Source organism: Micromonospora mangrovicola (assembly GCF_047200535.1).
GTDB lineage: Bacteria > Actinomycetota > Actinomycetes > Mycobacteriales > Micromonosporaceae > Micromonospora.
Genome location: NZ_JBJZOG010000023.1, coordinates 1 through 54889 on the forward strand (window position 1 = coordinate 1; position 54889 = coordinate 54889).

Here is a 54889-nt window from a genome sequence, read left to right on the forward strand (position 1 = left end):
GGCGGAAAGGAGTCACGGGCCATGGCAGTCCAGCTCGACGCCCGTCCGCCGGTCAGACCGGCGCACCGCATCGCCCGCCTCGGCCGGGGCGCCCGGCTCAGCAGGTTCGACGCGAAGTACTCGCCCTACCTGTACATCGCCCCGTTCTTCCTGATCTTCGGGGTCTTCGGGCTCTACCCGCTGGCGTACACGTTCTGGGTCTCGCTGCACGACTGGGACCTGCTCGGCGCCGGGCACCCGTACGTCGGGTTCGACAACTACAGCCAGCTCCTGGCCGATCCGGACTTCTGGCACTCGGTGGTCAACACCCTCGGCATCTTCGTCATCTCCACCGTGCCGCAGCTGCTCGCGGCGCTCTGGCTGGCCAGCCTGCTCAACCGCCGGCTCCGGGCCCGCACCAGCTGGCGGATGGCGGTGCTGATCCCGAACGTCACCTCCACCGCCGCGGTGGCCATCGTCTTCGGGGTGCTCTTCGGCCGCGAGTTCGGCATGGTCAACTGGCTGCTCGACCACGTCGGCATCGACGCGATCGACTGGAAGGCGAACCGGATCGCCTCCTGGGTGGCCATCTCGACCATGGTCGACTGGCGGTGGACCGGCTACAACGCGCTGATCTTCCTGGCCGCCATGCAGGCCATCCCGCGCGACCTCTACGAATCCGCCTCGATCGACGGTGCGAGCCGATCGCGGCAGTTCTGGTCCATCACCGTGCCACTGCTCAAGCCGACGATCATCTTCGCGGTCATCATCTCCACGATCGGTGGCCTCCAGCTCTTCACCGAGCCCCGACTCTTCAACTCCGGTACCAACGCGATCCGCGGCGGCCCGCTGCGCGAGTCGCAGACGGTGACCATGTACATGTTCGAGAACGCCTTCGCGCCGCACTACAACTTCGGCTACGGCTCGGCGATCGCCTGGCTGCTGTTCGCGCTGATCGCGGTGGTCGCGGCCGGCAACGTCCTGCTGCTGCGCCGGCTCGGCGGCGGCAACCGCAAGGAGATCTCCCGATGACCCGCCTCTGGTCCGCCGGCCGGCTCACCTACCTGGCGCTGGCCCTCACGGCCTTCCTGTCGATCTTCCCGATCTACTGGATGTTCGTGGTGGCCAGCCGGACCAGCGACGCCATGGGCCAGGTCCCGCCCCCGGTCACCCCGGGCGGCAACCTGGGCGCCAACCTCGCCGAGCTGTTCGAGAACACCGACGCCTACTTCCTCACCGGTCTGATCAACTCGGCGATCGTGGCCGGCACGGTCACCTTCTCCGTGGTCCTCTTCTCGACGCTGGCCGGGTTCGCCTTCGCCAAGCTCCGGTTCCGGGGACGCAACGCGCTGCTGCTGTTCATCGTCGCCACCATGATGGTCCCCACCCAGCTCGGCGTGATTCCGCTGTACCTGCTGATGACCAAGCTGAACTGGAACGACCGGCTGCCCGCCGTGATCGTGCCGGCGCTGGTCACCGGCTTCGGCGTGTTCATGATGCGCCAGTACGCCGGCCAGGCCGTCAGCACCGAACTGATCGAGGCCGCCCGGGTGGACGGCTGCAACACCGCGCGGATCTACTGGAACGTGGTCCTGCCGGCGCTGCGCCCGGCCGCCGCGGTGCTGGGCCTGCTCACCTTCATGACCACCTGGAACGACTTCCTCTGGCCGTACGCGGTGCTGAACGACCCGGAGAACCCGACCGTGCAGCTCTCGCTACGGGCCCTGTCCGACGGCTACTACCAGGACATGTCGCAGGTGTTCACCGGCACGGCCATCGCCACCCTGCCCCTGCTGCTGGTGTTCGTCGTCTTCGGCCGCCAGATCATCGGCGGCATCATGGAAGGCGCGGTCAAGGCGTGAGCGCGAGGAGCGAGCCGGGCCTGCGAGCCCCGCAGTCGCGAACGAAAGAAGGCACCGCGTGAGCGCGAGGAGCGAGCCGGGCCTGCGAGCCCCGCAGTCGCGAGCGAAAGAAGGCACCGCGTGACCGTGAGCAAGCTCCGGTTCCCCGAGAACTTCGTCTGGGGGGCGGCCACCGCCGCGTACCAGATCGAGGGCGCCGCCCGGGAGGACGGTCGCGGCCCGTCCATCTGGGACACCTTCAGCCGTACGCCGGGCAGGGTGTTCCAGGGACACACCGGCGACGTAGCCTGCGACCACTACCACCGGTACGCCGACGACGTGGCGCTGATGGCGGACCTGGGGCTGGCGGCGTACCGGTTCTCGATCGCCTGGCCCCGGATCCGGCCCGACGGCACCGGTCCGGTCAACCCGCGCGGCCTGGACTTCTACGACCGGCTGGTGGACACCCTGCTGGGCCGGGGCATCGACCCGTTCGTCACGCTCTACCACTGGGACCTGCCGCAGGCCCTGGAGGACCAGGGCGGCTGGACCGCACGAGAGACCGCCGAGCACTTCGCCGACTACGCGGTCGCCGTTTACCGGCGGCTCGGGGACCGGGTGCGCACCTGGACCACGCTCAACGAGCCGTGGTGCTCGGCGTACCTGGGCTACGGCAACGGGGTGCACGCGCCCGGCCGCCGGGACGCCGGGGCGGCGTTCCGTGCGGTACACCATCTGCTGCTCGGCCACGGCCTGGCCAGCCGGGCGCTGCGTGCGGCCGGCGCGGAGGTCCTGGGGATCACGCTCAACCTGGGTGACGTGCAGCCGGCGGACGGCGACAGCGCGGCGGACGCCGCCGCGGTGCGGCTGGTCGACGGCCTGCAGAACCGGATCTTCCTGGATCCGCTGACCGGCGCCGGTTACCCCGACGACGTGCTGGCCCACGTGCGCCGGACGGTCGAGCCGGACTTCATCCGGGACGGGGACGAAAAGGTGATCGCCGCGCCGATCGACCTGCTCGGGATCAACTACTACTCGCCCACCTACGTGGCGGGCCGGACGGACGGCGCGGGCAGCAGCGCGTACCCGGGCACTGCGGGCAGCGTCGAGTTCCTGCCGCCGGTCGGGCCGCTGACCGACATGGGCTGGATGATCGAGCCGGCCGGCCTCACCCGGCTGCTGGAGCGGGTGGCCGCCGACTACCCGGGGCTACCGATGGTCATCACGGAGAACGGCGGCGCGTTTCCCGACGGCGTGCCGGACGCCGGGGACCGGGTGGCCGACACCGACCGGGTCGGCTACCTCGACGGGCACCTGCGGGCGGCGCACGAGGCCATCTCCCGTGGGGTGGACCTGCGGGGTTATCTCGTATGGTCATTGCTGGACAACTTCGAATGGGCCGAGGGTTACCGGAAGCGGTTCGGGATCGTCCACGTCGACTACCTGACCCAGCGGCGCACACCGAAGGAGAGCGCCCGCTGGTACCAGGAGGTGATCGCCCGCAACGGGCTGTGACGAGGTGGTGGTAACGGGGATGACGACGGCACAACGGCCGACCCTGGAGGCGGTGGCCAAGCGGGCAGGTGTGTCCCGGGCGACGGTCTCCCGGGTGGTCAACGGTTCCACCACGGTCGCGGAGTCGATCCAACAGGCGGTCCGCCGGGCGGTCGAGGAGCTCGGGTACGTCCCGAACCTCGCCGCCCGCAGCCTGGTCACCCAACGTACCGACTCGGTCGCGCTGGTGATGCCCGAGGCGGCCACCCGCGTCTTCTCCGACGACCAGGTCTTCCCGGGGATCATCCGCGGGGCGGCCCAGGAGCTGGAGGCGGCGGACAAGCAGCTGGTGCTGATGCTGGCCGGCTCGCCGGCCGGGCACGAGCGGGTCGAGCGGTACACCACCGGCCGGCACGTCGACGGGGTGCTCTTCGCCTCGCTGCACGGCGCGGACCCGCTCCCCGGCAGGCTGGCCCGGCTGGGTATCCCGGTGGTGTGCAGCGGTCGGCCGCTGGACGGCGCCGAGGTGCCGTACGTGGACGTCGACCACGTCGGCGGGGTCACCCGTGCGGTGCGGTACCTGATCGAGGGTGGCCGGCGGCGGATCGCCACCATCGCCGGCCCGCAGGACATGGTCGCCGGCATCGAGCGCCTGGAGGGCTACCGGAACACGGTCACCGCGGCGGGCCTGCCGGTGATGGTCGCGTACGGCGACTTCACCCGGGAGTCCGGCGCCGCGGCGATGCGGCACCTGCTCGCCGCCCACCCGGACCTGGACGCGGTCTTCGCCGCCTCCGACCTGATGGCGCACGCCGCGCTGCGTACCCTTCGGGAGGCGGGGCGGCGGGTGCCGCAGGACGTCGCCGTGATCGGCTTCGACGACATCGAGACGGCGGCGTACACCGAGCCGCCGCTGACCACCATCCGGCAACCGATTGTCGAGCTGGGCCGCGCGATGACCCGGCAGCTGCTCCGGATCGCGGCGGGCGAGCAGGTCGAGCTGGCGCTCATGCTGCCGACCGAACTGGTCGTCCGCGAGTCGGCCTGAGGTGCACAGGGGGCCGCTTGACGCCTCCGGTGGCCGCGGTTAAACACCTCGCGGCCGGACCCGGGGGCGGGCTAGGGTCGGCCGGTGCCGTCGATCCGCCCCGCACACCTCGACGACGCGACCGCCGTGGTGGGGTTGCGCGCGCTGGTCTACCCGTACCTCGTGCAGGGGGTCGAGGGCACCCGGCAGGCGATCGCCGCCACCCCCCGCAACCGCCGCATCCTGGTGGCGGAGGTCGACGGCGCGGTGGTCGGCTGGGTGTCGGCGTACGCCACCGGCACGGCCGGCGAGGTCTCGCTGCTGCACGTGCACCCCGAGCAGCGGGGGCGTGGGCTCGGCACCGCCCTGCTGACGGCTGCGCTGGACCATCTCGGCACGCTCGGGGTCGACCGGATCCGGGCCTGGGCGCTGGAGGGCTCGCTGGATTTCGCCCGGGCGCACGGCTTCACCCCCAGCCGAGCGGTCCGCTACGCCGCGCTGGACCTGCGCGAGCTGCCGCCGATGCCGCCGGTTCCGCCCGGCGTCGAGCTGCTCCCGATGGACACCCTCGAGCTCTCCGCGTTGCACGCCGCGCACGTCGCGGCGAGCGCCGACGAGCCGGGTGACGTCCCGGTCAGCCCGCTGTCGTACGACGACTGGCGGGCGAGCATCTGGGACAACCCGGACGCGGCCCGGTCGGCGAGCACCGCCGCAGTGGTGGACGGGGCACCGGTGGCCCTGGCCGAGCTGCTGCGGGACGGGCACCGGGTCTGGTCGGACATGACCGCGACGCTGCCCACCCACCGGGGACGGGGGCTGGCCCGACTGGCCAAGCTGGCGGCGCTGCACCGGGCCCGGGCGGCCGGCGCGACCGCGGCGTACACCTCGAACGACGAGGCGAACGCCCCGATGCTGGCGGTCAACACCCGGCTCTGCTACCGGCCGGTGGCCACCCAGTGGTCGTGCCTGCGCGCCGGGGGCGACCGGTGACCGAGGCTGCGATCCGACCCGCCCGCCCCGAGGACGCGCCCGGTGTCGTGGCGCTGCGCACGGTCGTCCATCCGTACCTGGTGCGCGGGGTCGAGTCGACCCGGCGGATGATCGCCCATCCGCCGCCCGGGGAGGACTGGACCGCCTGGGTGGCCGAGGTGAACGGACGGGTGGTCGGCTGGGTGTCGGCGTACCGGAACAGCCAGACCTCGGAGCCGGACGTGGGAGAGATCTCCACCCTGCACGTGCACCCGGCGTACCGGCTCCGGGGAACCGGCACCGCGCTCCTGGAGGCCGCGCTCGACCGGCTGCGCGTCATCGGCGCCCGGCGGGTGCTCACCTGGTCCCAGCCCGGGTCCCTGCCGTTCGCCCGCCGGCACGGCTTCACGCCCAGCCGGGAGCTGCGCTACTCCGCGCTCGACCTGCGGCCCACCCCGCCGATGCCCGGGCCGGCGCCGGGCGTACGGCTGCTTCCGGCCGCCGGGGTGGACCCGCGCCGCATCCACCGGGTGGACGCCGAGGCGTCGCTGGACGAACCGGGCGATGTTCCGACGGACGCCATGGGCTACGACATCTGGCACCACGAGGTCTGGGACAACGCGGGGCTGGACCGGGAGGCCAGCACGGTGGCCGAGGTGGACGGCGAGCTGGCCGCGGTCAGCCTGGTCAAGCGGGACGGCGACCGGATGTGGTCGGCGTTCACCGGCACGGTGCCGAGGCACCGGGGTCGCGGCCTGGCCGGGCTGGTCAAGCGGGCCGCGCTGCACCGGGCCGCGCTCGGCGGGGCCCGCGTCGCGTACACCTCCAACGACGGGGCGAACGCGCCGATGCTGGCGGTCAACGCCCGGCTCGGCTACCGGCCGGTGGCCACCCAGTGGTCCTGCCTCCGCGAACTCGGCTGAGCTCGGCCGGACGGGCGGGGTCAGCCGGCAGCGGCGACCCGCGTGGCGACGGCGTACGTGTCCGCGCCGAACAGCACCAGCCGGGCCTCGGTGACCTGCGCCGGGGCGGCGGCGTGCAGCACGGCCAGCGCCTGGCGCACGGCGTCGTCGACCGGCCAGCCGTAGATTCCGGCGGAGATCAGCGGAAAGGCGACCCGCGCCGCGCCCAGCTCGTCGGCGACCCGCAGGCTGTTGGCGTAGCAGTCGCGCAGCAGCGCCGACCGGTCCTCCCTCGCGGAGTAGACCGGGCCGGCGGTGTGCACCACCCAGCGGGCCGGCAGGTTGCCGGCGGTGGTGGCGACGGCCTGCCCGGTCGGCAGGCCCCGGCCGTACCGGGAGGCGCGCAGCGCCCGGCACGCTTCGAGGATCGCCGGGCCTCCCTTGCGGTGGATCGCGCCGTCCACCCCGCCGCCGCCGAGCAGCGAGGAGTTCGCGGCGTTGACGATCACGTCGACCGGCTGCGCGGTGATGTCTCCCTCGATCAGGACGGTCTCCATGTCACCCCTCCTCGACGGACTGGCCGAGCGACCGGCGGGCCAGCAGGGTGGCCCCGGCGACGGCGGCCGGCATGACCAGCACCGCGCCGAGCGGGATCAGGAAGCAGACGAAGACGGCCACCCCGAAGCCCAGCGCGGTCGGCCGGTCCGCCCTGAGCAACGAACGGCGGTCCGGCAGCCGCAGGCCGCGCCGGTAGAAGGGCGCGCCGACCAGTTCCAGGGCGAGGAACCAGCCACCCACCAGCGCGCCGACCACCGGGACGACCGTCTGGCCGACCACCGGGATGAAGCCGGCCGCGAAGAGGGGTACGCCGACCAGCACGGAGATCGCCACCAGCCGCAGCGAGTCGGCGATGCTGTGCCGTAGCGAGGCCCAGAACGGCACCTCGACAGCGCCGGGGGTGCCGCCCAGCCGGTCCTCGACCCGCTCGGAGATCTTCTCGTAGAACGGGTCGCCGATGGCCAGCGTGACCGCGGTGAAGGTGAGCACCCCGAGCAGCGCGGCCAGGCCCACGACGGCCAGCCCGGCGAACACCCGGATCAGCCCCCGCCACGTCCCCGACCAGTCGTCGGCGAACGGGGTGACCAGCGCGGCCAGGTCGTCCACGAAGTACAGCAGGGTGGCGAAGGCGGCCACGAAGAGCGCCCCGGAGAGCAGCGCCGGCACGATCCCGAGCAGCATCAGCCCGGGGCTGCGGACGTAGAGGGCGAGGCCGCGTAGCAGCAGTCCGGCACCAGCGAGGAAACGGGTGGCGGCGCCGGTGGCCAGCGCGACGAGGCGGGAGGCGGCGCCGGTGGCCGGCGCGACGAGGCGGGAGGCGGCGCCGGTCACCGGCGCGGCGGGGCGGGGTACGTCCACGGCCCGCAGCCTAGTGTCGGCGCGCCGCCCGCGCCGGTCCGTGGGGCAGGCGGGTCCTGTCCGCCACGGGAGGCGCCGACCGGGGACCCTTCCCTACACAATGGGCGGGTGCGTGCGTCCCGGCTGATCTCGTTGGTCCTGCTGCTCCAGTCGCGGGAGACGATGACCGCGGCCGAGCTGGCCCGGGAGCTGGAGGTCTCCGAGCGCACCGTCTACCGGGACGTGCTGGCGCTCTCCGCGGCCGGGGTGCCGGTGTACGCCGACCGGGGCCGGTCCGGCGGCTACCGCCTGCTCGGCGGCTACCGGACCCGGCTCACCGGGCTGACCCGCGACGAGGCGGAGGCGCTCTTCCTGGCCGGGCTGCCCGGGCCGGCCGGCGACATGGGGCTGGCCGACGCGGTGGCCGCCGCCGAGCTGAAGGTGCTCGCCGCGCTGCCGCCGAGCCTGCGGGACGCGCCGGCCCGGACCGGGCAGCGGTTCCACCTGGACGTGCCGGGCTGGTTCCGGGAGTCCACCCCGCCCCCGTGGTTGGCCGTGCTGGCCCGCGCGGTCTGGCGGGACCGGGTGGTCGAGCTGCGCTACCGGCGCGGCGAGCGGGAGGTGATCCGGACGGTCGAGCCGTACGGGCTGGTGCTGAAGAGCGGCGTCTGGTACATGGTCGGCCGGGTCGGCGACGGGTGGCGGACCTACCGGGTGGACCGGGTAATCGGGGTCGCGGCGGGCGAGGACACCTTCGACCGGGAGGAGGGCTTCGACCTGGGGGCGTACTGGCGGGAGCAGGCGGAGGCGTTCCTGCGCGGCATGCTGCGCGCCGAGGTCCGCGTCCGGTTGAGCCCCACCGGCCTGCGTACGCTGCGGCACGTGGCGGAGGCCCCCTTCGCGTACGAGGAGGCGGTGGCCGGGGCGGGCGAACCCGACGGGCAGGGGTGGGTGGTGACCCGGCTGCCCGTCGAGTCCGTCCCGGTGGCGTACGACGTGCTGTTGCGGCTCGGTCCGGAGGTCGAGGTGCTGGATCCGCCGGAGCTGCGGGCGCGCTTCGCCGAGGCGGCCCGCCGCTCCGCCGCCCGCTACGCCGACGTGCCGGGAGCCGTCCCGGGCGACCCGACGCCGGGGGCCGGTCAGCGGTAGCCGGTGTCGTCCGCGGGTTTGCCGGGCTTGACCACCTCCGCGTGGTAACGCCCCCAGTCCGGGCGGGTGCCGTCGAGGTCAGTGAAGCCGTACACCTGCGCGAGGCCGCCGCTGTCGAGGGACTCGCCGTTCCAGCGGGCCCGGTCCGGGTCGGCGGCCAGGGCGGCCACCGCGCGGCCGACGAAGGCCGGCGTCTCCGACATGACGAAGTGCGGCTCCTTCACCGCCCCGTCGCGCCAGTTGGCCTCGGTGACCCCGAAGTGCTCCAGCATCGCCTCCGAGCGCAGCCAGCCGGGGGTGAGCGCGACCGCCGTGCTCCCGTACGGCTCCAGCTCGTGCGCCTGGGTGAAGGCGAGCCGGTTCACCGACACCTTGGCCAGGTCGTAGAAGACCGAGAGCCGGTACGTGTCGTCGTTGTAGTCCTTGGTGCCGTCGCCGATCTCCACGACCAGGCCGCCCGGGTTGCGGATCAGCAGCGGCAGCGCGAAGTGGCTGGTGATGATGTGGGTGTCGACGGCCAGCCGGAGGGTGCGGAACCCGGCGTCGAGGGGCTGCGCCCAGACCGGTTTCTCCCAGGTGATCAGCGGGTCGGCGCCCCAGATGTCGTTCACCAGCACGTCCAGCCGGCCCTGCTCGGCGTCGATCCGCTCGACCAGGCGGCGTACCTGGTCGGGGTCGAGGTGGTCGACGGCGAGGCCGATGCCGGTGCCGCCGGCCGCGGTGACCAGCTCGGCGGTCTCCTCGATGGTCTCCGGCCGGTCCATCTCCGAGCGGTGCTCGCGGGTGGTCCGGCCGGTGGCGTAGACGGTGGCCCCGGCGGCGCCGAGCTGGACGGCGATCTGCCGGCCGGCGCCCCGGGTCGCGCCGGCGACGAGCGCGATCTTCCCTGTCAGCGGTTTCGTCATGCCACCCACCGTGGCACCGATACCTGACAGCCGAAGTCCGGTTTTGCGGCTGATCCGGATCAGCCATCATGGCCGGCATGCACCTGCTGCTCTCCGGGATCGTCGGCTCGGTCGCCTACGGCCTGGCCGGCCCCGGTTCGGACGTGGACCGGATCGGGGTCTTCGCCGCGCCCACGGTCGCCTTCCACGGCCTGCACCCGCCCCGCGAGTCGGTGGTCACCACCAACCCGGACGTGACGTTCCACGAGGCCGGCAAGTACTGCCGCCTGGCGTTGAGCGGCAACCCCACCGCCACCGAGCTGATGTGGCTCCCCGACGACTGCTACGAGACCCGTACGGAGCTCGGCGAGCGGCTGGTCGCCCTCCGCTCCGCCTTCCTCAGCGCGCCCCGGGTCCGGGACGCCTACCTCGGCTACGCCGGCCAGCAGTTCCGCAAGCTGACCGCCCGCGACTCCTCGGTGGGTGGGCGGCGGCGTTCGGCGAAGCACGCCCGGCATCTGGCCCGGCTGCTGCACCAGGGGCGCCTGCTCTACGCCACCGGGGTGCTGGAGATCCGGCTGGCCGACCCGCAGTGGTTCCGGGCGTTCGGCGAGCGGGTCGCGGGCGGCGCGCTCGACGAGGCCGAGGCGCTGGTCGCGGCGGCCGAGCGGGACTTCGGCCGGATCCGCACGCCACTGCCGGACCGGCCGGACGAGGAGACCGTGGAGCGCTGGCTGCTCGCCGTCCGCGCCGCGCACCTGCCGGACTGACCGGTCACCGCACGTCGAACCGGTTGGCCTCCGGTTCGGCCAGGGTGGTGTGCACGCCGTCCGATGCGCTCAGTCGACCAGGCGGACGCGGACCCGGCGGTTGGCCCGGCCCTTGCTCTCCACCTTGACCACCTGGACCTTGCCGATCTGGGCGGTGGAGGCGACGTGGGTGCCCCCGTCGGCCTGCACGTCCAGCCCGACGATGTCCACGATCCGGACCTCCTGTTCGTCCGGCGGGATCAGGTTGGACTGGGTACGGATGATGTCCGGCAGGGCCAGCGCATCGGTCCGGGGCAGCACCCGGACGGCGACCGACCGGTCGGCGGCCACCTCGGCGTTGACCAGTTCCTCGATCCGGCTCTTGAAGTCCGGCGGCACTTCGGGAAGGTTAAAGTCCATCCGGGCCTCGCCGGGCTCCATGTTGCCGCCGGTGACCAGCGCGCCGAAGTCGCGGAAGACCACTCCACAGAGCACGTGCAGTCCGGAGTGGGTACGCATCAGCATGGTCCGCCGGCCATCCTCGACCGCGCCGGTGACGGCGGTGCCGACCGGCGGCACCGGGTCACCCTCGGCCGGGATGAGCCACAGGTCGTCGCCCTTGCGGGTGCCCACGATCCGGGTCTGCGACCCCTGCCAGAGCAGTACCCCGTGGTCCGGCGGTTGTCCGCCGCCACCCGGGTAGAAGGCCGACCGGTCCAGCACGATGCCCTGCTCGGGATCGGCCGCCAGCACCGTGCACGCCCACTCCCGCAGGGTGGGGTCGGCGAGATCGAGGCGGTGCGTACGGCCGTGGTGTGTGACGCCCATGGACAGCGACGTTACCCGTTGAGGAACGTCGAGATCCGCTCCCGCAGGTCGGCGCGTTCCGTCCAGAGCACGCCCGGCCGGTCGTACACGTGCAGGGTGGCGTGCGGGAGCGCGGCGGCCAACTGCTCGGCGACCCCCACCGGGTGCAGGTCGTCGCCGGCGCAGGCGATGACCAGCGCCGGCGCGGTGACCGCGCCGAGCGCGCCGGCGTCGCGCAGCGGTGCCTGCTCCGGCAGGCTGGCCAGCCCCGGCGCGAGTCCGTCGCGGAGCAGCTGATCCAGCCGTTGCCGCAGGTAAGCCCAGCCGGCCGGGGTGTTGCGGACCGACGGCGGCAGCTCCAGCGACACCACGTCGGCCAGCGCCGACGCGTCCCCGTCGCCCACCGCGTCCAGCAGGTCGGTCAGCCGGGCCCGGGCCACCTCGCCACGCGGGGTGTCCAGCACGGCGGGAAGGAAGAAGACCAGCTTCTCGAAGCGTTCCGGGCTCTCGGCGAGCAGCCGGCAGAGCGCGCCCGCGCCGAGGCTGGCCCCGAAGGCCCGGGTGGCACCGTCCAGGTCGGCGATCGACCGCAGGTCACGGGCCAGGTCCAGATAGCTCCACGGGCCGGGCGGCGAATCGGAGCGACCGTGCCCGCGGAACTGGAAGAAGACCTTCCGCCCGGTTACCGCGCTGCCGAACGGCCGGGTGGTGGCGATACCGTTGCCCAGCCCGTGCGCGAACACCGTCACCGGCTCACCGACGCCGGTGACCAGGCGTTCGAGCCGTACACCGTGCGGGGTGGCGACCAGCTCGGTCTCCGGTTCGGGCAGGGCCGGCCGGCCGGTGCGGGGTGCCCCGGGACCGGGCCCCCAGGTGCGGGGGCCGCCGTCCGGCGGCGGCGGCCAGCGGAAGCTCCTCACCAGAAGCCCCGGCCGTCGTGCAGGTCACGCAGCCCGACCCGGACGTCCAGCAGGTAGATCAGGGCCGCCGCGATGCCGACCAGGCCGAAGATGCTCAGCGCCCCGCCGAACCCGAAGAACGGCAGCGTCAGCAGCATGCAGACCGCCAGGATCGCGATCCAGGCGCCCTTGGGCAGGGTGCCGATCGCAGGGAACGCGTCGGAGCGCTGGGTGATCGCGTGCACCAACGCCACTCCCTCGATGACCAGGGCGAAGACGAGCAGGATCAACTCGATCACGTAGCGGATTTCGAACGCGAAGATCGGCGCGGCAATGGCCATGTCGGCAAGCTTATGCCGAGACCCCGGAAACGTCCGACAGGACGCTGTCCGGGGTCTCGGTCCAGGATCGACTCACTCGGCGGTGGGGCGGGTCCGCTTCGTGGCCTTCGGCAGCTTGGCCGACGGGGTGGCGGGCTTCGCGGCCGCGGCCTTGGCGGCGGTGGCCTTGGTGGCCCGGGTCCGCTTCACGGCAGCCGGCTTGCTCTCCACGGCCTCGGCCACCTCGGCCGGGGACGGCGCCTCGGCCGGCTTGGCGGCCGGCGGGATCTCGGTCGCCTCGATGTCGGCGTTCACCGTGTCGACGGCCTCCAGCACGCCGACCCCGACGACCCGCTCACCACGCGCGACCAGCTCGGCGTAGGTGGCCAGGGCGCGGGCCTGCGCCGCCTGGGCACCGGCCAGGGCCCGCCCCTGCGCGGCCTGGGCGCTCGCCATCACGGCGGCGGCGTTGCGGGTCGCGGCCTCGCGGAGCTTGTCCAGGTCGAGGTCGGACGGGACGCCCTTCTCCCGCAGCCCGGTCGCGGTCCGGTTGGCGGTCTTCAGCGTCTCGGTCGCCTTCTGGCGAAGCTCGACGCCGGTGACGACGGCCTTGCCACCGAACTCGGCGACGACCCGGTTGCCGAGGTCGCCGACCGCCGTCGGGAGCTTGCGCAGCTGCTGGAAAGCGAGCTCGCCGGCGCCGGCGGCGGCGTAGATCGGGGCCGGAATGCGGTTGGTCTTCGGCTGGGTCATCACTTCTCCTCCTCGGCCGCGCCTGCGGCCTTGCGGACCGCCCGGCGGGCGGTCTTCTTCTCGGGGACGGCGGTGGTCGGGGCGGGAGCGGCACCCGCCTCGGTGACGGCGACCGACTCGAGGACCGCCTCGGTCGGGCTACCCTCCGGCGTCGTGGGGCCGGTCGCGGCCGGGGTGGCGGTCGCCGGGGCCTGCGGCGCGCTCCTCGGCTCCGTCGCGGTGGCCGGCGGCTCGGTGGTCGCCTGCGCCGCGGCGGTCGCCTCGGCGAGCCGGGCGTTCTCCCGGCGGAAGGTCTCGTAGATCTGGGTGAGCGACTGCCGCTGGGCCATGGTCAGCTCGGGGTCGACCGCGATCGCCGCGAGCACACCCTGCCCCTCCTTGTCGTCGAGCAGCCCGGCCCGCAGGTACATCGCCGGGGTGGAGACGCGCAGGGCGCTGGCGAGTTGCTGGAGCACCTCGGCGCTCGGCTTGCGCAGCCCGCGCTCGATCTGGCTGAGGTACGGGTTGCTGACGCCCGCCTGCTCGGCGAGCTGGCGTAGCGAAATCTTCGCGTTGCGCCGCAGGTCACGAATGAACCCGCCGACGTCGGGAAGGTCTTTACCGGTGGCCATGACTCAACGCTAGCTCGCAGTGCTAGCTCCTGCAAGCAAAGTGCTAGCCAGAGTTAGCGACGTCACCAAATGCCTGTTGCGCACCCGGTGCCCGGTCCGTACCGTGCCCCCGTGGCCAAGATCGAAGTAAACGGTGCCCAGCTCGCGTACGACGAGGCCGGTAGCGGCAGCCCGGTGGTGCTGGTGCACGCCGGCATCGCGGACCGCCGGATGTGGCGGGGCCAGGTGTCCGCGCTCGCGGCCCGGCACCGGGTGATCGTCCCCGACCTGCGCGGCTACGGGGACTCCGAGCTGCCGCCCGCCCCGTTCGCGCACCACGACGACCTGGTCGGGCTGCTCGACGCGCTGGGCCTCGACCGGGCCGCCCTGGTCGGCTGCTCGTTCGGCGGCCGGGTCGCGGTGGACACCGCGCTGGCGTACCCGGAGCGGATCTCCGCGCTGGCTCTCTTCGGCGCCCCGGTCTCCGGGAACGAGTGGTCCGAGGAGACCGAGCGGCTCTGGGAGGAGCTGGTCGGCGAGGTGGACCCGGAGGACTTCGCCGCCTCCGCCGCCGGCGAGGTCCGGTTCTGGGTGGTCGGACCGACCCGCACGCCGGGGAACGTCGACCCGGAGCTGATCCGGTTCGCCGAGGAGATGGACCGCCGGGCACTCGCCGCCGAGCTGGCGCTCAGCGCCGTCGAGGTCGGCGAGCTCGACCCGCCGGCGATCAACCGGCTGGGCGAGCTGCGCATGCCGGTGCTGGCGGGAGCCGGTGCCGACGACCTCGCGGACATCCGTCGGCTGGCCGACCGGATCGCCGCCGAGGCCCCGCACGGCGTCCGCATGCCCGACGTCCCGGACGCCGGCCACCTGCTGCCGCTGGAGAGGCCGGAACCGGTCAACGCGGCCCTGCTCGACTTCCTCTCCTGACCGCGCTCTGATCCGCTCGGGTCGCGGGAGGCCGGGCCGACCCCGGCCGGGGATGCCACAACCTGCCGCAGCCGGTGTGGATCATGCCGGGCTCGGTGCCCGTCGCGGTGGCGCCCGGGCTACCAGACCGGGCGGACCGCACCGACCGGGAGGCCGCCGCCGAGCAGCGGAACTTCGGCGTACTCCGCCAGCACCGGCGCCTCGACGCCGAGCCGGCGCAGCGCCGCGACCAGCACCGGCATCCGGGCCCGCCCGGCACCGTCATCGATCTTGAGGGCGACCGCGCCCACCCCCGGGACCGCCGCCGCGATCACACCCTCCGCGCCGATCTTCGCCAGCAGCCCGGGTACGCCCCGCATCAGCCGGGTGTCGTCGGCCTGGGTACCGCCCACCAGCTCCGGGAACGCCCGCATCGCGTCCGCCACCGTCCGCTCGACGGTGCCCGGCTCGGCGGAGACCAGCCGAAGATACGCCCGCGCCAGCCCGGTCAGTGACACGGCGAGCACCGGCGCGCCGCAGCCGTCCACCCCGACAGCCGCCGCCGGCTCCCCGGTGAACTCCTCGATCACGGCGGTCAGCCGCTGCTGGAGCGGGTGCCCGGGCCGCCAGTAGCCGTCCAGCGGCCAGCCGGCGGCCAGGCAGGTCAACAGCATCCCGGTGTGCTTGCCCGAGCAGTTCATCTGGATCCGCCGCGCCCCGCCGCCGGAGCGCAGCACCGCCTCCCGGGCCGCGTCACCGACCGGCAGCTCCGGTGGACAGTGCAGGGCCTCCTCGTCGAGCCCCGCGCGGCTGAGCAGCCCGGCGACCCGCTCCACGTGGAACTCCTCGCCCGCATGGCTGGCCGCGACCAGCGCCACGTCCGCCGGGTCGGTCAGCGGCAGCCCGGACCGGAGCATGCCGATCGCCTGCATGGGCTTGCTGGACGACCGGGGGAAGATCGGCGAGGTGACGTCCCCCGCCCCGGCCGCCAGCGCGCCGGCGGCGTCGAGCACCACCACGGAACCCCGGTGCAGGCCCTCCACGAACCCGGACCGGACCACCTCGGCGAGCGGCACGCCGCCCTCGTACGTCTTTCCCACGCAGTGGACGGTACCGACGGGCCCGACGGGCCCGGCACTCGGGTGACCAGCGACGTCGGCCGGCGCCGTACAGGGGTGCCGGGCGGTGCGTCGCTTACAGGCCGAGCAGCGACCGGGCCTCGGTGGTGGTCAGCGGCGGGCGCTGGGCGAGCTGGGCGAAGCCGACCGCGCGGGCGACCAGCTGCATGTTGGACTCGACCGGCCGCCCCTTGGCGTAGGTGACCGTGTCCTCCATGCCGACCCGCAGGTGCCCGCCGGCCGACAGCGAGGCCAGCAGCACCGGGATCGTGCTGCGGCCGATCCCGGTGGCCGAGAAGGTGGTGCCCTCCGGCAGGTCGCGCAGCATCTGCTGGGCGGCGACCAGGGTGGCGGTGGTGCCCGGCATGCCGCCCGGCACGCCCATCACGAAGTCGACGTGCACGTGCCCGCCGTGCGGCAGGCCGTACTTGCCGAGCAGGCGCTGCAGGGCGGTGAGGTGGCCGAGGTCGAAGATCTCGTACTCCGGGACGACACCCTTCTCCTGCATCCGGGTGTGCAGGTCGACGATGAACTCCCAGCGGTTCAGGAACACGTCGTCGCCGAAGTTGACCGTGCCCATGGTGCAGGAGGCCATGTCCGGCCCGGCGTCCAGCACGGCCAGCCGGTCGGCCTCCGGGTCGGTCACCGCGCCCCCGGAGGAGAGCTGCACGATCAGGTCGGTGCTCTCCCGCAGCGCGGCCACGGTCTCCCGCAGCCGGCCCTGGTCGAGGGTCGGCTTCGCCTCGTCGTCCCGGATGTGGACGTGGATCACGGCGGCGCCGAGCGCCTCGCACTCCTTGGCGGTCAGCAGCAGCTCGTCGAGGGTCACCGGCAGCGCCGGCACCTCCGCCTTCGCCGACTCTGCGCCGGTCGGGGCAACCGTGATCAACGTCCCTGTCGTCATGCCGGGATCCTAGACTGCCGACTCCCCTCCGGTCGACCGCCCGGACCCGCAGGATTCCATGAGAGAACCTCGACTGACAGGAGATTTTCCGCCGTAGGGCCTTCGGGGCGGCATCCCTTACGCAGTATCGATGGCGGCGACCGTCTCCCCCACCAGCAGTCGGGCGTCGTCGGCGACGTTGCGCTTGATCACGGCGAGGGCGATCTGGCCCAGCTCGTAGTGGTGCACCGCCGTCCCCACGAAGCCGACCGACCGGCCGTCCAGGGTCACCGGCGTGCCGGCGGGCGGCGGCTGGTCGCTGGTCACCCCGTCCAGGTGCAGCAGGACCAGACGCCGCGGCGGCCTGCCCAGGTTGTGCACCCGGGCCACCGTCTCCTGCCCCCGGTAGCAGCCCTTGTCGAGGTGCACGGCCGGGGCGATCAGGTCCACCTCGGCGGGGATGGTCCGGTGGTCGGTGTCCACTCCGGCCCGGGCCTGCCGGGCAGCCACCCGGACCGCCTCGTACGCCCACAGCCCGGCCACCGGCACGCCGGCGCCGCGCAACTCGGCCACCACCTGGGCCATCGCCTCCCGGGGCACCAGCAGGTCCACGCCGAGCGCCACCCGCCGGGCCCACCCGCCAACCGGCAGCGGCTTCACGTCGTACACCACGGTGGGCCGGGACGGCAGCTCGCCGGAGCGGAACTTCGGACCCGGCACCGCGACCACGTCGGGCGCGGCCAGCCCGGTGACCTTGAGGGTTTCGAGCGCCCCGGTGGCCTCCGGCCCGACCAGCGAGAGCAGGGCGTGGTCGGCGGTGGCGTCACGCGGCTCGACCCTGCTGAAGAAGCGCATCTTCTCCAGGTACGACAGCAGCCCGGTGGCCGCCCCGGGCTCGGTGTCCAGCCAGGTGGTCACGCCGTCGTCGACGACCAGGGCGTGCTGCTCGACGTGCCCCTGCGGGGAGAGGACCAGCAGCTCGGTGCCCTGCCAAGGGCTCAGCGCCGCGAGGTGCTGACTGGTCAGGGTGTGCAACCAGCCGATCCGCTCCTCGCCCGGCACCGCCACCACACCCCGGTGCGAGCGATCCACCAGCCCGACACCGGTGGCGAGGATGCGCTGCTCGCGCATCGGGTCGCCGTAGTGGGCGGCGACCGGGCCGACCCCGGCCGCCCGATGGGCCGGCTCGGGCTGGTCCCGGGTCTCCTCGTCGATCGCCTCGGCGGTCACCGCACCCGCGATGTCGATCATTTCCGTCCCCCGTTCTCACACTGCCCGCAGACGCCGAAGAGCGCCACGTGCCCGATGTCGACCTGGAACCCCCGCTGCGCGGCCAACCGGTCGGCGAGCGGGCGGAGCAGCTCGGGCTCGATCTCGTCGATCGCGCCGCACTCCCGACAGACCAGGTGGACGTGCTGGTGCTCGCCCGCCGCGTGGTAGGTCGGCGAGCCGTGCGACAGGTGGGTGTGGGTCACCAGGCCGAGCCGTTCCAGCAGTTCCAACGTCCGGTAGATGGTGGTGATGTTGACCCCGGCGGCCACCTCACGGACCGCCGTGTGCACCTGCTCCGGTGTGGCGTGCCCCAGCTCCATGACCGCCTGGAGGACCAGCTGCCGCTGCGCCGTCAGCCGCAGCCCACGGGAGCGGAGCAGTTCCGCGAGGAAGGATTCGGACACGCTCCGATCATAGTTCGGCCGCCGCGCCGGACCGGTCGCCGCGGTGTCACGCCACTACGCTCGGCGGTCGTGGTGGCATCGCGGGTGGCCGTGCTGGGCCGGGGCGTCGTACCGGCCGGGGAGGCGGTGCTGCGCGCCGACGACCGGGGCGTGCTGCACGGGGACGGCCTCTTCGAGACCATGCACCTGCGTGGCGGGAAGCCGTGGCTACGCGACGAGCATCTGGCCCGGCTGCGGGCCGGCGCGGCGGCGGTCGAGCTGGACCTGCCGCCCGCCGAGGCGCTGGTGGACCTGCTCGACGCGGTCCGCGCCGGCTGGCCGCCCGAGGTGGAGGGGGCGCTGCGGCTGGTCTGCACCCGAGGCCCCGAGGGCGGCGGACCGCCGACCGTCTACGCCACGCTGGGCGAGGTGCCGGCGGCGGCCCCGCGGGCCCGGCGGGACGGGGTGACGGTGGCCACCCTGCCGCTCGGGGTCGCCGCCCGGTCCCGCCCCGAGCTGGGCTGGCTGCCGGTCGGCGTGAAATCCACCTCGTACGCGGTGAGCACCGCAGCCCGCCGCTGGGCGGCCCGCGCCGGCGTGGACGACGTGCTCTGGGTCTCCACCGACGGGTACGTGCTGGAGGGGCCGAGCGCGAACGTGGTCTGGCTGAGCGGCACCACGCTGGGCACGGTGCCGGCGGCGGCCACCGGGGTACTGCCCGGGGTGACCGCCCGCCGGCTGCTCGACCATGCGGCCGAGCTGGGCCTGCGGGCCGAGGAACGGCTGGTCACCCCGGCGGAGCTGCTGGCGGCGGACGGCATCTGGCTCACTTCGTCCCTGCGCGGCCTGGCGGAGGTCCGAACGCTCGACAACACCCTGCTGCCGAGCTCACCGCGCACCCCCGCCCTCCTGACCCTGCTCGGCTTTCCGGCCACCTGACCCGCCTCCGGCGCCGAAGCCGCGCCGACCGATCACGGGGAGGCGGGTCGGGTCAGCCGGCCACCCGGACGAGACGGGCGGAGAGGTGGGGGCTGAGGGCGTGGCCCATGGCGGCCATCTCCTGGGCGTAGAGCAGGGCCCCCTCGACGATGCCGAACAGGCGGGCACCCGCGGTGACCTCCTTGGCGGTGGCGGTCCGGACCACCGCGTCGGTGGCGAACTCGATCTGAGTGCCCTTGCGCTTGCCGATGTGCAGCTCCATCACGCCGGTCGGCACGCTCATCAGGGCCTCGATCTCGTCGGTGACCCGGTCGCCGTCCAGCACCGGACGCCACCAGCCCACCTCGCGACCGGCCGGCCGGACCGGGCGACTCTCCTCGTCGAGGATCCAGGCGCGGGACTCGTAGAACAGGAAGGGCCGGCCGTCGTGGCTGATCCGGATCTCCTGCGCGAAGTCGAAGTCCTCGATGGTGGGGAACCCGCCCCGGCCCCGCCCGCGCCACACCCCGATGTACGGCAGCAGGCCGTCCAGGCTCCGGTGCAGTTTCGGGCCGACGCGCAGGTCGTGGCTCTCCTCGTACGGGTACGGGTCGACCGGCGGCGCGTTCAGCCACGGCGGCTGCAGCGGATTCTCGCTCACCATTTTCCTCTCGAGATGCGAACAGCGAGGTACACCAGGCCACCGGCGAGCGCACCCAGGCCGGCGACCAGCAGGCTGACGAACCCGATCTCGGTAACCATCCCGACCATCCTATGCTGGGCGGCATGGCCCGCACTCTCGTCGTCAAGGCCACCGCCGGCGTGGACGCCCCCGAGCGTTGCGCGCAGGCCTTCACCGTCGCCGCCACCGCGGCCGCCGCCGGAGTCGACGTGTCGCTCTGGCTGACCGGGGAGTCGACCTGGTTCGCGCTGCCCGGGCGGGCGCAGGACTTCGAACTGCCGCACTCCGCCCCGCTGGCCGAGCTGCTGCACGTGATCCTGGCCACCGGCAGGGTGACCGCCTGCACCCAGTGCGCGGCCCGCCGGGACATCGGCCAGGGCGACGTCATCCCCGGCGTACGGATCGCCGGCGCGGCGGTCTTCGTCGAGGAGGCGATGGCCGAGGGGGCGCAGGCGCTGGTCTACTGAGGTCACCCGGCCGGGCCGAAATGTTCGTTCCAGGCGGAGCGCCGATATTGACCCGACATTTCCGACTGCTGCCTACGATTTGGTTGTGGGCGAGGCGATCGAGCAGTTCTTCGCGTCACTGCCGGCGCGTGCCCCGGCGGTGCTGCGCGGCCCGACCAGCGGCACGCTCCAGATCGACCTGACCGAAGGCAACCGCTCCGAGCACTGGTACGTGGAAATGGCGCCCGGTACGGCCCGGGCGAGCCGGGCGCCGCAGCGGCCGGCCGACGCCACCTTCACGATCAGCGTGAAACTGTTCGAGGAGCTGGTCACCGGTCGCGCGGCCGGCATGGCGGCGGTGCTGCGCAACGAGGCCACGTTCAGCGGTAACGTCTTGCTGTTCCTGGTTTTCCGCCGCTTCTTCCCCGACCCGCCCGGCACCCGGGATCCCCGGGAGACCGCCCGTGAGCACGTCGGACGGTTGGGATGAGGGAGCAGGTCAGCATCCTGGACGGCAACACCTTCCTGGTCAGCGACCGCCGCGGCAACATCGAGCCGTCCTTCGACTTCCCCACCGGGCTCTTCTCCTTCGACACCCGGTTCATCTCCACCTGGGTCCTCACCCTCAACGGGGAGAAGCTGCACGCCCTCTCCATCGACGACGCCCAGTCGTACCGGACGCGGTTCTTCATGGTCCCGGGCGAGCCGACGCACTACCTGGACGCCAAGGTCTCGGTGATCCGCAGCCGATCCATCGGCGGTAGCTTCGACGAGGAACTGACCCTGCTGAACCACGCGGAGCAGGACGTCGAGCTCACCCTGCGCCTCGACATCGGCTCCGACTTCGCCGACCTGTTCGAGATCAAGCACGACCGGCGGAAGAAGGGCCGGACCACGCCCACCGTCGGGGAGAACGAGCTCCGGCTCACCTATCGACGGGAGGGCTTCCACCGGGAGGCCGTGATCAGCACGACCGCGCCCGCCGACATCGACGGAAGCGGCATGACCTTCCGGGTCCGGGTCGGTCCGCACGGCGAGTGGACCACCCGGCTGCACATCGCCACGATCATCTTTGGCGCCCGGGGCGAGGACATCCGGGCCACCCTGCCGTTGGGCGGGAACCGCTCGGTCGCGACCATCCGCGCCGAGCAGAACGAGCTGATCGCGCGGGCCCCGAAGCTCGGCTGCGACTGCGAGCCGCTGGCCGGGGCGTACCGGCGCAGCCTCAACGACCTGGCCGCCCTGCGGTACGAGTCCATCGCGCTCGGCGTGCGCCTGCTCGCCGCCGGCCTACCCTGGTTCATGACCCTGTTCGGGCGGGACAGCATCTTCACCTCGCTCCAGGTGCTGCCCTTCCTGCCCGAGCTGGTGCCACCGACCATCCTCATGCTGGCCGGTCTCCAGGGCAGCCGGTTGGACGACTTCCGGGACGAGGAGCCCGGCAAGATCCTGCACGAGCTGCGCTACGGCGAGACCGCCGGCTTCGGGGAGCAGCCGCACTCCCCGTACTACGGCTCGGCGGACTCGACCGCGCTCTTCGTCATCCTGCTCGACGAGTACGAGCGGTGGACCGGGGACTCGAAGCTGGTCCGGATGCTGGAGCACGAGACCCGGGCGACGCTGGCCTGGCTCGACACGTACGGGGACCTGCTCGGCAACGGCTACGTCTGGTACATGACCCGGAATCCCGAGACCGGCCTGCAGAACCAGTGCTGGAAGGACTCCTGGGACTCGATCTCCTACTCCGACGGCCGGCTCCCCGCGTTCCCCCGAGCCACCTGCGAGCTGCAGGGGTACGCGTACGACGCCAAGCTGCGCGGCGCGCGGCTGGCCCGGACGTTCTGGAACGACCCCGCGTACGCCGACCGGCTGGAACGCGAGGCGGCGGCGCTGAAGGAACGGTTCAACCGGGACTTCTGGATCGCGGACCGGGAGTACTACGCGCTGGCCCTGGACCCGGAGGGGCGGCAGGTGGACGCGCTCTCGTCGAACATCGGCCACCTGCTGTGGAGCGGCATCGTGGACGATTCACGGGCGGCGGCGGTCGCCGGGCAACTTCTCGGGCCGCGGCTCTTCTCCGGCTGGGGCGTGCGGACCCTCGGCGACGACCAGGGGCGCTACAACCCGATCGGCTACCACGTCGGCACGGTCTGGCCGTTCGACAACTCGTTCATCGCCTGGGGCCTGTGGAAGTACGGCTTCCGGGAGGAGGCCGGCCGGATCTGCGAGGCGATGCTCAGCGCCTCCCGCTACTTTCAGGGGCGGCTGCCGGAGGCGTTCGCGGGATACGAACGGAATCTCACCGACTACCCCGTGCAGTACCCGACCGCGTGCAGCCCGCAGGCCTGGTCCGCGGGCACGCCACTGCTGCTGCTGCGGGTGATGCTCGGCCTGGAGCCGCAGGGCGAGCACCTGATCATCGACCCCGTGCTGCCGCACGGGATGGGCCGGGTGGAGTTGCTCGACATCCCCGGCCGGTGGGGTCGGGTCGACGCCCTCGGGCGCAGCCGCAACCCGCACGACCATCAGCACGGGGACTGAACCGGCGGCGTGGGTCAGCCGGCGCAGCCGGTGGAGGCGGCCAGGCGGAGCTGGTCACCGGCGGTGTCGGCCAGCACGACCGTGGACCCACTGCGGTAGGCGTACGTCCCGGGGCGGTCGATCATGACGCTGCCGAGCGGCCGGAGCGCGGCCAGCGAGGCGGGCACGGCACCGGCGTTTACGCTGACCGTCCGGGCGAGCCCACCGCTCGGGCAGGGGGCCTCGACCCACTCCGGCACGTCCGGGGACGGCCGGCCCAGCGCCCGCAGCGCCGCGGTGAGTTCCGGACCGACATCATGCGCCGGCAGCAGGTCCGCGTACGGGTTGTCGACCGGGCGGCAGCCGGTGGCGGCGGAGAAACGGACCAGGCCGTCGGCCACCACCCGCCCGTCGACCGCGACGAACTCCCCCGCGTCGGCCCGCAGCCGGGGACGGCCGACCTCGGTGGCCACCCCGGCCTGCCAGGTGGCTGGCAGTCGCCGCGCCACCCGGTCCAGCAGCGCGTGCTCGCTCCCGGCGGGCACCGGCACGTCCACCCCCCGGGTCAAGGCGGCCCCGTCATCCAGCGGGGTGACCCGGCAGCCCTGCGCGACCCGGGCCGGGGTCAGCTTCCAGGCGTCGTCGCCGAGCGCGGCCACCAGCCGGCCCACCGCCCGGTCCACCACCGGCACCGCCTGACCGAGGGTGCGCTGCTCCTTGACCGTGGGCGGATCGTGCCGGACGGACCACCAGGTCAGCCCGGCGAGCAGCAGCGCCCACGCCACCGTCGCGGGGACCAGCCAGCGCAGCCAGCGCCGGCCGGGCGCGGGCGGCTCGGGACGGGTGGGCGGGGCGTACCCCGCCTGGACGGCACCACTCACCCGGTCATCGTGTCACGCCCCCACCCCCCACCCACCACCCCGCACCCCCGGACGGCGGGCCTGATTCACGGAAAGCGTGGCCTCCGCGGCTCGGGAGGCCACGCTTTCCGTGAATCAGCACGCGGCGGGGGCGGTGGGGAGGGGCGTGGCCCGCCACCCGGGTGGGTGGCGGGCCACGGATCAGAGCGTGGGTCAGGCGGCGACCGTGACGGTCACCTCGTTGATCCCGCGGGCCGCGGTGACGGCGGTGTCGCCGTTGCCGTGCCGGGAGAGCGCCCGCAGGGTCCAGTCACCCGGGGCGGCGAAGAACCGGAACTGGCCGGCCGGGGAGGTCACCACCTCGGCGGTGAACTCGCCGGTGGAGTCGAGCAGCCGGACGTACGCGCCCGGGACGGCCTCACCGGACTCGGCCCGGACCAGGCCGGTGATCACGGTTTCCTTCTCCAGGTCCAGGCTGGCCGGCAGCGGGGCGGCCTGGTCGGGAGCGGCGCAACCGGCGGCGGTAGGAGCAGTCATGCTGATCAGGCCTCCCCGACAGAGCTGTTGGACCCGGCTTCGCCGGGAGTGTCGCCGAGCGCCACCGGCACGCCGACCAGCGAGCCGTACTCGGTCCAGGATCCGTCGTAGTTCTTCACGTTCCGGTGGCCGAGCAGCTCCTGGAGGACGAACCAGGTGTGCGAGGAGCGCTCGCCGATCCGGCAGTACGCGATGGTCTCCCGGCTGTCGTCCAGCCCGGCGTCGGCGTAGATCCTGCGCAGCTCGTCGTCGGACTTGAAGGTGCCGTCCTCGTTGGCCGCCTTCGACCACGGGACGCTGATCGCGGTCGGCACGTGGCCGGCCCGCTGGGCCTGCTCCTGCGGCAGGTGGGCGGGGGCGAGCAGCCGGCCCGCGTACTCGTCGGGGCTGCGCACGTCGACCAGGTTCTTCGTGCCGATCGCGGCGACCACCTCGTCGCGGAAGGCGCGGATCGAGGTGTCCGGCTGCTGCGCGACGTACTGCGTGGCCGGGCGCTCGACCTTGTCGGTGACCAGCGGGCGGGCGTCCAGTTCCCACTTCTTGCGGCCGCCGTCGAGCAGCTTGACGTCGCCGTGCCCGTAGAGCTTGAAGTACCAGTACGCGTACGCGGCGAACCAGTTGTTGTTGCCGCCGTAGAGGATCACGGTGTCGTCGTTGGCGATGCCCCGCCCGGAGAGCAGCGCCTCGAACTGGGCCTTGTTGACAAAGTCCCGGCGCACCGGGTCCTGCAGGTCGGTCCGCCAGTCGAGCTTGATCGCTCCGGCGATGTGGCCGCCGTCGTAGGCCGAGGTGTCCTCGTCGACCTCGACGAAGACGACGCCCGGGGCGTCGATGTTCTTCTCGGCCCACTCGGCCGAGACGAGTGCGGTGTCGCGACTCATCAGATCACTCCCTGTTGAGGATGGATGGTGAGCCTGCGCGCGGAGATCGAAGACTATGATTGTCGCACCACGCGCGGGACCCAGAGTGAGGAACGGATCACGGGTACGTGCGACGGCGCCGCTGCCGGGCGATCAGGGGGAACACCGGAGGGTACGCGGACCCTGCGTGCCGGTTGCCGCCTAGGCGGCCGAGGACAGCCCCGCCGTCAGATGACGGGGCGACACAGGCAGGTGGCCACGCGGCACAGGTCGACCGCGCGCCGTTTGGTGAGGAGCGTCCCCATGGGGAGGGACACTACCAGCAGCTCCGGCCGGAGCCACCGACCCGACCAGCATCCGGGACACCCGGTCGGCCCGCAAGAACCGACGGCCCGGCCGACGGCCGGGCCGTGAGCAGGGATGACGTCAGCCGACCGAGTTGATCGGCACGTTCTTGGCGTCCGCGGTGATCACGAGCCCCTCCGGCTTCGGTTCCACCTTTCGGACGTTGAGCTGGAACGGCAGCTTCGGCAGCGGCACGTCGATCGAGATGCCCTTGGCGTAGTTGGCCAGCAGCGTCCGGGCCAGCGGCAGGTTGGGCAGACCCTCGGCGGTCAGGTCGTTGAAGCGCAGCGCCACCTTGCCGTTCGCGACCGTGACGTCGGCGGTGCCGTGGACGGTGAGCTTGGCGCCCAGGATGTCCACCGGCGCGGTGACCGCCAGCCTGCCGTTCTGCTCGCCCAGCTTCAGGCCGGGCCGGTCGAGCAGCTTGGCCAGGCTGTCGTAGGTGACGGTGCCGCGCCCGTCGACGGTCTCCGCGGTCACGTCCCCCTGCCGGGTCCGGAGCGTGTCCAGCGAGGCCTTCACGTTGCGGGCGTCCACGTCCAGCCGGGGCACGTCGACCGCGTCGCCCCGCACCTCGCCCTTCACGTCGGTCAGCACGATCGAGATGTGCTGGTACCTCCCGGCCAGCACCTGGGTCAGGAACGGGAAGCCGCCGACGTCCACCTTGGGTGGGGCGGACTGCGCGTCCTGCTTGGCGACCTCCTGCTTCACCTGGTCGGCGATGGCCCGCTCGGCCGCCCCGGCCGCCAGCCGGTCGGCCACGACCAGCAGCCCGGCCAGGACCAGCAGCAGAACCACGAAGCCGGTCAGCACCCTGCGGCCACGCCGCCGGGGCCGCTCCTCGTACGCCGGGGCCTCTGCCACGCCGCCTCCTGTCCTCCTGCCGGTCGCCGCCGCGCGGGCGCACGATGCTCACGGTCGGGTCGCCGCCCGGCGGTCGGGCCCTGAGGCCCGGGTCGCCGCCCGGCGGCGCAACGGTACTTACCCGGGGCGCCGATTCCCCAACCGCGCTCAGAGGAACAGCACGCACATGGCGTACGCGGCCGGCGCGGCGAGCGCGAAGCCGCCCAGCGGGCCCTGCATGTGCCGGGCGACCCACATGGTCGGCGGCTCGCCGGCCATCAGCCGGCCCGCCTCGGCGTACCCGACGGCGAGGTCGGCCAGCACGGCGGTGGCCGCGGTGACCAGGCCGACCAGGGCGGCGCTGGTCGGGGTGAAGCCGACCAGGTAGCTGCCGAGCACCGCGCTGGTCAGCGTGCCGAGCATGGCCCCGACGACCACGCCGGCGGCACCCCGGGGCACCTGCGGGGCGAGCCGGGGCCAGGGCGCCACCGCGTCGGTCAGCCGGGCCACCAGCAGGGCCACGCCGGTGGCGGTGAGGCACACCGTGATCGCCTGGGTACCCTTCGGGATCCGGCTCAGCACGATCAGCGTGGCGAATGCGACCACCCCGACCACGATCAGCAGGGTGCTGCCGAGCGAGTCGGTCACCCGGACCCGGTCCACCCGGCGGATGAGCTGGCCGAGCACCCCGAGCACGAAACCGGCCGCCGCGGCGTACCCGAGCGGGGCCAGCCCGGCGATCTCGGACTGCACCGCCGCGGCGTCGGCGATGCCGGCCACCCCGGCGCTGACCAGCGCCACCACCAGCAGCGCGGGCGGCCGCATGGCCATCGTCCAGGCCAGCACGAAGAGCAGTTGGACGCCGAAGATGATGAACGCGAACGGCAGCCGGTGCCCGGGGCCGGCGGTCTGCGCGCCGAGCACCAGGCCGACGCCGAGCAGCGCGGCGAAGCCGGCGACGGTCAGGGCCAGCGGGCGGCGTACCGGGACCGGCGGCACCTCCTCCTCGGGCGCCTCGTCGGTCTCGTCGTCCGGCCGCCGGCCCGGGCCACCCTTGCGGAGCCGGCGCGGGCCCTTCCGCTCCGGGCGGCCCCCGCCGTCGTCGGCCGGACCAGTACGCGGACCCGGCGGGTAGCCACGGGAGGGGCCGGCCGGACCCGGACGCGGGTCGTCGGCCCACGGGTCACGGCCTGTGTCGGGCGAGGTCGAGGGATACACGCCCCGATGGTGCCAGACCGGGCCGCCCGGGCGGAGGTCACGGTTTCGGCAACGTTAAAACCTGAGCCGCGATCAGGGGCAGATCAGACAAACAGGAAAGGGCACGGAGGTGAAGGCCGGGCGATCGGTTACGCTCAAGCCGTTACCCGCCCGTCAGCGACGCCGGGACCCACGCAAATTCTCAGCGCCACCCGTACCAGGAGTGTCGCTGGTCGCGCGCGGCCGAGGAGCCGCCGGGACGGAGGTGATCGTGTGGAGATCCTGCTGCTGGTGACCGCGCGCGCAGGTGAGCCATCGGCGGTGCTGCCGGCACTCGACCTGCTGCCGCACTCGGTCCGCACCGCGCCGCGCGACGTGCGCACGCTGGTCTCCGGCCCAAGCCCGGACGCCGTACTGGTGGACGCCCGCTCCGAACTGAGCGAGGCCCGCGCGACCTGCCGGATGCTGCACGCCACCGGGCTCGGCGTGCCGCTGGTCGCGGTGGTCACCGAGGCCGGCCTGATCGCGCTGAACGCGGACTGGGGCGTGGACGACGTGGTCCTGGCCGGGGCGGGGCCGGCCGAGGTGGAGGCCCGGCTGCGGCTCGCGGTCGGCCGACTGAGCAACGCGACGGCCGGCGCCGGCGGCTCGATCCGGGCCGGTGAGCTCACCATCGACCCGGACACCTACGCGGCCAAGCTCAAGGGGCGTCCGCTCGACCTCACCTACAAGGAGTTCGAGCTGCTGAAGTTCCTGGCCCAGCACCCGGGCCGGGTGTTCACCCGGGACCAGCTGCTGCGCGAGGTCTGGGGTTACGACTACTTCGGCGGCACCCGCACGGTGGACGTGCACGTCCGGCGGCTGCGGGCCAAGCTCGGCTCGGAGTACGAGTCGATGATCGGCACCGTGCGCCAGGTCGGCTACAAGTTCGTCGTGCCGCCGTCCCGCTCGCTGCCGGAGTCGGAGCCCGCCCCGCTGCCGGTCTGACCGCGGCCCGCGCCCATCCCCCTCTTCGGGGAACCGTTTCCCGATTGCCCTTTTTGCCCTGATAGTCGGACCTATTCTGACTGCCGGATTGGTCCGGGGCAGAGGGGGACGACGGTGCGTGCGGTGACCACGGGGGCGATGACGGCTGCACGCCCCGATCCGAACGGGCAGGCCCACTGATGTCGCGGCAGACCCTGCGCGCGGCCGGCATGGTGACCCTGGTGATCGCGGCGCTGCTCGGCTCGGCGTACGCGCTCGGGCGCAGTCTGGTCCCCGAACAGCCGCAGCGCAGCACCGGGATGACGGCCACCGTGAACATGCCGCACTACGCCGACCAACCGCCCAGCCAGGACTTCCCCGGAACGCCGCCGGACAGCCCCGGCCCCTCGGAGAGCGGCCCGCCGCCGGCCGCCGCCGACGGCGAGGGCCCGTACGGCAGCTGGATCTCCACCGGGTCGTCGCGGGTCGCACTCACCTTCGACGACGGACCGGACCCGCAGTACACGCCGCAGGTCCTCGCCCTGCTCAAGGAGTACGGCGTCAAGGCCACCTTCTGCGTGGTCGGGCAGAACGCCCAGAGCTACCCGGGCCTGATCGAGGCGATCGTGGCCGACGGCCACACCCTCTGCAACCACTCCTGGAACCACGACATCGACCTGGGCGAGAGGTCGCCGGACGCGATCCGGGCCGACCTGCTCCGCACCAGCGACGCGATCCGGGCGGCGGCGCCGGACGCGCGCATCGCGTACTTCCGGCAGCCCGGCGGGGCCTGGACCCGCCCGGTGGCGTCGACCTGCAAGGAACTGGACATGACCCCGCTGCACTGGGCGGTCGACCCGTCGGACTGGAAGGCGCCGGGGGCCGACAAGATCATCAACGCTGTCCTGACCCAGGTCGGACCGGGCTCGATCGTGCTGATGCACGACGCCGGCGGCGACCGTTCGGGGACCGTCGAGGCGTTACGACACCTCCTGCCCGAACTGCTGGATCATTACCAGCTGGAGGCGCTGCCGGTCGGCACCACGTGACCACTGCCACCGAACCCTCCCCACATCCGGCATGATCGCCGGCCGGCCGGCCGATACGGTGACGGGATGAGCAGCAGTGAGCCGACGACGGCGCCGGGTCCCGGCGCGGCGGCAGACGCGCCGGGCCGGGGTCGTACCGCCGACCGGGTGGCCCGCGCCGACCGGCTGGCGCCGGTCGAGGTGGCCGAGGTGCTGGCGCTGGCCCGTACCGCCGGGGACACCGACGGCGCCGACCCGCTCGACGAGCACGTGCTGCTGCGGTTGCGGGATCCGGAGGCGCCGGCCGTGCACCTCACCGCCCGGGCCACCGACAACACCCTCACCGGGTACGCCCACCTCGACACCACCGACCCTGCGGCCGGGATCGGGGTGGAGCTGGTGGTGCACCCGGCATACCGGTGGCGGGGCACCGGGCGGGCGCTGGCCCGCGGCGTGCTGGCCGCGGCCTCCGGGCCGGTGCGCGCCTGGGCGCACGGCGACCACCCGTCAGCCGCCGCGCTCGCGGTCGACCTGGGCTTCGCCCGGGCCCGGGTGCTCTGGCAGCTGCGCCGGCCGCTGACCGCCGCGCTCGGCGGGCCGGTCCCGCCCGAGGGCGTGGAGCTGCGCGCCTTCCGACCCGGCGAGGACGACGAGGCGTGGCTCGCGGTCAACAACGCCGCCTTCGCTCAGCACCCGGAGCAGGGCCGATGGACCCTCGCCGACCTGCGGGTACGTCTCGCCGAGCCCTGGTTCGACCCGGCCGGCTTCCTGCTCGCGGTGGACTCCGCGAGCGGCCGGCTGCTCGGCTTCCACTGGACAAAGGTGCACGAGCGGCCCGGATCGGCCCGGATCGGCGAGGTCTACGTGCTCGGGGTGGACCCGGCCGCGCACCGCGGTGGGCTGGGCCGGGTGCTCACCACCGCCGGGCTGGCGTACCTGCGGGACCGCCGCGGGCTGGACCGGGTGATGCTCTACGTCGACGAGTCCAACACGCCGGCGGTGGCGCTCTACGAGCGGCTCGGTTTCGCCCGCTGGTCCGCCCACGTCAACTACCACCTCGGCTGAACATGCGCGCCGTCCGGCAGGCAACCACGGCCGGACCTCCGGCTCCGCGGCGATCCCGCCGGCCGGCGCGGCGGGCCGCGCTCCTGCTGTTGGCCGGCGTGCTGCTGGCCGTGCTCGGCTGCACCACCGAACCGAGGGAAGGGCCGGCCCCGGGCCTGCCGTGCGGCAGGGGAACGCTCAACGCGCGGGGGTCGTCGGCCCAGGCGAACGCGATGATGTTCTGGATTGAACGGTTCCAGGAGGCGTGTCCGGGCAGCACCGTCAACTACGAGCCCTCCGGTTCCGGGGCGGGCATCAGTGCGTTCATCGGCGGGTCCGTCAACCTCGCCGGCGCCGACTCGCCGTTGTCGCCCGAGGAGCTGGAACAGGCTCGGCCCCAGTGCTCCGGCCGTCCACCCCTCGTCCTGCCGATGGTGGCGGGACCGGTCACGCTGGCCTACCACCTGCCAGGCGCACCGCGGTTGCGGCTGACCCCCGAGACGGTGGCCGCGATCTTCACCCGGACCGTCCGACGCTGGGACGACCCGGCGATCCGGGCGGAGAACCCGGGGGTGGCGCTACCGCCGACGCCGATCCGGACGGTGCATCGGACGGACTCCTCGGGCACCACGAAGGCGTTCACCGCGTACCTGACCGAGGTGGCCGGCGGGCGGTGGCCGTACGGATCGGACCGGACCTGGGCGGCGCCGGACGGGTTGGGCGTGGCCGGGTCGAGACGGGTGCTGGAGACGGTGCAGCGGACCGCCGGCGCCATCGGGTATCTCGAGCTGTCCTACCTGCGCGGGACCGACCTGCCGGTGGCGGCCGTGCGCAACGCCGCCGGCGAGTTCGTGCCGCCGTCCGGCGACGCTGCCGGAGAGAGTCTCGGGACGCCGGGCCCGGACCTGCGCCTGCCCATCGATCGGACCAGCCGACAGCCCGGCGCGTACCCGCTGGCCCTGGTGACCTACGAGGCGGTCTGCGACCGTGGCCTGGCCGCGGACAAGGCCCCGCTGGTCCGGGCGTTCCTCAGCTGGACATCCAGCGAGGCCGGCCAGCGCGGGCTGGTCGAGCGGGGCTACACGCCACTTCCCGAACCGCTCCGCCAACAGGTGCGAACGGCGGTGGAACGCATCTCCTGAATATGGCGGCGCGGGCCGGGAAACGGCGCGAGGCCACATCACGGGACCGTCACGGGGCGGTTCCGGGCAGGTCACGCTCCGCCCGATAAAGAGGGATAATGCGGATACCTGCCCGCCAGTTCATGTAATGGACAACACACTCTCAACCTGCAGTAGCCCATCAGCACGAGCCTGTTCACCTCGTGTTCATTTGCGACCGGCGAACCGGCTACCTGGCACTTCTAGCTTTCACCTCAGCCGGTCGATGCCGGCACCCGGCACGACCCGGGCGACCTGAACCAAAGACGTGAAGGGAAACCCTCAGGTGAAGCTCCAGCGGCACGGCGCCATTGCCTGCCTCGCTCTTTCCGCGGTGCTCGGCCTCAGCGCATGTGGCTCGGACAACAACGACTCCGGCACCCCGTCGGCGTCCGGCTCGGCCGCCGACTGCGCCACCGGCACCATCAACGCCCAGGGCTCGTCCGCTCAGAAGAACGCGATGGGCGAGTGGATCAAGGCGTACCAGCAGAAGTGCTCGGGCCTGACCATCAACTACGAGCCCACGGGCTCCGGTGCGGGCATCGAGGCGTTCATCGCCGGTACCGCTGACTTCGCCGGCTCGGACTCCGCCCTCAAGCCGGAGGAGAAGCCGAAGGCCGACGCCCGCTGCACCGGCGGCCAGGCCATCGACCTGCCGATGGTGACCGGCCCGATCGCGGTCGCCTACAACCTGCCGGGTGTAGACGGCCTGCAGCTCAAGCCGACCACCATCGCGAAGATCTTCGCTGGCAAGATCACCAAGTGGGACGACCCGGAGATCAAGGCCGACAACGCCGACGCCAAGCTGCCGTCGACCGCCATCGCCACCGTGCACCGGAACGACTCCTCCGGCACCACCGACAACTTCACCAACTTCCTCTCCAAGACCGCCGAGGCCGACTGGACCTTCGGCAAGGCCAAGGAGTGGAAGGCGCCGGGCGGCACCGGCCAGAAGGGCTCGGACGGCGTCACCAACTTCGTCAAGAGCACCCCGGGCTCCATCACCTACACCGAGTGGTCGTTCGCCGACAACGCCGGCGTGGGTGTCGCCAAGATCCAGAACGGCAACGGTGAGTTCGCCGAGCTGACCGCGGAGAACGCCGGCAAGGCTGTCGCCGGCGCCAAGGTCGTCGGCCAGGGCGACGACCTCGCCCTGTCGATCGACTACAGCACCAAGGAGGCGGGCGCCTACCCGCTGATCCTGGTGACCTACGAGATCGTCTGCGACAAGGGCCTGCCCGCCGACAAGCTCAAGGCCGTCAAGGGCTTCCTGGAGTACACCTCCAGCACCGAGGGCCAGCAGGCGCTGACCGAGCTGGGCTACGCCCCGCTGCCGGACTCGGTCCGCACCAAGGTGGCCGACGCCATCAGCAAGATGTCCTGACCCCAGCGAGACACCTAACCCCTTCGTAACGGAGCGAGCGAGCAGATGGGCGAATTCCCACCCCGCTCGGCCGACGCCACCACCGGCGGGTCGCGCGTGACCACCAGTCACGCCCGATCCGCCGGTTCGGCGCTTCCGGCCGATTCCCCAGCGACGTCGAACAGCCGGGCCCCGCACGGCAGCGTCGGCGGCGGCGGGGCCCTGCCCCGTCGGCAGAAGTTCGGGGCGGAGACCGTCTTCCGCCTGCTGACCATGGCTGCTGGCTCGATGGTGCTGGTCATCATCGTGGCCATCGCGATCTTCCTGATCACCAAGGCCGTGCCCGCGCTCCGCGCGAACACCGTCAACTTCTTCACCTTCGAGGGCTGGTACCCCAACGGCGCCGAGCCGAAGTTCGGCATCGGAGCGCTGGCCTTCGGCACGGTGCTGTCCTCGGCGATCGCGCTGCTGGTGGCCGTACCGGTGGCGCTGGGCATCGCACTCTTCCTGACCCACTACGCGCCGCGCCGGCTGGGCACCTCCCTCGGCTTCCTGATCGACCTGCTGGCCGCGGTACCCAGCGTGGTGTTCGGCCTGTGGGGGCGGGACTACTTCGTCGGCCCGGTCACCGACCTGTCGCTCTGGCTGAACAAGTACTTCGGCTGGATCCCGATCTTCGGCGGGGAGGGCCCCTTCGGCCGCTCGGTCCTGCTCGGTTCGCTGGTGCTGGCGATCATGGTGCTGCCGATCGTCACCTCGCTGTCGCGTGAGGTCTTCCTCCAGACGCCGACCGCCAACGAGGAGGCCGCCCTGGCCCTCGGCGCCACCCGGTGGGAGATGATCCGCACCGCCGTGCTGCCGTACGGCCGGCCCGGCGTCATCGGCGCCGTCATGCTCGGCCTGGGCCGCGCGCTGGGCGAGACCATCGCCCTGGCGCTGACCCTGAGCTTCCTCTACAACATCTCCTTCAACGTCCTGGAGAACGGCGGCAACTCGATCGCCGCGAACATCGCGGTGAAGTTCGGCGAGGCCGACGCGACCGGCCGGGGCGCCCTTATCGCATCCGGGCTGGTGCTGTTCGTCATCACCCTGATCGTCAACATGACCGCGCGGGCGATCATCTACCGCCGCCGGGAGTTCACGGAGTCCGCCGCATGAGCACCGTCACCTCGCACCGCACCCGACCGCCGACGCAGCCGGCTTCGCTGCGCGCCCGGCGGCTTCCGCTGGTCGCCGTGCTCGGCATCGCCGCCGGCGCGCTCGCCGTGGCCGCGGCCGTCGTGTACGGCACCGGGATCGGCGGCACCGTCCTGGTCGTCGTCCTCGGCATGCTGCTCTACCTCGCCGGCGTCTACGCCGCCAGCACGGCCGTCGAGGGCCGGCGGCAGGCCCGCAACCGCACCTGGACCTCCCTGGTGCACGCCGCGTTCGTGCTCGCCGCGCTGCCGCTGATCTCGGTGGTGTGGACGCTGCTCAGCAAGGGCGCCGAGCGGTTCGACGCGAACTTCTTCAACACCTCGATGAACAACATCGGCCCCCGCGACGCCAACGGCGGCGCCTACCACGCCATCGTCGGGACGCTGGAGCAGGCCGGCATCGCCGCACTGATCACGGTGCCGCTCGGCATCCTCTGCGCCATCTACATCGTGGAGTACGGCCGGGGCCGGTTCGCCTTCGCGATCCGGTTCTTCGTGGACGTCATGACCGGTATCCCGTCCATCGTCGCCGGCCTGTTCGTCCTGGCCTTCTGGGTGCTGATCGTCTCGCCGCACCTGACCGCGACCGGCCAGCCGGGCTACTCCGGCTTCGCCGCCGCCCTGGCGCTGAGCGTGCTGATGCTGCCGCTGGTGGTCCGCTCCACCGAGGAGATGCTCCGGCTGGTCCCGGCACCGCTGCGGGAAGGCTCCTACGCCCTGGGCGTCCCGAAGTGGAAGACCATCCTCCGGGTCGTTTTGCCCACGGCGCTGCCGGGCATCGTCACCGGTGTGATGCTCGCCATCGCCCGTGCCGCCGGCGAGACCGCCCCGGTGCTGCTGGTCGCCGGTGGCACCGCCGCCATCAACTTCAACCCGTTCGAGAACAACCAGTCCTCGCTGGCGCTCTTCGTCTACCAGCAGGCTGGCGACGCGTCCAAGTACTCGCCGGCGCGCGCCTGGACGGCCGCGCTCACCCTGGTCGCTCTCGTCCTGATCCTGACGATCGCGGCGAAGCTGCTCGCCCGCCGCAACCGGCTGAGCCGATGATCACCGGAGGTACCGCCACCATGGCCAAGCGCATCGAAGCCCGGAATGTCACCGCCTACTACGGCGCGTTCAAGGCGATCGAGAACATCAGCCTGACCGTCGAGCCCAAGACGGTCACCGCCCTGATCGGCCCTTCCGGCTGCGGCAAGTCAACCTTCCTCCGGTCCATCAACCGGATGCACGAGGTGCTGCCGGGGGCCCGGGTCGAGGGCACCCTGACGATCGACGAGCAGAACATCTACGACCGGGACGTGGACGTCACCGCGGTCCGCCGCACGATCGGGATGGTCTTCCAGCGCCCCAACCCGTTCCCCACCATGTCGATCTTCGACAACGTGGTGGCCGGCCTCAAGCTGAACGGCGTCCGGAAGAAGTCGATCCTGGAGGAGGCGGCCGAGAAGGCGCTCCGCTCGGCGAACCTCTGGGACGAGGTGAAGGACCGGCTGGGCAAGCCGGGCGCCGGCCTCTCCGGCGGTCAGCAGCAGCGGCTCTGCATCGCCCGGACGATCGCGGTCGAGCCGCAGGTGGTGCTGATGGACGAGCCCTGCTCGGCGCTGGACCCGATCTCCACGCTGGCCATCGAGGACCTGATGTTCCAGCTCAAGGACAAGTTCACCATCATCATCGTCACCCACAACATGCAGCAGGCCGCCCGGGTGTCGGACCGGACCGCCTTCTTCTCCATCGAGAAGACCGGCGACCCGGGCCGCCTGATCGAGTACGACAACACCCAGAAGATCTTCAGCAACCCGAGCCAGAAGAAGACCGAGGACTACATCACCGGCCGCTTCGGCTGAGCCGCTGGTTCCCGGTCCGCGAGGGGCGTCGGTCGACCTGACCGACGCCCCTGCGCGTCTCACCGGACCTTCGCGAAGAACTCCCGCAGATCCGCCACCAGCAGGTCGGGCGCGTCGTGGGCGGCGAAGTGGCCGCCCCGGTCGTACGTACGCCAGGAGACGATGTTCTTGTGGTCCCGCTCGGCGAGCGTCCGGATCGACTGGAAGTCCCAGGCGAAGTTGGCCAGCCCCAACGGCACGGTGGTCGGCTCCAGTGGTTCCGCGCCCCGGCCGTTGACCTTCTGCGTCGGCGGCACCGCCTCGGCGTCCTCGTAGTAGTACCGGGCCGCGGAGGCGGCGGTGTTGGTCAGCCAGTAGATCGTCGTGTTGGTGAGCACGTACTCGGCATCGAGTTGCTCCCCCATCAGCTGGGCCAGCCAACCCAGCAGGCCCACCGGCGAGTCGGCGAGCGCGTGCGCCAGGTTCTGCGGCTCGGTCGAGTGCAACTTGTCGTACGCGCCCCGCCGCTGCACGAACCAGTCGGCGAACGCCACCTTGCCCCGCTCCTCCTCGGTCAGGGCCGCCAGCTCGTCGGTGTCCCCGGACGGCAGCGAGAAGACCTGGCTGACGTGCACGCCGAGCACGTGCTCCGGGTCGGCCCGGCCCACCTCCGGGGCGACGAACGCGCCGAGATCGTTGCCGGCCGCGCCGTACCGGTCGTAGCCGAGGCGGCGCATCAGCTCGGCCCAGGCGCGGGCCACCCGGAACCGGTTCCAGCCGCGCTCCCGGGTCGGTCCGGAGAAGCCGTACCCGGGCACCGACGGGATGACCAGGTGGAAGGCGTCCGCCGGGTCACCGCCGTGGGCGCGCGGATCGGTGAGCGGGCCGATCACGTCCAGCCACTCGACCACGGTGGTCGGCCAGCCGTGGGTGAGGATCAGCGGGGTGGCGTCCGGCTCGGGCGAGCGGACGTGCAGGAAGTGCACGTTCTGCCCGTCGATCTCGGTGGTGAACTGCGGGTACGCGTTGAGCTTCGCCTCCCAGGCCCGCCAGTCGTACGTGGTGCGCCAGCGCTCGGCGAGCCGCCGCACGTAGCCGACCGGGACGCCGTACTCCCAGCCGGGCGGGACCGGGCCGGCCGGAGCTGCGGCCGGGTCGGCGGGCAGTTCCTCGGCCCAGCGGGTCCGGGCCAGCCGGTCGGCGAGGTCGTCCAGCTCGGCCTGCGGGACGTCGATACGGAACGGGACGATCGCGGTGTTGTCTGCCATGCCGTCGACGGTAGAGATCGATTAGGAACAGTTCGTTCCTAAAGGCAGGGCAGAATCCGAGGAATGTTGGAGACCTCGGCGCGGCTGCTGCGCCTGCTGTCGCTGTTGCAGACCCCGCGTGAGTGGACCGGCACCGAACTGGCCGAGCGCCTGGCGGTGAGCACCCGGACCGTGCGCAACGACGTGGAGCGGCTGCGCGCCCTCGGTTATCCGGTGCACGGCACCCGGGGCGCGGTCGGCGGTTACCGGCTCGGCGCGGGCGCCGCCCTGCCGCCGCTGCTCCTCGACGACGAGGAGGCGGTGGCGGTGGCGGTCGGGCTGCGGAACGCCACCGGCGGCAGCATCGCCGGCATCGAGGAGACCTCCCTGCGCGCCCTGGCCAAGCTGGAGCAGGTGCTCCCGCACCGGCTGCGCCGCCGGGTCACCGCGCTGCACGCCCACACCGTCCGGGTGCCGCACGATGAGCCCGGCCCGACCGTGGACGCGGAGACGCTCAGCGTGCTCAGCGCGGCCTGCCGGGACCGGGAACGGCTGCGCTTCGACTACGTCCGGCACGACGGTACGGCGGACCGCCGGGACGTCGAGCCGTACCGGCTGGTGAGCTGGGGCCGCCGCTGGTACCTGGTGGCGTTCGACCCGCAGCGGGACGACTGGCGGACCTTCCGGGTGGACCGGATCACCCCACGTACCCCGGCCGGCCCCCGCTTCGCACCCCGGGAGCTGCCCGAGGACCTGGTGGACCGGGTCCGGCGCGGGGTCTCCTCGGCCGCCTGGCGGTATCGCGCCCGGGTCCGGGTGCACGCGCCGGCCGAGGTGGTGGCCGAACGGATCAACCCCGCGGTCGGCACCGTCGAGCCGCTCGACGGGCAGAGCTGCCTGCTGCACACCGGCGCCGACCGCCTGGAGACCATCGCGGTCTGGGTGGGCCTGCTCGGCCTCGACTTCACCGTCGAGGACCCGCCCGAGCTGGCCGAGGTGCTGCGCACCCTCGCCACCCGCTACCTGCGCGCCGCCGGCTGAGCCGCCCCCGACCTCGGCACCGACCATGACACTCGTGATGCCGCAGGTCGCGGCATCACGGGGACCGGGCACCGCGTACCGCCGCGAGGCGCGGGACCGGCGGCGACTGCGCCGCGCGCCGGTCAGCGCAGGTGGAAGCGGGCCTCGCCGTCGCCGGTGACCTCCAGGCGTGGGGTGACCGGAGTGGCGGCGTCGCGGGTCGCCGCCTCGGCCGCCACCCCCGCGAGGTCGCCGGCGGCGGCGACCTGGGCCAGGGTGACCATCGTGGGCGGGAGCATGGTCAGCTCGCCGGCCTCCGCCCGGGCCAGGGCGTCCGCCGGGCGGATCCACAGGGTGTGGTCGGCCTCGCCGGAAACGTCCCGGGTCCGCTGCCCCTCCGGCAGCAGGGCCACGAAGAAGTACGTGTCGAAGCGGCGCGGCTCGAACTCGGGGGTGATCCAACGGCTCCAGGGCAGCAGCAGGTCGGAGCGGAGGGTGAGCCGCCGGCCGGCCAGCAGGTCGGCGAAGCCGGTCCGGCGGGCCTCCAGGTCCTGCCGGGCGATCTCCCAGTCGTCCCCGCTCACGTCGCCCACCACGGTCGCCGTGTCCGGGCCGGCCAGCAGCACGCCGGCCTCCTCGAAGACCTCCCGCGCGGCGGCGCAGACCACCGCCTGGGCGGCGTCCGGGGCGAGGCCGAGGCGCTCGCCCCAGGCGGCCGGCTCCGGGCCCGCCCAGTCCAGGTGGGTCTGCGAGTCGGAGCGGTCCACCCCGCCGCCGGGGAAGGCGTACATCCCGCCGAAGGCCATCGCGGCGACCCGGCGGATCAGGTACACCTCGAAGCCCGCGCCGGACGGGCGGAGCAGCAGCACGGTGGCCGCGACCCGGGGCACGGCCGGGACGCCGCCCTCGGCTCGGAACCGGCGGGCGTGCTCCACCAGGGCGGGGGGTGCGGCGAAGCCGTCGTTCGTCATGCCCGAAGCCTAGATCCCGACGGGTGGATCATCCGCCCGGCGGCCGGTCGGTACGGGATACCGTGCCGGACATGACGCGTTGGGGAATCCTGGCCACCGGACACATCGCCGGCCGTTTCGCCGAGGATCTGCGGCTCGTGCCGGGAGCCGAACTGGTCGCGGTCGGCTCGCGGACCCGGGAGAGCGCCGAACTCTTCGCCGCCCGGCACGACGCGCCCCGGGCGTACGCCTCCTGGGCGAAGCTGGCCGCGGACCCGGACGTCGACGTCATCTACGTGGCCACCCCGCACGCCGCGCACCACGAGGCGACCATGACCTGCCTGGCCGGCGACAAGGCGGTGCTGGTGGAGAAGCCGTGCACCCTCGACCTGGCCACCACCACCGAACTGGTCGAGACCGCCCGCGGCCGGGGCCTCTTCCTGATGGAGGCCATGTGGATGCGGACCAACCCGCTGATCCTCCGCGTGCTGGAGCTGGTCCGGGACGGCGCGATCGGCGAGGTGACCCACGTACGCGCGGACTTCGGGGCGGCCGGGCCGTTCCCGCCCGAGCACCGGATGCGGGCCCGGACGCTGGGCGGCGGGGCGCTGCTCGACCTGGGCGTCTACCCGATCAGCCTGGCCCACCTGCTGCTCGGCGTGCCGCAGCACGTACGGGCCTGGGCGCGGCTGAGCCCCGAGGGCGTGGACGAGAACACCGGCCTGGTGTTCGGCTGGGACTCCGGTGCCGTGGCCACGCTGAGCTGCGGGATGACCGGCGCCACCGCGATCACGGCGGCGATCACCGGCACCACCGGCCGGATCGACCTGCCGGAGCCGTTCTACCGGCCGGGCGCGGCGGTGCTGCACCGGCTCGGCGCCGAGCCGGAGACGATCCCGGCGGACCCGACCGGTGGCGGGTACCAGTACGAGGCGATCGAGGTGCAGCGCTGCCTGGCCGCCGGGCTGATCGAGAGCCCGCTGGTGCCACACGCGGCCACCCTGGAGGTGATGGCGCTGCTGGACGACATCCGCGCCCGGATCGGGGTGGAGTACCCGTAAAGAGAAGGAGCCCCGTACCGCACGGGGCTCCTTCTCCTCGACTCCGGCCCACCCGGGGCGCGTCCGCCGCTCAGCTGAACAGCGGGCGCACCAGCAGGTACATCAGGGCGCCGATCGCGCCGGCGGCCGGGAAGGTCAGGATCCAGGCGCCGACGATATTGCCGGCCACGCCCCACCGCACCGCGGAGAACCGCTTGGTGGCGCCCACCCCCATGATCGCCGAGGTGATCGTGTGCGTGGTCGAGATCGGTGCGCCGAGCACCAGCGCGTTGAAGTACAGCACCGAGCTGGCGACCGTCTCCGCCGCGAAGCCCTCCGGCGGCTTGAGGTCGATGATCTTTCGACCCAGGGTCCGGATGATCCGCCAACCACCGGCGTACGTGCCGGCGGCCAGCACGGCGGCCGAGGTCCAGAACGCCCACTCGGGGATGGTCTTCGCGTCGCTCTGGTAACCGCCGACGTAGAGGGCGAGTACCACGATGCCGATGGTCTTGGCGGCATCCTGCATGCCGTGCCCCACCGACATGGCGGCGGCCGAGGCGGTCTGCGCCCAGCGGAAGCCCCGGTTGAGCTTGCCCGGCTGCCCCTTTCGGAAGATCCATTGCACGGCGAGCATCACGATGTAGCCGAGCACGACGCCGACCAGCGGCGAGAGGACCATCGGGATGATCACGCTCTTGCCGAGGCCGCCCCAGAGGACGGTGCCGGAGGCGGCGAGGGTGGCGCCGACCAGGCCGCCGATGAGGGCGTGCGAGGAGGAGGACGGCAGGCCGTAGTACCAGGTGACCAGGTTCCAGGCGATCGCGCCCAGCACGCCGGCGAAGACGATGCTCAGGCTCGACGTCTCGGCCGGCAGGCTGACGAGCCCGCTACCGACGGTCTTCGCGACGTTTTCCCCGAAGTGGGCGCCGATGAAGTTGCCGACCGCCGCCATGACCAGGGCCAGCCGGGGTGTCAGCGCCCGGGTGGAGACGCTGGTGGCGATTGCGTTGGCCGCGTCGTGGAAACCGTTCGTGTAGTCGAACGCCAGCGCGACCGCGATCACCGCCAGCACGGCGATGAGTTCGGGACTCACGGGATCAGGACTCCTTGACCGCGATGGTCTCGACGGTGTTGGCCACGTGCTCGAAGGCGTCGCAGGCGGCCTCCAGCTCGTCGGCCACCTCCTTCATCTTCAGCACGGTCAGCGCGTCGTACTCGCCCGAGAAGAGCCGGACCAGCAGCATCCGGTACGCCTGGTCACCGTCGTTCTCGAGGCGGTTGCACTCGATCCAGTAGTCCTCGAGGTTCTTCATCGACCGCAGCTGCGGCATGGCGTCGGCGGTGAGCTTGGCCTGCTGGTCGAGGACGTTCACCAGCTCGTGCAGCTCGCGCGGCAGCGCCGGGAGCTTGGTCAGCCCGTACAGGTAGAGCAGGTTGCCGACCGCCTCCAGGTGGTCCATCACGTCGTCGAGCAGCGAGCCCAGACGGTAGATGTCCTCCCGGTCGAACGGGGTGATGAAGGTAGAGTTGATCTTCTTGAACAGCTCGTGGGTGATCTGGTCGCTGTCGTGCTCGACCTCGGTCAGCCGCTCGCTGACCGACTGCACGTCGACGCCGGGCAGCGCCAGCTCGTTGAGGAGCTCGGTACCCCGCACCAGGTTCTGCGCGGCCCTGGTGAAGAGCTCGTAGAAGGCGCCCTCGGTGGGGCGGAAGGAAAACTTCACAGCACGGACCTCGTCGTGTCGGTGGAAGGGTGGCCGGCGCCCCGAAGGGCGTGTGCTCTGGGCATGCTAGGTACCCCACCGAACCGGGCATCCGCCGGCCCACCCCTGGTCAGGCCCGATTCACCGCTCGTTCACCCGCCGTTCACCTTGACCCGCTCGTCTTCGCCCCGCAACCGCTGGCGCTCCCGCTCGACGTCGAAATCGGCTGGCGGATACCCCAGATCAAGGGCGTCGAACGTCTCCCCGAGCAGGTGGGCCACTGCCCAGTCCCGGTACCACTTCCGGTCGGCCGGCACCACGAACCACGGCGCGGCGTCCGTGCCGCACCGGGCGAGGGCGTCGGCGTACGCGGCCTGGTAGTCGTCCCAGCGGGCCCGGGAGTCCAGGTCGCTGGGGTTGTACTTCCAGTACTTCGTCGGGTCGGTGAGCCGCTCCATCAGCCGCTCGCCCTGCTCGGCGTACGAGATGTGCAGCATCACCTTCACCAGGGTGACCGAACTCCCGGTCAACTCCCGCTCGAAGTCGTTGATCAGGTCGTACCGGGCCCGCCAGGTGGCCTCGTCGACCAGCGACTCCACCCGGGCGACCAGCACGTCCTCGTAGTGCGAGCGGTTGAAGATGCCCACGTACCCGGGTGGCGGCAGGGCCCGCCGGATCCGCCACAGGAAGTCGTGCCGCAGTTCCTCCTCCGTGGGTGGGCCGAACGAGCGGATGTGCAGCCCGAGCGGGTTCATCGCGCCGGCCACCCGTTTGATCGTGCCGTCCTTGCCGCCGCAGTCCATCGCCTGGAGCACCAGCAGCACCCGGCGCGGCCGGCCGCCGTTGAGGTGGGCGTCGGCCTGGCTGGGTGCGCTGGCCGGCGCCTCCGGTCCGGCGGCCCCCGTCGCCGCGGAGTAGAGCATCTCCTGCTGCCGGCCGAGCTCCGCGCCGAGCAGCTCGACCTGCTTCCGCGCCCACCCCTTGCGCTCCTTGCCGGCACCGGCCGCCGCCGGCAGGCCCGGGGTCGACCGGGGGTCGACCGCCGCCAGGTCCACCGCGTCCGGGGCCACCCGCAGCAGCTTCCGCATCGACCCGCACTCGGGCCGTACCACCTCGTCGAGTCCACTCATCCCCCGATCCTCACCCACCCCGCCAACCCCCGCCTCCCCACGATCCCACGCACACCCGGGCTGCCTGATTCACGGAAATAGTGGCCTTGACGACTCAGGAGGCCACCATTTCCGTGAATCGGTGCGGATCTCGGGTGGGGTGGGTGTCACGTTCGGGGGCGGCGGGACGTCCAGTGGGAGGGGAGAATCCGGGTTCGGGGAGGGAGCGGGGTCGTGAGCGATCTGGTGACGGAGTTCGAGGCGGAGCGCGGGCACCTGCTGACCGTCGCGTACCGGATGCTGGGCAGCCGGAGCGAGGCCGAGGACGCGGTCCAGGAGACCTGGCTGCGGTACGCGGGCGCGCTCGCCGACCCGGCCGCCCGCGCCCAGGTGCAGCAGCTCCGGGCCTGGCTCACCACCACCTGCTCACGGATCTGCCTCGACGTGCTCCGCTCCGCCCGGGTGCGCCGGGAGGCGTACCCCGGCCAGTGGCTGCCGGAACCGGTGGTGAGCGACGTGCCCACGGCGGACGGGTACGCCCCCGACCCCGCCGAGCGGGCGATCCGGGCCGACCAGCTCGGCACCGCGCTGCTGGTGGTGCTGGAGCGGCTGACCCCGGAGCAGCGGGTGGCGTTCGTCCTGCACGACGTCTTCGCGGTGCCGTTCGCCACGATCGCCGATGTGCTCGGCACCACGCCCGCCGCCGCCCGTCAGCTCGCCTCGCGGGGCCGCCGCGCGGTCACCGCGCCGGACGTGCCTCGGCACACCGCCGACCTGGCCGAGCAGCAGCGCGTGCTGGCCGCCTTCGTCGCGGCCGTGGACTCCGGGGAGCTGGACCTGCTGGTACGGGTGCTCGCCCCGGACGTGGTGCTGATCGGCGACAGCGGCGGGCACTTCCCGTCGGCCCGCCGCCCGGTGGTCGGCCCGCACGCGGTCGGCCGCTTCGTTCTCGGCCTCTTCGGTCAGGCCGCCCGGTGGGGCGGCCGGCTCCTGGTCCGGCCCGTGCTGGTCGACGGCGCGCTCGGTTGGCAGGCGGAGACGGTGTACCGGGACGGGCGGCCGCTGCGCATCGTCACCTCGTTCGCCGTGCACGACGGCCGGATCACCGGCATCTTCAATCAGCTCAACCCCGACAAGGTGGCACACCTGACCGGGTTCGGGACGGACGCCGGCTGGCCGCCGCGCGGCTGAGGGCGGCTCACACCACCAGCGCCAGCCACTTCCGGTACGAGGTGGCGAACGGCTCGGTGCCGTCGCCGAGCGCGCCGAAGAGCCAGCCGGCCGCTGCCTCGGCCTCCCTGACCAGGTCGTCGGGGTAGCTCCACCGCGCCCGGTGCTCGGCGAACTCGTCCTCGTCACGCAGCTCGACCAGGCCGGTCTCCCGGCGGCGCACCACGTCCAGGTCGAGGTCGACCAGGTGGACGGTGTCCCCGCCCGCCTCCCATCGGGCCGGGGTGGTGATGTCGCAGTAGACCTCGCTGGTCCGGGGCGGCGGGTTGAACATGCCGGTCCACCAGCCGTGCCGGGGCACCAGCAGGACGAACGGGATCTGCTCGACCGACGGCCGGCCGTGGTAGACCGACTCGGTGCCGGCCGGTATGCCGAGCCACACGCCGAGGTCGTCCTCGGCGAGCCGGCGGGCCGGGTAGTCGCGGTGGGCGCTGCCGTCGTACTTGCGGTAGATCACGCGGACCACGTCGCTCGGCATGACTGGCACCCTAACCGATTCCGGCCACGCGACGCGATCGGCAGGTAACCGGACGCGACTTGCGCGGTGGCGCGCCACACCCCGTGCCACGCGGCCGGTGTCGGCACCGGCGGGTACGGTCGCACGGTGACCCCGCCCCGCACCGCCACCGGTCCCGCAGTCGGAAAGAAGCGTCGGGGCGCCCGACCCGGCGGCGACGAACTGCTGGCCGCCGCGGTCGGCGCGGTCCCCGGCGGCGCGGCCCGGCCGGGCCAGCAGCAGATGACCGAGGCGATCGAGCGGAGCGTCACCTCCGGCGAGCACCTGCTGGTGCAGGCCGGCACGGGCACCGGCAAGTCGCTGGCGTACCTGGCCCCGGCGCTGACCGTGGACGGTCCGGTGGTGGTCTCCACCGCCACCCTGGCGCTGCAGTCCCAGCTGGTCGACCACGACCTGCCCCGGCTGGCCGACGCGGTGGAGCCGCTGCTCGGCCGCCGCCCCACCTTCGCGGTGCTCAAGGGGCGGCACCACTACCTCTGCCTGGCCCGGCTGGACAGCTCCGTCGAGGAGGAGCCGGAGGACACCCTCTTCGACACGCCCCGCCCCGGTGGCGGCACCAAGTGGCTCGGCGAGGCCGGTCGGCTGGGCAAGCAGATGCAGCGGCTCCGTGACTGGGCGGAGGAGACCGCCACCGGCGACCGCGACGAGCTGGACCCGGGCGTCGACGACCAGGTCTGGCGGAGCGTCTCCATGCCGGCCCGGGAGTGCGTGGGCGCGACCCGGTGCCCGTTCGGGCAGGAGTGCTTCGCGGAGGCGTCCCGGGCCCGGGCCCGGGAGGCGGACGTCGTGGTCACCAACCACAGCCTGCTCGCCGTGGACATGCTCGCCGGCCGGCACATCGTGCCGCCGCACAAGCTGCTCATCGTCGACGAGGCGCACGAGCTGGCCGACCGGGTCTCCTCGGCGGCGCAGGCCGAGCTGGTTCCCGAGCTGATCGACCGGTCCACGCGCCGGGCCCGGCCGCTGCTGCGGCCCGAGGTCGCCGAACGGCTCACCGAGGCGGGCGACGCCCTGGCCGTGGGGCTGGCCGAGGCGCCGGCCGGGCGGCTCACCGCCGGCCTGCCGCCCGCGTTGCGCGAGGCCTGCACCCTGCTCGACGGGGCGACCCGGGCCGCGCTGGAGGCGATCGGCGAGGTCAAGGCGGACGACCCGGATCCGGTCCGCAAGCAGCAGGCCAAGGCGGTGCTGGACGAGCTCTCCACCACCGCGCAGCGCCTGCTGGAGGAGGCCGACCACGACGTGGCCTGGGTGGAGAAGCCGGAGAACGGCAGCCGCCGGGCGCTGGTGGTCGCGCCGCTCTCGGTCGCCGGCACCCTCGCCACCCATCTGTACGACGAGCGCACGGTGGTCGCCACCTCGGCCACCCTGGCCCTGGGCGGACGCTTCGACACGGTGGCCCGGGCGCTGGGACTGGAGGCGCCGCCGCCCGCCCCGCCCTCCCCTGCCGCCGCCGCGCTGGCCACCGCGGCCGCCGCCGGCCGCGCCACCGTCCCGGCGCCGGTGGCGAGCACCGAGGCCAGCCGGGCCGCGATCGGCACCGTCCCGGCCACCGAAGGGCCGGGCTGGCGGTCCCTCGACGTCGGCTCGCCCTTCGACTACGCCCGGCAGGGCATCCTGTACGTCGCCGCGCACCTGCCCCGGCCCAGCGTCTCGGGGCTGCCCGAGGCGGCCGGCGAGGAGCTGCTCGCGCTGGTCGGGGCGCTCGGTGGGCGTACCCTCGGGCTCTTCTCCTCCCGGCGGGCCGCACAGCAGGCCGCGGAGCTGCTCCGCGCACGGACCGACCTGCCGGTGCTGCTTCAGGGCGAGGAGGCGCTGCCGTTGCTGGTCCGCCGGTTCCGGGAGGAGCGGGAGAGCTGCCTGTTCGGGGTGATGTCGCTCTGGCAGGGGGTGGATGTGCCGGGTGACTCCTGCCAGCTCGTGGTGATCGACCGGCTGCCCTTCCCCCGGCCGGACGAGCCGCTCGCGGCGGCGCGGGCGGCGGCGGTGGACGCGGGCGGCGGCTCGGGCTTCGCCGCGGTCAGCGTGCCGATCGCGGCCGTCCGGCTGGCCCAGGGCGTCGGCCGGTTGATCCGCGCCACCGGTGACCGGGGCGTCGTGGCGGTGCTGGACTCCCGGTTGGAGACCGCGCGCGGCTACGGCCCGTTCCTGCGGCGCTCGCTGCCGCCGTTCTGGTACACCACCCGCCCCGACGTGGCCCGCGGCGCCCTGGAACGGCTCGGCAAGGGCTGACCCGCCGCGCCTCCCCCGGCCGGGCGGCGCGGGATGCCGCAGGTCGGGGTCTTCGCCCGACCGGAAGGCCCGGAGTGGCGCATGTCGCGCAGTCTCCGGCCGCCGGTGGCGGCGGCCGGAGCCCGCATCGACCAGCGGTGTCAGGGAGCCTGGGCGGCGACCACCACAGCGTCCGGCGGGGTGTCCGGCACGGTACGCGCGGCGAGCCGGCGGATCGCGGTGTTGAGCACCGCGATCAGCGGCACCGCGACCAGCGCGCCGGCGATCCCGGCGAGCACCACCCCGGCGGCGATCCCGATGATCACGGCGAGCGGGTGGATGGCCACCGCCCGGCCCATGATCAGCGGCTGGAGCACGTGGCCCTCGAACTGCTGCACACCGATCACCACGCTGAGGATGATCAGCGCGGTCACCGGGCCGCTGTCGACCAGCGCCACCAGCACGGCCACGCCACCGGAGAGGGCGGCCCCGACGATCGGGATGAACGCCCCCAGAAAGACCAGCGCGGCGAGCGGGAAGGCGAACGGGATGTGGAAGACGACGAGGAAGATTCCGATGCCGACCGCGTCGATGAAGGCGACCAGCACGGTGGCCCGGACGTACGCGCCGAGCGTCCCCCAGGAGGCCCGTCCGGCGTCGTCGATCTTCCAGCGGACGTTCACCGGCAGCAGCCGGACCAGGAAGCGCCAGATCCGGCTGCCGTCCCGGAGGAAGAAGAAGGTCGCGAAGAGCACCAGGACGGTGCCGGTGAGCACCTCGGCCAGGGTGGCCGCGGTGGAGAGTGCCCCACTGGTGAACTTCTCCGTGTTGCCGTCGAGCCAGCTCTGCACCTCGTCGATGTAGCTGTTGAGCTGGCTGTCGGAGAGGTGCAACGGGCCGGTCTTCAGCCAGTCCTGGATCTGCCGGACACCCTGCGACGACTTGTCGCTCAACTCCGGCACGCCCTGGATGAACTCGTTCACCACCAGGGTCAACGTCCCGATCACCGCAGCCAGGCCACCGACCAGCACCACCCCGGTCGCCAGGGACCGGGGGAAGCGGGCCCTGAGCAACCAGCCGACCGCCGGAGCGAGCAGCGCGGCGAGCAGCAGCGCGACCGCCAGCGGGATGATCACGATGCGGATGGTGCCGACGATCCTGAGCAGCGACCAGGTCACGATGCCGATGACGATCAGCCGCCAGGACCAGGCTGCGGCGATCCGCAGCGCGTGCGGGATCTCGGCGTCGTCGCGGCTGGTGGTCGTCGCGTGCAGGACAGCCGGCGGCTCCGCGCCGACCACCGTCGACGCGGCGGGCGCCACCGGCCCGGGCGCGGCCGGCGAGGCGACGCCCGACTCCCCCGGCGCGTTCTCCGGCACGTTCTCCGGCGCGTTCCGCGGCTCGACCCGGGCGGCCCGCGCCGACTTTCGGCCGGACTCGTACGCGCGGCGGAGCCGTCCGCGCAGCGCCTCGAAGCGGCTCACGCGCACCTCCCGCAAACTTGGCCCGCCTACGTCACAGGGGGGACAGGATACGACCGTCCGCCCCACCCTAGGGCGGCTGCGCCACACATTGCCCCTCTCCCGTTGCGCTCAACCACCGGAGAATCGACCGAGGCGCACACGGTAGCGTCTTCGCGTGACCGCCGACCCGAACCTCGACACCGGCATGCCGATCCGCCTCCTGCACGACCGCGTGCTGGTACGCACGGAGAACGGCGAGGGTGAACGCCGATCCACCGCCGGCATCGTGATCCCGGCGACCGCGGCGGTGGGCAAGCGGCTGGCCTGGGCCACCGCCGTGGGGGTGGGCCCGCACGTACGCTCCATCGTCGCCGGCGACCGGGTGCTCTTCGACCCCGACGACCGTTCCGAGGTCGAGCTGCACGGCCGGGCGTACGTGCTGCTGCGCGAGCGCGACGTGCACGCCGTCGCCGCCGAACGCGTGGAGAAGGAGTCGACCGGCTCGACCGGGCTCTATCTGTAGCGTCCCCGCCCGCCCCCGGCACCCGTTTGCGCCGCTGCCCGGCGGGAAGCCCAGGCACCTCAGTGCCCTGGGGAGGGACCATGCCGGTACTGCTGAAAAAGATATTGACCTGGGGATTCTTCGCGTTCCTGATCTACTTCATGGCGTTCCGGCCGGACGGTGCGGCGGAGCTGTTCAAGGCGATCGGGGCCGCCCTCATGGCCATCTTCCAGGGCTTCGGCGACTTCATGACGGGCCTGATGACCTGATCGCCGCGGGATGCCCGGGGACCGGCGCCGGACCGGCCGGGGTCCGTCAGGCGCCGGGGGGCCACCGCGCCGCGGGGCGCGGGCCGTACCACCCGGGCGGGCCGTAGCCGAACGGCTGGGCCGGGGGCGGCGGCGGGGCGAGCACCACCGGGATCGGCACCACCGGCTCGTCGGGTGCCTCGACCGGCCGCTGCGACCCGTCCGGGAACCGCAGGTGGTAGCGCTGACCGTCCCAGACGCCGACCGGCGCCTGCGGGTCCCGCCCGACGAAGAACGACCGGTACGCGGCGATCGCGTCCAGCAGCTCCCGTTCCTCCCGCACCGTCCGGTCCCGCTCGGCCGGCTTCCGGTCCAGGCCCCGGCGCATCCCGTCGCGCAACAGCGCCAGCCGGGTGGCCGCGAACTGGTAGCCGCGCATCGCCTTCACCCCGCCGTCGCCGGCCACCCGGCGGGCCCAGGTACGCGCGGCGTGCCGCCGGCCCAGGCTGCCCAGCGCGGCCACCTCGGGCGGGGTGAGCCAGCCGGCCCGGACGTAGTCCGGCAGGGTGCGCTCGGTGAGCCGTCCCTCCCAGGCGCGCAGCCAGACCGCCAGCCCGACCATGCCGAAGAAGATCGGCACCATCACGCCGATGTAGCCGTACAAGGCGATCAGCGGCTGCCCGGTGGCGACGGCCAACGACGGGAGCAGGTTCCAGGTGCCGTGCAGCATCATCGCGAGCAGCAGGCCGGCGATCGGGGCGAGGAGGCGTACCCGCCGGTCGGCGGTGCGCGCGGCGACGCCCAGGCCGACCCCGGTCATCGAGGTGAACAGCGGGTGGGCGAAGCCGAAGAGCAGGATCCGGACGATGAAGATGGCGATCACCTGCTGGGCGCCGGTGGCCGGGCCGTACTCCTCGACGCCGGTGCGGTAGCCGTAGCCACCGAGGTAGAGGATGTTCTCCACCATGGCGAAGCCGATCGCGGAGAGCCCGCAGTAGACCAGCGCGTCCGTGATCCCGGAGAACTCCCGGCGCCGGAAGATCAGCAGCAGGATCGGGCCGGCCGCCTTGGTCAGCTCCTCGATGAACGGGGCGACCAGCACCGCGGTCAGCGCCGTGGGCAGCCCCCACTGCTTGAACAGCCACGCGGAGCCCTCGTTCACCAGCAGCGCGACGGAGGTGGCGACGAACGCTCCCCAGGCGAAGCAGAAGATCAGGTACTTCAACGGCTCCGGCTCGTACCGGTCCAGCCAAAGGAAGCAGGAGACCAGCACCGGCACCGGCAGGATCGCCGCGATCACGCCGACCAGCAGGGCCTCGGCGCCCAGGCTCTCGCCGAGGGTGAAGACCATGAACACCGCTCCCGCGGCGATCAGCAGCACCACCGCGGCGAGCGCCAGGACCCGTCGCCAGCCGAGCCGGCGCAGCGGCATCCGGGGCGTCGACGACCCCGGCGGCGGTAGGGCGGGCGCGGTCGGCGGCGGCAGGGTTCCGCCGGGCGGGGTGTCGGCCATGCGGTCAGCGTAGCCATCCCCGGCTCGCTGGTCCGGCCGCAATCCGCCCGCTATGCTCCGAGGCAGGTCACGAGCGCCAGCGTCAAGCCCCGGCTTGCTGGCCGGCAACCCTCGTCGAGTTCGCGGTGGGGTGCCCCGGGTGATGACCGGGCCCAGCCCGAACCGCGTGCTGGGCAAGCGCGGACCCCGTCCCGGTGCCCATACCCCGGGGTCCCCTGGACCCGGGAGGCTCCGGCATGACCGTCACCCTCGTACCCTCGCTGTCCACGCCGCCAGCACCGACCCGGCCGGACCCGCTCGGCGTGCTCGGCGTGCCGGGGGAGATCAACCTGGACCATGCGGCCAGCGCGCCGTGCGCGCGGGCGGCCGCCGACGCGGTGGCCGAACTGCTGCCCTGGTACGCGAGCGTGCACCGCGGCGCCGGGGCGCTCTCCCGGCGCTGCACCCTGGCCTACGAGCGGGCCCGGCAGACGGTCGGCGACTTCGTCGGCGCCCGGGCCGACGACCACGTGATCTTCACCCGGAACACCACCGACGCGATCAACCTGCTGGCCCGGGCGCTGCCCGGCGGCACCACCGTGGTCACCTTCGGCGGCGAGCACCACGCCAACCTGCTGCCGTGGCCGTGCGGCTCGGTCCGGCTGCCGGTGCCGGCCAGCCCGGCCGGGGCGGTCCGCGCGCTCGACGCCGCGCTCGGCGAGCTTGCCCGGGACGCCCGGCCCGGGCCGCCGGTGCTGGTCGCGGTAACCGGGGCGAGCAACGTGACCGGGGAACGCTGGCCGGTGGCCGAGCTGGCCCGGGTCGCCCGGCGGTACGGTGCCCGGGCCCTGCTGGACGCCGCCCAGCTCGCCCCGCACGCCCCGGTCGACCTGGCCGCGCTGGACGTGGACTACCTCGCGCTCTCCGGCCACAAGCTGTACGCCCCGTTCGGCGCGGGGGTCCTCGTCGGGCGCGGCGACTGGCTGGACGCCGCCCCGCCGTACCTGGCCGGCGGCGGGGCGACCAGCCACGTCGGCGCGGGCACCCACGAGGTGCGCTGGGCGACCGGCCCGGCCCGGCACGAGGCCGGCACCCCGAACCTGCTCGGCGCGGTGGCCCTGGCGGCGGTCTGCGCCGCGCTCGCCGCCACGGACCGAAACGCCCTGCACGACCGGGAGCAGGCGCTGCTGGCCCGGCTGCGGGACGGGCTCGCGGCCCTGCCGCACGTGGTGGAGCTGCGCACCTTCGGCCCGGACGCCCCCCGGGTGGGCATCGCCTCCTTCGTGGTCGCCGGACGGGACTCCGCCGATGTCGCCGCCCACCTGGCCCGGGTGCACCGGATCGGGGTACGGGACGGGCTGTTCTGCGCCCACCCGCTGGCCCGGCGGCTGCTGACCGAGGCGGCGGCCCGGAGCGGTCGGGACGACCTGCCGCCCACCGCGCTGCGGGCCAGCCTCGGCCTCGGCACCACCGAAGCCGACGTCGACTCCCTCCTCACCGCCCTGGCCACCCTCCCCTGACGGGTGACCCCACCGGGTCCGGGCTGATTCACGGAAAGAGCGGTCATCCGAGGCTGAATGGGCCCTCGTTCCGTGAATCAGCGCCCAACACCGGAGGGGAGAGTCAGCCGACGGGGGGTGCGGTGGGGGGTTTGGGGGCGGGGCTCTGCTCGGTGGTCTCGCCGGTCCGCTGCTCCTTCTCGCCGAACGACTGCCGGACCAGGCGGTTCGCCTCCTCCTGCTCGATGCCGGAGGCCACCATCAGGTCACTGGCGGTCGTCCGTACCTGCGCGATCACCACGCTGCCGGAGAAGCCCACCCCCTCGGAGTACGCCCGGCCGGCCTCGCTGACCGCGCGCAGCGACCGCTCCCGGGCCTTCTCCGGCTCCTCCCCGGCGGCGAACTCGTGCCGGAGCAGGCGTACCGACTCGGCGAGGTGAGCGACCGCGTCGGGCATCGGTTCGGGGATCGGTTCCTCGTCCTCGATCATGGTGACGGAGCGGCGGATCAGCGTTCCGCTGTTGCGCATCGCCCGGTCGATCGGGTCGGCCGCCTCGGCGTAGTGGGTCAGCTCGCTGCGCCGGTGCCAGCGGGCCGGCGAGATGGTGGTGGTCTCCTTGGCGCCCTCGATCGCCTCGGAGAGCGCGGCCAACTCCTCCTTGTTCTCCCGCAGCCGGAACAGCGCCTGCTGCGCCGCCTGCCGGTCCCGTCTTCGCAGCGCCTCCGCGCACGCGTCGAGCTGCTGGGAGAGCAGGTCCAGCGCCGGCCGGGCGGCCCGGTTGATCACCCGTAACGGGTTCAGCGGCAACAGCAGCGCGGTCACCAGCAGAGCTATACCGCCCCCGATCGCGGCGTCCACGAAGCGCGGGATCTCGATGTTCTGGGTGGACGGCTTGAGCGTCACGATCAGCACGGCGGTCGCCGCCGCCTGGATCACGATGGCCACGCTGCCCCCGGCGAAGATGGTCAGCAGGATCGCCGCGGTCACCACCGCGCCGAGCTGCCAGGCGCCGGTGCCGAGCAGATAGATCAGGAAGTCACCGACGGCGACGCCGACGGCCACTCCGATGATCAGTTCCACGGTCCGGCGGAACCGCTGGCCGACCGAGGCGGCCAGGGTGCCCACCGCCGAGATCGGCGCGAACACCGGTTGCGGGTTGCCGAGCAACCGGTGGGCGACCAGGTAGGACAGGCCGGCGGCGAGCCCGGCCTGCAGCGCCAGGCCGAAGGCGGTCCGCACCCGGTGCAGCCGGTCGTGCAGGGTGGCCTTGCTCCGGTGCCGCAGCTCCTCCATCGCCTCGGCGATCCGCGCCCCGTCGACGTCGACCAGCCCCTCGCGCAGCCGAGTGCGTCGCATGAAGGGCAGTCGTCGGTCCCGGGCCACGGCCATGGCCGGTACTACCCGTCCCGCACCGGCTGAATCCTGCCGGGACGGGTGTGGGGCAGACTGCACCGGTGGTGGAGCTGATCGAACGATGGCGGGAGGCGGCCGGCGCGGCGGGGGCGGCCGACCCGGATGGCGTCGAGCGGGCCGGGTCCCGGCTGCTGGCCGCCTGGCAGGAGCCGCACCGGCACTACCACAGCGTGCCGCACCTGCGGGCGGTGCTGGACGTGATCGACGCGTACGCCGGGTCGGCCCGCCGCCCCGAGCTGGTCCGGCTGGCGGCCTGGTGCCACGACGCGGTCTACGACCCGCGGGCCGGCGGGGACGCCAACGAGCGGGCCAGCGCGGAGCTGGCCGGGGAACTGCTCGCCGACGCCGGGCTGCCGGCGGCTGCGGTGGCCGAGGTACGCCGGCTCGTGCTGCTCACCGCCGGGCACGCGGTGCCGCCCGGAGACCGCGACGGCGCCCTGCTCTGCGACGCCGACCTGGCGGTCCTCGCGGCCCCGCCCGCCGCCTACGAGCGCTACGCCGCCGCCGTCCGCCGGGAGTACGCCCACGTGCCCGACCCGGCCTTCCGCGCCGGCCGGGCACGGGTGCTGGAGGCCCTGCTGGCTCTCCCCGCCCTCTACCGTCTCCCCGGCCCGCACGCCCGCTGGGAGTCCCCGGCCCGCGCCAACCTCGCCCGCGAGCTAGCCGCCCTGCGCTGACGGCGATCCGGCGGCTGCGGTACCGACGATGGGCGCACCTCGGCCCGTACGGGCAGCCGGAAGTGCGAGATCGCGCAGCCGGGGGGTGGGTGGGCGGTGCAGGTGCTTGGGGCGGCGGAGGCCGGCATCGCGGAGGAGGCGGACGATCTCGCGGGAGGGGACGACCCGGGCGCCGAGCCAGACGGCCACCGGGAAGCGTTCCGCCGGCAGGTCGTAGTGGTCGCGGTCGAAGGCCCGGCGGGGTGCGCCCAGCGCCTCGGCGAAGGCGTGCAGTTCGGCGTACGAGACGTCGCTGACCAGGTGCGACCAGAGCCGGCCCCGCCAGGGCACCGAAGGCCGGTCCACGTACAGCATGGCGACCAACGGTACGCCCGGTTGATGATCACCGCCGACACGACCTAGCCTTCCCGGCATGGCCGCCAACCTCCTCCTCGACGAGCTGCGGGCCGCCCTCGG

Annotated in this window: 60 protein-coding genes and 1 riboswitch (1 of these 61 cut by a window edge); of the genes, 30 read left to right on the forward strand and 30 right to left on the reverse strand. The window is 73.2% G+C overall.

The genetic code is table 11. The features are described from left to right. Positions 1–21 precede the first annotated feature (21 nt). The 6 genes from ACL02O_RS12025 to ACL02O_RS12050 all read left to right on the forward strand — a co-directional run bounded on the left by ACL02O_RS12025 (position 22) and on the right by ACL02O_RS12050 (position 6233). Positions 22–1011 carry a carbohydrate ABC transporter permease gene (locus ACL02O_RS12025; RefSeq protein WP_412818104.1) on the forward strand — a complete coding sequence of 330 codons (990 nt, stop codon included), beginning with the start codon at positions 22–24 and terminating at the stop codon, positions 1009–1011. After that, positions 1008–1841, forward strand: a complete 834-nt coding sequence (locus tag ACL02O_RS12030; protein ID WP_412818105.1) for a carbohydrate ABC transporter permease — start codon at positions 1008–1010, stop codon at positions 1839–1841. Before ACL02O_RS12025 ends, ACL02O_RS12030 begins: the two co-directional genes overlap by 4 nt. 126 nt (positions 1842–1967) lie before the next feature. Continuing rightward, the gene (locus ACL02O_RS12035) at positions 1968–3335 is read left to right on the forward strand and encodes a GH1 family beta-glucosidase (RefSeq protein ID WP_412818173.1); all 1368 of its coding nucleotides are present in this window, start codon (positions 1968–1970) and stop codon (positions 3333–3335) included. 19 nt (positions 3336–3354) lie between these two features. After that, positions 3355–4362 carry a LacI family DNA-binding transcriptional regulator gene (locus tag ACL02O_RS12040; RefSeq protein ID WP_412818106.1) on the forward strand — a complete coding sequence of 336 codons (1008 nt, stop codon included), beginning with the start codon at positions 3355–3357 and terminating at the stop codon, positions 4360–4362. 84 nt (positions 4363–4446) lie between these two features. After that, positions 4447–5331: a GNAT family N-acetyltransferase gene (locus ACL02O_RS12045; protein ID WP_412818107.1), complete on the forward strand. Its 885-nt coding sequence runs from the start codon at positions 4447–4449 to the stop codon at positions 5329–5331. After that, positions 5328–6233: a GNAT family N-acetyltransferase gene (locus ACL02O_RS12050; RefSeq protein WP_412818108.1), complete on the forward strand. Its 906-nt coding sequence runs from the start codon at positions 5328–5330 to the stop codon at positions 6231–6233. Before ACL02O_RS12045 ends, ACL02O_RS12050 begins: the two co-directional genes overlap by 4 nt. A gap of 20 nt (positions 6234–6253) precedes the next feature. Here ACL02O_RS12050 and ACL02O_RS12055 read toward each other — a convergent pair whose 3' ends face one another. Beyond that, positions 6254–6769: an O-acetyl-ADP-ribose deacetylase gene (locus ACL02O_RS12055; RefSeq protein ID WP_412818109.1), complete on the reverse strand. Its 516-nt coding sequence runs from the start codon at positions 6767–6769 to the stop codon at positions 6254–6256. Position 6770: 1 nt separating this feature from the next. After that, positions 6771–7538: an EI24 domain-containing protein gene (locus tag ACL02O_RS12060; protein ID WP_412818174.1), complete on the reverse strand. Its 768-nt coding sequence runs from the start codon at positions 7536–7538 to the stop codon at positions 6771–6773. A 198-nt stretch (positions 7539–7736) separates the two neighbouring features. Here ACL02O_RS12060 and ACL02O_RS12065 point away from each other — a divergent pair, with 198 nt between their 5' ends. Further along, positions 7737–8756, forward strand: coding sequence for a helix-turn-helix transcriptional regulator (locus ACL02O_RS12065; RefSeq protein WP_412818110.1), 1020 nt, complete (start codon positions 7737–7739; stop codon positions 8754–8756). On the opposite strand, the gene ACL02O_RS12070 is transcribed toward ACL02O_RS12065, so the two are convergent. Next, positions 8747–9661 carry an SDR family oxidoreductase gene (locus tag ACL02O_RS12070; RefSeq protein ID WP_412818111.1) on the reverse strand — a complete coding sequence of 305 codons (915 nt, stop codon included), beginning with the start codon at positions 9659–9661 and terminating at the stop codon, positions 8747–8749. The genes ACL02O_RS12065 and ACL02O_RS12070 overlap by 10 nt on opposite strands. Positions 9662–9738: 77 nt before the next feature. Here ACL02O_RS12070 and ACL02O_RS12075 point away from each other — a divergent pair, with 77 nt between their 5' ends. Further along, positions 9739–10410: a nucleotidyltransferase domain-containing protein gene (locus tag ACL02O_RS12075; protein ID WP_412818112.1), complete on the forward strand. Its 672-nt coding sequence runs from the start codon at positions 9739–9741 to the stop codon at positions 10408–10410. Positions 10411–10479: 69 nt separating this feature from the next. On the opposite strand, the gene ACL02O_RS12080 is transcribed toward ACL02O_RS12075, so the two are convergent. The 5 genes from ACL02O_RS12080 to ACL02O_RS12100 all read right to left on the reverse strand — a co-directional run bounded on the left by ACL02O_RS12080 (position 10480) and on the right by ACL02O_RS12100 (position 13779). Beyond that, the gene (locus tag ACL02O_RS12080; protein WP_412818113.1) at positions 10480–11217 is read right to left on the reverse strand and encodes an alanyl-tRNA editing protein; all 738 of its coding nucleotides are present in this window, start codon (positions 11215–11217) and stop codon (positions 10480–10482) included. Positions 11218–11228: 11 nt separating this feature from the next. Beyond that, positions 11229–12116, reverse strand: a complete 888-nt coding sequence (locus ACL02O_RS12085) for an alpha/beta fold hydrolase (protein WP_412818114.1) — start codon at positions 12114–12116, stop codon at positions 11229–11231. Next, the gene (locus ACL02O_RS12090; protein WP_412818115.1) at positions 12113–12436 is read right to left on the reverse strand and encodes a DUF2516 family protein; all 324 of its coding nucleotides are present in this window, start codon (positions 12434–12436) and stop codon (positions 12113–12115) included. The genes ACL02O_RS12085 and ACL02O_RS12090 overlap by 4 nt, the downstream gene beginning before the upstream one ends. Before the next feature lie 72 nt (positions 12437–12508). After that, positions 12509–13171: a hypothetical protein gene (locus ACL02O_RS12095; protein ID WP_412818116.1), complete on the reverse strand. Its 663-nt coding sequence runs from the start codon at positions 13169–13171 to the stop codon at positions 12509–12511. Beyond that, positions 13168–13779: a helix-turn-helix domain-containing protein gene (locus ACL02O_RS12100; protein WP_412818117.1), complete on the reverse strand. Its 612-nt coding sequence runs from the start codon at positions 13777–13779 to the stop codon at positions 13168–13170. The genes ACL02O_RS12095 and ACL02O_RS12100 overlap by 4 nt, the downstream gene beginning before the upstream one ends. 111 nt (positions 13780–13890) lie before the next feature. Between ACL02O_RS12100 and ACL02O_RS12105 the strand changes: the two genes are divergently transcribed. Next, the gene (locus ACL02O_RS12105; protein ID WP_412818118.1) at positions 13891–14688 is read left to right on the forward strand and encodes an alpha/beta fold hydrolase; all 798 of its coding nucleotides are present in this window, start codon (positions 13891–13893) and stop codon (positions 14686–14688) included. Between the two features lie 119 nt (positions 14689–14807). Here the strand turns inward: ACL02O_RS12105 and ACL02O_RS12110 are convergent, their stop codons facing one another. The 4 genes from ACL02O_RS12110 to ACL02O_RS12125 form a co-directional block, all read right to left on the reverse strand. Beyond that, a complete protein-coding gene (locus tag ACL02O_RS12110) occupies positions 14808–15767 on the reverse strand; it encodes an asparaginase (RefSeq protein WP_412818119.1) in 960 nt (319 codons plus the stop codon). Positions 15768–15861: 94 nt separating this feature from the next. Beyond that, entirely contained in the window at positions 15862–16689 is an 828-nt protein-coding gene (locus tag ACL02O_RS12115; protein ID WP_412818120.1) for a beta-keto acid cleavage family enzyme, read from the reverse strand. 117 nt (positions 16690–16806) lie between these two features. After that, the gene (gene ygfZ, locus ACL02O_RS12120; protein ID WP_412818121.1) at positions 16807–17919 is read right to left on the reverse strand and encodes a CAF17-like 4Fe-4S cluster assembly/insertion protein YgfZ; all 1113 of its coding nucleotides are present in this window, start codon (positions 17917–17919) and stop codon (positions 16807–16809) included. Continuing rightward, positions 17916–18344, reverse strand: a complete 429-nt coding sequence (locus ACL02O_RS12125; RefSeq protein ID WP_412818122.1) for a Fur family transcriptional regulator — start codon at positions 18342–18344, stop codon at positions 17916–17918. The genes ygfZ and ACL02O_RS12125 overlap by 4 nt, the downstream gene beginning before the upstream one ends. Before the next feature lie 69 nt (positions 18345–18413). Here ACL02O_RS12125 and ACL02O_RS12130 point away from each other — a divergent pair, with 69 nt between their 5' ends. Beyond that, on the forward strand, positions 18414–19262 hold the full coding sequence (locus ACL02O_RS12130; RefSeq protein WP_412818123.1) for an aminotransferase class IV: 849 nt from the start codon (positions 18414–18416) through the stop codon (positions 19260–19262). A 52-nt stretch (positions 19263–19314) separates the two neighbouring features. Here the strand turns inward: ACL02O_RS12130 and ACL02O_RS12135 are convergent, their stop codons facing one another. Together ACL02O_RS12135 and mtfM are read right to left on the reverse strand one after the other, a co-directional pair. Then, positions 19315–19905, reverse strand: a complete 591-nt coding sequence (locus ACL02O_RS12135; protein WP_412818124.1) for a heme-binding beta-barrel domain-containing protein — start codon at positions 19903–19905, stop codon at positions 19315–19317. After that, on the reverse strand, positions 19899–20003 hold the full coding sequence (gene mtfM / locus ACL02O_RS12140; protein ID WP_046570768.1) for a small membrane protein MtfM: 105 nt from the start codon (positions 20001–20003) through the stop codon (positions 19899–19901). The genes ACL02O_RS12135 and mtfM overlap by 7 nt, the downstream gene beginning before the upstream one ends. 12 nt (positions 20004–20015) lie before the next feature. On the opposite strand from mtfM, the gene ACL02O_RS12145 reads away from it, so the two are divergent. The 3 genes from ACL02O_RS12145 to ACL02O_RS12155 all read left to right on the forward strand — a co-directional run bounded on the left by ACL02O_RS12145 (position 20016) and on the right by ACL02O_RS12155 (position 22910). Beyond that, entirely contained in the window at positions 20016–20390 is a 375-nt protein-coding gene (locus ACL02O_RS12145; protein ID WP_412818125.1) for a DsrE family protein, read from the forward strand. Between the two features lie 85 nt (positions 20391–20475). Continuing rightward, on the forward strand, positions 20476–20859 hold the full coding sequence (locus tag ACL02O_RS12150; protein WP_412818126.1) for an SCP2 sterol-binding domain-containing protein: 384 nt from the start codon (positions 20476–20478) through the stop codon (positions 20857–20859). Then, positions 20856–22910 (forward strand): amylo-alpha-1,6-glucosidase, encoded by a 2055-nt coding sequence (locus ACL02O_RS12155; RefSeq protein WP_412818127.1) that lies wholly within the window; start codon positions 20856–20858, stop codon positions 22908–22910. The genes ACL02O_RS12150 and ACL02O_RS12155 overlap by 4 nt, the downstream gene beginning before the upstream one ends. Positions 22911–22924: 14 nt before the next feature. Here ACL02O_RS12155 and ACL02O_RS12160 read toward each other — a convergent pair whose 3' ends face one another. From ACL02O_RS12160 to ACL02O_RS12185, 6 genes are all read right to left on the reverse strand, one after another. After that, positions 22925–23770, reverse strand: a complete 846-nt coding sequence (locus ACL02O_RS12160) for a hypothetical protein (RefSeq protein ID WP_412818128.1) — start codon at positions 23768–23770, stop codon at positions 22925–22927. A 192-nt stretch (positions 23771–23962) separates the two neighbouring features. Then, positions 23963–24286, reverse strand: a complete 324-nt coding sequence (locus ACL02O_RS12165; protein ID WP_412818129.1) for a DUF1416 domain-containing protein — start codon at positions 24284–24286, stop codon at positions 23963–23965. Positions 24287–24291: 5 nt separating this feature from the next. Beyond that, a complete protein-coding gene (locus tag ACL02O_RS12170) occupies positions 24292–25167 on the reverse strand; it encodes a sulfurtransferase (RefSeq protein WP_412818130.1) in 876 nt (291 codons plus the stop codon). A gap of 206 nt (positions 25168–25373) precedes the next feature. Next, positions 25374–25451: an Ms5788A family Cys-rich leader peptide gene (locus tag ACL02O_RS12175; protein ID WP_311202345.1), complete on the reverse strand. Its 78-nt coding sequence runs from the start codon at positions 25449–25451 to the stop codon at positions 25374–25376. Between the two features lie 121 nt (positions 25452–25572). Then, positions 25573–26355 carry an LmeA family phospholipid-binding protein gene (locus tag ACL02O_RS12180; protein WP_412818131.1) on the reverse strand — a complete coding sequence of 261 codons (783 nt, stop codon included), beginning with the start codon at positions 26353–26355 and terminating at the stop codon, positions 25573–25575. 147 nt (positions 26356–26502) lie between these two features. After that, entirely contained in the window at positions 26503–27552 is a 1050-nt protein-coding gene (locus tag ACL02O_RS12185) for a hypothetical protein (RefSeq protein WP_412818132.1), read from the reverse strand. Between the two features lie 252 nt (positions 27553–27804). Here ACL02O_RS12185 and ACL02O_RS12190 point away from each other — a divergent pair, with 252 nt between their 5' ends. The 8 genes from ACL02O_RS12190 (at position 27805) to pstB (ending at position 36132) form a co-directional block, all read left to right on the forward strand. Beyond that, positions 27805–28518 carry a winged helix-turn-helix transcriptional regulator gene (locus ACL02O_RS12190; protein WP_412818133.1) on the forward strand — a complete coding sequence of 238 codons (714 nt, stop codon included), beginning with the start codon at positions 27805–27807 and terminating at the stop codon, positions 28516–28518. Positions 28519–28697: 179 nt separating this feature from the next. Next, entirely contained in the window at positions 28698–29546 is an 849-nt protein-coding gene (locus ACL02O_RS12195; protein WP_412818134.1) for a polysaccharide deacetylase family protein, read from the forward strand. 66 nt (positions 29547–29612) lie between these two features. Next, positions 29613–30590: a mycothiol synthase gene (gene mshD, locus ACL02O_RS12200; RefSeq protein ID WP_412818135.1), complete on the forward strand. Its 978-nt coding sequence runs from the start codon at positions 29613–29615 to the stop codon at positions 30588–30590. A 110-nt stretch (positions 30591–30700) separates the two neighbouring features. Then, entirely contained in the window at positions 30701–31711 is a 1011-nt protein-coding gene (gene pstS, locus ACL02O_RS12205; RefSeq protein WP_412818175.1) for a phosphate ABC transporter substrate-binding protein PstS, read from the forward strand. A gap of 304 nt (positions 31712–32015) precedes the next feature. Continuing rightward, a complete protein-coding gene (gene pstS / locus ACL02O_RS12210) occupies positions 32016–33113 on the forward strand; it encodes a phosphate ABC transporter substrate-binding protein PstS (RefSeq protein WP_412818136.1) in 1098 nt (365 codons plus the stop codon). Between the two features lie 45 nt (positions 33114–33158). Beyond that, on the forward strand, positions 33159–34250 hold the full coding sequence (gene pstC, locus ACL02O_RS12215; protein ID WP_412818137.1) for a phosphate ABC transporter permease subunit PstC: 1092 nt from the start codon (positions 33159–33161) through the stop codon (positions 34248–34250). Then, on the forward strand, positions 34247–35335 hold the full coding sequence (pstA, locus tag ACL02O_RS12220) for a phosphate ABC transporter permease PstA (RefSeq protein WP_412818138.1): 1089 nt from the start codon (positions 34247–34249) through the stop codon (positions 35333–35335). Before pstC ends, pstA begins: the two co-directional genes overlap by 4 nt. Positions 35336–35355: 20 nt before the next feature. Then, a complete protein-coding gene (gene pstB, locus ACL02O_RS12225) occupies positions 35356–36132 on the forward strand; it encodes a phosphate ABC transporter ATP-binding protein PstB (RefSeq protein ID WP_412818176.1) in 777 nt (258 codons plus the stop codon). Positions 36133–36191: 59 nt separating this feature from the next. Here pstB and ACL02O_RS12230 read toward each other — a convergent pair whose 3' ends face one another. Next, positions 36192–37379, reverse strand: coding sequence for an epoxide hydrolase family protein (locus ACL02O_RS12230; protein WP_412818139.1), 1188 nt, complete (start codon positions 37377–37379; stop codon positions 36192–36194). Positions 37380–37442: 63 nt separating this feature from the next. On the opposite strand from ACL02O_RS12230, the gene ACL02O_RS12235 reads away from it, so the two are divergent. Next, a complete protein-coding gene (locus ACL02O_RS12235; RefSeq protein ID WP_412818140.1) occupies positions 37443–38399 on the forward strand; it encodes a helix-turn-helix transcriptional regulator in 957 nt (318 codons plus the stop codon). Between the two features lie 122 nt (positions 38400–38521). On the opposite strand, the gene ACL02O_RS12240 is transcribed toward ACL02O_RS12235, so the two are convergent. Continuing rightward, the gene (locus ACL02O_RS12240) at positions 38522–39349 is read right to left on the reverse strand and encodes an NUDIX hydrolase (protein ID WP_412818141.1); all 828 of its coding nucleotides are present in this window, start codon (positions 39347–39349) and stop codon (positions 38522–38524) included. A 71-nt stretch (positions 39350–39420) separates the two neighbouring features. Here ACL02O_RS12240 and ACL02O_RS12245 point away from each other — a divergent pair, with 71 nt between their 5' ends. Then, positions 39421–40389 carry a Gfo/Idh/MocA family protein gene (locus ACL02O_RS12245; RefSeq protein WP_412818142.1) on the forward strand — a complete coding sequence of 323 codons (969 nt, stop codon included), beginning with the start codon at positions 39421–39423 and terminating at the stop codon, positions 40387–40389. Between the two features lie 70 nt (positions 40390–40459). Here the strand turns inward: ACL02O_RS12245 and ACL02O_RS12250 are convergent, their stop codons facing one another. The 3 genes from ACL02O_RS12250 to ACL02O_RS12260 form a co-directional block, all read right to left on the reverse strand. Then, complete coding sequence (locus ACL02O_RS12250) at positions 40460–41464, reverse strand: inorganic phosphate transporter (RefSeq protein WP_412818143.1); 1005 nt, start codon at positions 41462–41464, stop codon at positions 40460–40462. Positions 41465–41468: 4 nt separating this feature from the next. Next, complete coding sequence (locus tag ACL02O_RS12255; RefSeq protein WP_073837884.1) at positions 41469–42095, reverse strand: DUF47 domain-containing protein; 627 nt, start codon at positions 42093–42095, stop codon at positions 41469–41471. A 131-nt stretch (positions 42096–42226) separates the two neighbouring features. Beyond that, entirely contained in the window at positions 42227–43204 is a 978-nt protein-coding gene (locus tag ACL02O_RS12260) for a PPK2 family polyphosphate kinase (RefSeq protein ID WP_412818144.1), read from the reverse strand. A 213-nt stretch (positions 43205–43417) separates the two neighbouring features. On the opposite strand from ACL02O_RS12260, the gene sigJ reads away from it, so the two are divergent. Then, positions 43418–44374, forward strand: coding sequence for an RNA polymerase sigma factor SigJ (gene sigJ, locus ACL02O_RS12265; RefSeq protein ID WP_412818145.1), 957 nt, complete (start codon positions 43418–43420; stop codon positions 44372–44374). A gap of 7 nt (positions 44375–44381) precedes the next feature. Here the strand turns inward: sigJ and ACL02O_RS12270 are convergent, their stop codons facing one another. Further along, complete coding sequence (locus tag ACL02O_RS12270; RefSeq protein WP_412818146.1) at positions 44382–44891, reverse strand: DUF402 domain-containing protein; 510 nt, start codon at positions 44889–44891, stop codon at positions 44382–44384. Between the two features lie 126 nt (positions 44892–45017). Here ACL02O_RS12270 and ACL02O_RS12275 point away from each other — a divergent pair, with 126 nt between their 5' ends. Further along, a complete protein-coding gene (locus tag ACL02O_RS12275; protein ID WP_412818147.1) occupies positions 45018–47159 on the forward strand; it encodes an ATP-dependent DNA helicase in 2142 nt (713 codons plus the stop codon). A 140-nt stretch (positions 47160–47299) separates the two neighbouring features. Here the strand turns inward: ACL02O_RS12275 and ACL02O_RS12280 are convergent, their stop codons facing one another. Beyond that, positions 47300–48622 carry an AI-2E family transporter gene (locus ACL02O_RS12280; RefSeq protein WP_412818148.1) on the reverse strand — a complete coding sequence of 441 codons (1323 nt, stop codon included), beginning with the start codon at positions 48620–48622 and terminating at the stop codon, positions 47300–47302. A gap of 154 nt (positions 48623–48776) precedes the next feature. Between ACL02O_RS12280 and ACL02O_RS12285 the strand changes: the two genes are divergently transcribed. Further along, positions 48777–49124 carry a GroES family chaperonin gene (locus ACL02O_RS12285; RefSeq protein WP_412818149.1) on the forward strand — a complete coding sequence of 116 codons (348 nt, stop codon included), beginning with the start codon at positions 48777–48779 and terminating at the stop codon, positions 49122–49124. An 80-nt stretch (positions 49125–49204) separates the two neighbouring features. Continuing rightward, positions 49205–49372, forward strand: coding sequence for a hypothetical protein (locus ACL02O_RS12290; protein ID WP_412818150.1), 168 nt, complete (start codon positions 49205–49207; stop codon positions 49370–49372). A gap of 46 nt (positions 49373–49418) precedes the next feature. On the opposite strand, the gene ACL02O_RS12295 is transcribed toward ACL02O_RS12290, so the two are convergent. Then, positions 49419–50864 (reverse strand): PrsW family intramembrane metalloprotease, encoded by a 1446-nt coding sequence (locus ACL02O_RS12295; RefSeq protein WP_412818151.1) that lies wholly within the window; start codon positions 50862–50864, stop codon positions 49419–49421. Positions 50865–50929: 65 nt separating this feature from the next. Then, positions 50930–51050, forward strand: a riboswitch (SAM riboswitch). A gap of 50 nt (positions 51051–51100) precedes the next feature. Between ACL02O_RS12295 and ACL02O_RS12300 the strand changes: the two genes are divergently transcribed. Next, positions 51101–52363 carry an aminotransferase class V-fold PLP-dependent enzyme gene (locus ACL02O_RS12300; RefSeq protein ID WP_412818152.1) on the forward strand — a complete coding sequence of 421 codons (1263 nt, stop codon included), beginning with the start codon at positions 51101–51103 and terminating at the stop codon, positions 52361–52363. A 103-nt stretch (positions 52364–52466) separates the two neighbouring features. Here ACL02O_RS12300 and ACL02O_RS12305 read toward each other — a convergent pair whose 3' ends face one another. Next, positions 52467–53699 carry an FUSC family protein gene (locus tag ACL02O_RS12305; RefSeq protein ID WP_412818153.1) on the reverse strand — a complete coding sequence of 411 codons (1233 nt, stop codon included), beginning with the start codon at positions 53697–53699 and terminating at the stop codon, positions 52467–52469. A gap of 98 nt (positions 53700–53797) precedes the next feature. On the opposite strand from ACL02O_RS12305, the gene ACL02O_RS12310 reads away from it, so the two are divergent. Further along, on the forward strand, positions 53798–54433 hold the full coding sequence (locus tag ACL02O_RS12310) for an HD domain-containing protein (protein ID WP_412818154.1): 636 nt from the start codon (positions 53798–53800) through the stop codon (positions 54431–54433). On the opposite strand, the gene ACL02O_RS12315 is transcribed toward ACL02O_RS12310, so the two are convergent. Then, the gene (locus tag ACL02O_RS12315; protein ID WP_412818155.1) at positions 54416–54787 is read right to left on the reverse strand and encodes a DUF4031 domain-containing protein; all 372 of its coding nucleotides are present in this window, start codon (positions 54785–54787) and stop codon (positions 54416–54418) included. The genes ACL02O_RS12310 and ACL02O_RS12315 overlap by 18 nt on opposite strands. Positions 54788–54845: 58 nt before the next feature. Between ACL02O_RS12315 and ACL02O_RS12320 the strand changes: the two genes are divergently transcribed. Beyond that, positions 54846–54889, forward strand: partial view of an FAD-binding oxidoreductase gene (locus ACL02O_RS12320; protein WP_412818156.1) — the start only. The gene runs 1357 nt beyond the window's last position; only the first 44 of its 1401 coding nucleotides appear in the window; its start codon is at positions 54846–54848; the stop codon falls past the right edge of the window.

Excerpts from the sequence above, each read along its gene's own strand:
- ACL02O_RS12245 (WP_412818142.1), top strand. The coding sequence starts at position 39,421 with ATGACGCGTTGGGGAATCCTGGCCACCGGACACATCGCCGGCCGTTTC.
- ACL02O_RS12080 (WP_412818113.1), bottom strand. The coding sequence starts at position 11,217 with ATGGGCGTCACACACCACGGCCGTACGCACCGCCTCGATCTCGCCGAC.
- pstB (WP_412818176.1), top strand. The coding sequence starts at position 35,356 with ATGGCCAAGCGCATCGAAGCCCGGAATGTCACCGCCTACTACGGCGCG.
- ACL02O_RS12235 (WP_412818140.1), top strand. The coding sequence starts at position 37,443 with ATGTTGGAGACCTCGGCGCGGCTGCTGCGCCTGCTGTCGCTGTTGCAG.
- ACL02O_RS12295 (WP_412818151.1), bottom strand. The coding sequence starts at position 50,864 with ATGGCCGACACCCCGCCCGGCGGAACCCTGCCGCCGCCGACCGCGCCC.
- ACL02O_RS12115 (WP_412818120.1), bottom strand. The coding sequence starts at position 16,689 with ATGACGACAGGGACGTTGATCACGGTTGCCCCGACCGGCGCAGAGTCG.
- ACL02O_RS12075 (WP_412818112.1), top strand. The coding sequence starts at position 9,739 with ATGCACCTGCTGCTCTCCGGGATCGTCGGCTCGGTCGCCTACGGCCTG.
- ACL02O_RS12135 (WP_412818124.1), bottom strand. The coding sequence starts at position 19,905 with ATGGTGAGCGAGAATCCGCTGCAGCCGCCGTGGCTGAACGCGCCGCCG.
- ACL02O_RS12040 (WP_412818106.1), top strand. The coding sequence starts at position 3,355 with ATGACGACGGCACAACGGCCGACCCTGGAGGCGGTGGCCAAGCGGGCA.
- ACL02O_RS12170 (WP_412818130.1), bottom strand. The coding sequence starts at position 25,167 with ATGAGTCGCGACACCGCACTCGTCTCGGCCGAGTGGGCCGAGAAGAAC.
- ACL02O_RS12270 (WP_412818146.1), bottom strand. The coding sequence starts at position 44,891 with ATGCCGAGCGACGTGGTCCGCGTGATCTACCGCAAGTACGACGGCAGC.
- mshD (WP_412818135.1), top strand. The coding sequence starts at position 29,613 with ATGAGCAGCAGTGAGCCGACGACGGCGCCGGGTCCCGGCGCGGCGGCA.
- ACL02O_RS12175 (WP_311202345.1), bottom strand. The coding sequence starts at position 25,451 with ATGGGGACGCTCCTCACCAAACGGCGCGCGGTCGACCTGTGCCGCGTG.
- pstA (WP_412818138.1), top strand. The coding sequence starts at position 34,247 with ATGAGCACCGTCACCTCGCACCGCACCCGACCGCCGACGCAGCCGGCT.
- ACL02O_RS12145 (WP_412818125.1), top strand. The coding sequence starts at position 20,016 with ATGCTGGGCGGCATGGCCCGCACTCTCGTCGTCAAGGCCACCGCCGGC.
- ACL02O_RS12090 (WP_412818115.1), bottom strand. The coding sequence starts at position 12,436 with ATGGCCATTGCCGCGCCGATCTTCGCGTTCGAAATCCGCTACGTGATC.
- ACL02O_RS12240 (WP_412818141.1), bottom strand. The coding sequence starts at position 39,349 with ATGACGAACGACGGCTTCGCCGCACCCCCCGCCCTGGTGGAGCACGCC.
- ACL02O_RS12100 (WP_412818117.1), bottom strand. The coding sequence starts at position 13,779 with ATGGCCACCGGTAAAGACCTTCCCGACGTCGGCGGGTTCATTCGTGAC.
- mtfM (WP_046570768.1), bottom strand. The coding sequence starts at position 20,003 with ATGGTTACCGAGATCGGGTTCGTCAGCCTGCTGGTCGCCGGCCTGGGT.
- ACL02O_RS12300 (WP_412818152.1), top strand. The coding sequence starts at position 51,101 with ATGACCGTCACCCTCGTACCCTCGCTGTCCACGCCGCCAGCACCGACC.
- ACL02O_RS12195 (WP_412818134.1), top strand. The coding sequence starts at position 28,698 with ATGTCGCGGCAGACCCTGCGCGCGGCCGGCATGGTGACCCTGGTGATC.
- ACL02O_RS12155 (WP_412818127.1), top strand. The coding sequence starts at position 20,856 with ATGAGGGAGCAGGTCAGCATCCTGGACGGCAACACCTTCCTGGTCAGC.
- ACL02O_RS12230 (WP_412818139.1), bottom strand. The coding sequence starts at position 37,379 with ATGGCAGACAACACCGCGATCGTCCCGTTCCGTATCGACGTCCCGCAG.
- ACL02O_RS12260 (WP_412818144.1), bottom strand. The coding sequence starts at position 43,204 with ATGAGTGGACTCGACGAGGTGGTACGGCCCGAGTGCGGGTCGATGCGG.
- ACL02O_RS12030 (WP_412818105.1), top strand. The coding sequence starts at position 1,008 with ATGACCCGCCTCTGGTCCGCCGGCCGGCTCACCTACCTGGCGCTGGCC.
- ACL02O_RS12290 (WP_412818150.1), top strand. The coding sequence starts at position 49,205 with ATGCCGGTACTGCTGAAAAAGATATTGACCTGGGGATTCTTCGCGTTC.
- ACL02O_RS12165 (WP_412818129.1), bottom strand. The coding sequence starts at position 24,286 with ATGACTGCTCCTACCGCCGCCGGTTGCGCCGCTCCCGACCAGGCCGCC.
- ACL02O_RS12070 (WP_412818111.1), bottom strand. The coding sequence starts at position 9,661 with ATGACGAAACCGCTGACAGGGAAGATCGCGCTCGTCGCCGGCGCGACC.
- pstC (WP_412818137.1), top strand. The coding sequence starts at position 33,159 with ATGGGCGAATTCCCACCCCGCTCGGCCGACGCCACCACCGGCGGGTCG.
- ACL02O_RS12055 (WP_412818109.1), bottom strand. The coding sequence starts at position 6,769 with ATGGAGACCGTCCTGATCGAGGGAGACATCACCGCGCAGCCGGTCGAC.
- ACL02O_RS12315 (WP_412818155.1), bottom strand. The coding sequence starts at position 54,787 with ATGCTGTACGTGGACCGGCCTTCGGTGCCCTGGCGGGGCCGGCTCTGG.
- ACL02O_RS12025 (WP_412818104.1), top strand. The coding sequence starts at position 22 with ATGGCAGTCCAGCTCGACGCCCGTCCGCCGGTCAGACCGGCGCACCGC.
- ACL02O_RS12305 (WP_412818153.1), bottom strand. The coding sequence starts at position 53,699 with ATGCGACGCACTCGGCTGCGCGAGGGGCTGGTCGACGTCGACGGGGCG.
- ygfZ (WP_412818121.1), bottom strand. The coding sequence starts at position 17,919 with ATGATCGACATCGCGGGTGCGGTGACCGCCGAGGCGATCGACGAGGAG.